The sequence below is a fragment of the Planctomycetota bacterium genome (assembly GCA_016872555.1).
Lineage (GTDB): Bacteria > Planctomycetota > Planctomycetia > Pirellulales > UBA1268 > F1-20-MAGs016.
On the sequence record VGZO01000033.1, the window covers coordinates 1 to 47,251 of the forward strand.

At 71.6% G+C, this 47,251-nt stretch carries 40 protein-coding genes and 1 tRNA gene; 26 read left to right on the forward strand and 15 right to left on the reverse strand.

Annotation, left to right across the window (positions count from 1 at the left end):
- Positions 1-667 precede the first annotated feature (667 nt).
- Positions 668-754 (reverse strand) — tRNA-Ser (locus tag FJ309_11635).
- Between the two features lie 220 nt (positions 755-974).
- On the opposite strand from FJ309_11635, the gene FJ309_11640 reads away from it, so the two are divergent.
- The gene (locus FJ309_11640; GenBank protein MBM3955247.1) at positions 975-1,169 is read left to right on the forward strand and encodes a hypothetical protein; all 195 of its coding nucleotides are present in this window, start codon (positions 975-977) and stop codon (positions 1,167-1,169) included.
- 25 nt (positions 1,170-1,194) lie between these two features.
- Here the strand turns inward: FJ309_11640 and FJ309_11645 are convergent, their stop codons facing one another.
- The 3 genes from FJ309_11645 to dnaK all read right to left on the reverse strand — a co-directional run bounded on the left by FJ309_11645 (position 1,195) and on the right by dnaK (position 6,884).
- Positions 1,195-2,160 (reverse strand): hypothetical protein, encoded by a 966-nt coding sequence (locus FJ309_11645; GenBank protein ID MBM3955248.1) that lies wholly within the window; start codon positions 2,158-2,160, stop codon positions 1,195-1,197.
- A gap of 22 nt (positions 2,161-2,182) precedes the next feature.
- A complete protein-coding gene (gene clpB, locus FJ309_11650; protein ID MBM3955249.1) occupies positions 2,183-4,828 on the reverse strand; it encodes an ATP-dependent chaperone ClpB in 2,646 nt (881 codons plus the stop codon).
- A gap of 160 nt (positions 4,829-4,988) precedes the next feature.
- The gene (dnaK, locus tag FJ309_11655; protein MBM3955250.1) at positions 4,989-6,884 is read right to left on the reverse strand and encodes a molecular chaperone DnaK; all 1,896 of its coding nucleotides are present in this window, start codon (positions 6,882-6,884) and stop codon (positions 4,989-4,991) included.
- A 346-nt stretch (positions 6,885-7,230) separates the two neighbouring features.
- Between dnaK and pheA the strand changes: the two genes are divergently transcribed.
- From pheA to FJ309_11735, 16 genes are all read left to right on the forward strand, one after another.
- On the forward strand, positions 7,231-8,382 hold the full coding sequence (gene pheA, locus FJ309_11660; protein MBM3955251.1) for a prephenate dehydratase: 1,152 nt from the start codon (positions 7,231-7,233) through the stop codon (positions 8,380-8,382).
- Positions 8,383-8,426: 44 nt separating this feature from the next.
- Complete coding sequence (locus tag FJ309_11665; protein MBM3955252.1) at positions 8,427-9,197, forward strand: triose-phosphate isomerase; 771 nt, start codon at positions 8,427-8,429, stop codon at positions 9,195-9,197.
- Positions 9,198-9,335: 138 nt separating this feature from the next.
- Complete coding sequence (secG, locus tag FJ309_11670; protein MBM3955253.1) at positions 9,336-9,776, forward strand: preprotein translocase subunit SecG; 441 nt, start codon at positions 9,336-9,338, stop codon at positions 9,774-9,776.
- 78 nt (positions 9,777-9,854) lie between these two features.
- Positions 9,855-10,736, forward strand: a complete 882-nt coding sequence (locus tag FJ309_11675) for a YicC family protein (GenBank protein ID MBM3955254.1) — start codon at positions 9,855-9,857, stop codon at positions 10,734-10,736.
- Positions 10,737-10,784: 48 nt separating this feature from the next.
- The gene (locus tag FJ309_11680) at positions 10,785-11,486 is read left to right on the forward strand and encodes a guanylate kinase (protein MBM3955255.1); all 702 of its coding nucleotides are present in this window, start codon (positions 10,785-10,787) and stop codon (positions 11,484-11,486) included.
- Positions 11,487-11,548: 62 nt separating this feature from the next.
- Entirely contained in the window at positions 11,549-11,809 is a 261-nt protein-coding gene (locus FJ309_11685; GenBank protein MBM3955256.1) for a DNA-directed RNA polymerase subunit omega, read from the forward strand.
- 42 nt (positions 11,810-11,851) lie between these two features.
- Positions 11,852-12,463, forward strand: coding sequence for a phosphopantothenoylcysteine decarboxylase (locus tag FJ309_11690; GenBank protein MBM3955257.1), 612 nt, complete (start codon positions 11,852-11,854; stop codon positions 12,461-12,463).
- Positions 12,464-12,477: 14 nt separating this feature from the next.
- The gene (locus tag FJ309_11695; GenBank protein MBM3955258.1) at positions 12,478-13,119 is read left to right on the forward strand and encodes a phosphopantothenoylcysteine decarboxylase; all 642 of its coding nucleotides are present in this window, start codon (positions 12,478-12,480) and stop codon (positions 13,117-13,119) included.
- Between the two features lie 60 nt (positions 13,120-13,179).
- Positions 13,180-14,199: an N-acetyl-gamma-glutamyl-phosphate reductase gene (locus tag FJ309_11700; GenBank protein MBM3955259.1), complete on the forward strand. Its 1,020-nt coding sequence runs from the start codon at positions 13,180-13,182 to the stop codon at positions 14,197-14,199.
- Between the two features lie 43 nt (positions 14,200-14,242).
- Positions 14,243-15,466 carry a bifunctional glutamate N-acetyltransferase/amino-acid acetyltransferase ArgJ gene (gene argJ, locus FJ309_11705; GenBank protein ID MBM3955260.1) on the forward strand — a complete coding sequence of 408 codons (1,224 nt, stop codon included), beginning with the start codon at positions 14,243-14,245 and terminating at the stop codon, positions 15,464-15,466.
- A 267-nt stretch (positions 15,467-15,733) separates the two neighbouring features.
- On the forward strand, positions 15,734-16,069 hold the full coding sequence (locus tag FJ309_11710; protein MBM3955261.1) for a hypothetical protein: 336 nt from the start codon (positions 15,734-15,736) through the stop codon (positions 16,067-16,069).
- A gap of 6 nt (positions 16,070-16,075) precedes the next feature.
- Positions 16,076-16,519: a hypothetical protein gene (locus tag FJ309_11715; GenBank protein MBM3955262.1), complete on the forward strand. Its 444-nt coding sequence runs from the start codon at positions 16,076-16,078 to the stop codon at positions 16,517-16,519.
- 28 nt (positions 16,520-16,547) lie between these two features.
- On the forward strand, positions 16,548-17,384 hold the full coding sequence (locus FJ309_11720; protein ID MBM3955263.1) for a purine-nucleoside phosphorylase: 837 nt from the start codon (positions 16,548-16,550) through the stop codon (positions 17,382-17,384).
- A 13-nt stretch (positions 17,385-17,397) separates the two neighbouring features.
- Positions 17,398-20,838 carry an isoleucine--tRNA ligase gene (locus FJ309_11725; GenBank protein ID MBM3955264.1) on the forward strand — a complete coding sequence of 1,147 codons (3,441 nt, stop codon included), beginning with the start codon at positions 17,398-17,400 and terminating at the stop codon, positions 20,836-20,838.
- Positions 20,835-21,434: a phosphoribosylglycinamide formyltransferase gene (locus FJ309_11730; GenBank protein MBM3955265.1), complete on the forward strand. Its 600-nt coding sequence runs from the start codon at positions 20,835-20,837 to the stop codon at positions 21,432-21,434. The genes FJ309_11725 and FJ309_11730 overlap by 4 nt, the downstream gene beginning before the upstream one ends.
- Positions 21,435-21,487: 53 nt before the next feature.
- A complete protein-coding gene (locus FJ309_11735) occupies positions 21,488-22,009 on the forward strand; it encodes a DinB family protein (GenBank protein MBM3955266.1) in 522 nt (173 codons plus the stop codon).
- Positions 22,010-22,030: 21 nt separating this feature from the next.
- On the opposite strand, the gene FJ309_11740 is transcribed toward FJ309_11735, so the two are convergent.
- The 6 genes from FJ309_11740 to FJ309_11765 all read right to left on the reverse strand — a co-directional run bounded on the left by FJ309_11740 (position 22,031) and on the right by FJ309_11765 (position 34,489).
- Entirely contained in the window at positions 22,031-23,476 is a 1,446-nt protein-coding gene (locus FJ309_11740) for a DUF1501 domain-containing protein (protein MBM3955267.1), read from the reverse strand.
- A gap of 275 nt (positions 23,477-23,751) precedes the next feature.
- The gene (locus FJ309_11745; GenBank protein MBM3955268.1) at positions 23,752-27,804 is read right to left on the reverse strand and encodes a DUF1553 domain-containing protein; all 4,053 of its coding nucleotides are present in this window, start codon (positions 27,802-27,804) and stop codon (positions 23,752-23,754) included.
- A 96-nt stretch (positions 27,805-27,900) separates the two neighbouring features.
- Positions 27,901-29,127, reverse strand: coding sequence for an exo-alpha-sialidase (locus FJ309_11750; protein MBM3955269.1), 1,227 nt, complete (start codon positions 29,125-29,127; stop codon positions 27,901-27,903).
- A complete protein-coding gene (locus tag FJ309_11755) occupies positions 29,114-30,730 on the reverse strand; it encodes a VOC family protein (protein MBM3955270.1) in 1,617 nt (538 codons plus the stop codon). The genes FJ309_11750 and FJ309_11755 overlap by 14 nt, the downstream gene beginning before the upstream one ends.
- Before the next feature lie 15 nt (positions 30,731-30,745).
- Entirely contained in the window at positions 30,746-32,119 is a 1,374-nt protein-coding gene (locus FJ309_11760; GenBank protein ID MBM3955271.1) for a DUF1501 domain-containing protein, read from the reverse strand.
- A 102-nt stretch (positions 32,120-32,221) separates the two neighbouring features.
- Positions 32,222-34,489 carry a DUF1553 domain-containing protein gene (locus FJ309_11765; GenBank protein MBM3955272.1) on the reverse strand — a complete coding sequence of 756 codons (2,268 nt, stop codon included), beginning with the start codon at positions 34,487-34,489 and terminating at the stop codon, positions 32,222-32,224.
- A 250-nt stretch (positions 34,490-34,739) separates the two neighbouring features.
- Between FJ309_11765 and FJ309_11770 the strand changes: the two genes are divergently transcribed.
- Positions 34,740-37,751, forward strand: coding sequence for a serine/threonine protein kinase (locus FJ309_11770; GenBank protein MBM3955273.1), 3,012 nt, complete (start codon positions 34,740-34,742; stop codon positions 37,749-37,751).
- Between the two features lie 18 nt (positions 37,752-37,769).
- Here the strand turns inward: FJ309_11770 and FJ309_11775 are convergent, their stop codons facing one another.
- The 5 genes from FJ309_11775 to FJ309_11795 form a co-directional block, all read right to left on the reverse strand.
- The gene (locus FJ309_11775) at positions 37,770-38,927 is read right to left on the reverse strand and encodes a hypothetical protein (protein MBM3955274.1); all 1,158 of its coding nucleotides are present in this window, start codon (positions 38,925-38,927) and stop codon (positions 37,770-37,772) included.
- Between the two features lie 82 nt (positions 38,928-39,009).
- Positions 39,010-39,531 carry a GNAT family N-acetyltransferase gene (locus FJ309_11780; GenBank protein ID MBM3955275.1) on the reverse strand — a complete coding sequence of 174 codons (522 nt, stop codon included), beginning with the start codon at positions 39,529-39,531 and terminating at the stop codon, positions 39,010-39,012.
- 48 nt (positions 39,532-39,579) lie between these two features.
- Positions 39,580-40,140, reverse strand: coding sequence for a hypothetical protein (locus FJ309_11785; protein MBM3955276.1), 561 nt, complete (start codon positions 40,138-40,140; stop codon positions 39,580-39,582).
- A 26-nt stretch (positions 40,141-40,166) separates the two neighbouring features.
- Positions 40,167-40,514 carry a DUF4345 domain-containing protein gene (locus FJ309_11790; GenBank protein MBM3955277.1) on the reverse strand — a complete coding sequence of 116 codons (348 nt, stop codon included), beginning with the start codon at positions 40,512-40,514 and terminating at the stop codon, positions 40,167-40,169.
- Positions 40,511-40,942 carry a GNAT family N-acetyltransferase gene (locus FJ309_11795; protein ID MBM3955278.1) on the reverse strand — a complete coding sequence of 144 codons (432 nt, stop codon included), beginning with the start codon at positions 40,940-40,942 and terminating at the stop codon, positions 40,511-40,513. The genes FJ309_11790 and FJ309_11795 overlap by 4 nt, the downstream gene beginning before the upstream one ends.
- Before the next feature lie 310 nt (positions 40,943-41,252).
- Between FJ309_11795 and FJ309_11800 the strand changes: the two genes are divergently transcribed.
- The 8 genes from FJ309_11800 to FJ309_11835 all read left to right on the forward strand — a co-directional run bounded on the left by FJ309_11800 (position 41,253) and on the right by FJ309_11835 (position 47,084).
- Positions 41,253-42,131 carry a DeoR/GlpR transcriptional regulator gene (locus FJ309_11800; protein MBM3955279.1) on the forward strand — a complete coding sequence of 293 codons (879 nt, stop codon included), beginning with the start codon at positions 41,253-41,255 and terminating at the stop codon, positions 42,129-42,131.
- Entirely contained in the window at positions 42,128-42,841 is a 714-nt protein-coding gene (locus FJ309_11805; protein ID MBM3955280.1) for a phosphate propanoyltransferase, read from the forward strand. The genes FJ309_11800 and FJ309_11805 overlap by 4 nt, the downstream gene beginning before the upstream one ends.
- A 146-nt stretch (positions 42,842-42,987) precedes the next feature.
- Complete coding sequence (locus FJ309_11810; protein ID MBM3955281.1) at positions 42,988-43,272, forward strand: BMC domain-containing protein; 285 nt, start codon at positions 42,988-42,990, stop codon at positions 43,270-43,272.
- Between the two features lie 86 nt (positions 43,273-43,358).
- On the forward strand, positions 43,359-43,628 hold the full coding sequence (locus tag FJ309_11815) for a BMC domain-containing protein (protein MBM3955282.1): 270 nt from the start codon (positions 43,359-43,361) through the stop codon (positions 43,626-43,628).
- A gap of 109 nt (positions 43,629-43,737) precedes the next feature.
- A complete protein-coding gene (locus FJ309_11820) occupies positions 43,738-44,973 on the forward strand; it encodes an acetate/propionate family kinase (protein ID MBM3955283.1) in 1,236 nt (411 codons plus the stop codon).
- Entirely contained in the window at positions 44,973-45,278 is a 306-nt protein-coding gene (locus tag FJ309_11825) for an ethanolamine utilization protein EutN (protein ID MBM3955284.1), read from the forward strand. The genes FJ309_11820 and FJ309_11825 overlap by 1 nt, the downstream gene beginning before the upstream one ends.
- 40 nt (positions 45,279-45,318) lie before the next feature.
- Positions 45,319-46,803, forward strand: a complete 1,485-nt coding sequence (locus FJ309_11830) for an aldehyde dehydrogenase EutE (protein MBM3955285.1) — start codon at positions 45,319-45,321, stop codon at positions 46,801-46,803.
- Positions 46,804-46,817: 14 nt separating this feature from the next.
- Entirely contained in the window at positions 46,818-47,084 is a 267-nt protein-coding gene (locus FJ309_11835) for an ethanolamine utilization protein EutN (GenBank protein MBM3955286.1), read from the forward strand.
- The last annotated feature ends 167 nt before the right edge of the window (positions 47,085-47,251 follow it).

Sequence of the window (47,251 nt, forward strand, 5' to 3'; positions counted from 1 at the left end):
CTGGTCGTGGGTTGGTTGGCGTTGGCCGTTGGGTTGAGTGCGGTGCTCGCTGCCGCGTTCAGCGCGTAGGGAGCTCGTACACAGCAGAGCCTCGTTCCCGTCGAGCGGGTCGGCTCGTTGAGACTCCCCGATACTCCCTCGAAAAACCCCGGGACAGCCGGGACAGCGACGCAAAGCCAAGTCCCTCAAGGAGAAGCGTTGAGGGGCGTCTTGGACAGCACGTGGACAGGGGCGGGACAGACCCCGGACGGTTCCCCCGGGAGGGTCTTGGTCAGCGAGGTTTGGGAACGCTCGAGGACCTTCCGCGGCTCACCCCGAGGCTGTCCAGGCGCTGTCCAGCAGGCGATTCGCCCGATCACCTTGAAGGGCTTCAGCTTGGAGCCCTGTCCCGCCTGTCCCGCACGATTTCGGGAGGGAATCTTGGGGAGGGGCAGGACTTCAGGGAGCGCGGGTTCTCGCCTCACTCGTTCCCGGTCTTCGGCGACTTGTTTCCGAGCAAGTCGTGACCTATTCCGGCCGGCCTCCCGAGCACCGGCGTACTTCTGGCCTTGCTGCCCTCTCTCGACAAGTCGTTGACAAGTCGCCATTCCCGAAGGGCTAGTTGGAGTGGAATGGCCCGAAGGGCGGAATGGGGCTCCGAGGCCGTAAAAGACGCTATTCCCGAAAGCGGATGGGGTGGGATTCGAACCCACGAGCGACTTTCGCCGCTGCCGGTTTTCAAGACCGGTGCATTCAACCGCTCTGCCACCCATCCATTCGACCGTCTCCCCGCCATCTCGACCACCGCCGACTCAGTACCGAGTCCATCGCGCGGCGACCGCCCGCGGAGCGGTGGAAAACGTCCAGAGCAGAAGTCTACGCGCCCCCCGGGAAGGCCGCACCAACGCAGTGGCTTTGACGGGCAGAGCCGGGTTTTTTAGAGTTTGGAGCCTGGCGGTCGCCCCGCCGCTTCCCCGTACACGCCGGAGACCACCATGGGCGGCATCAGCAATCGGATGAAGGAAGTCAAGCGGCGCCGGCACCGGAAGCAGAAGGTCGCGAAGTTCCGCACCAAGCTCAAGAAGGCCACGACGTCGGAAAAGCTGATGATGGCCGAAAAGCTTCGGAAGATGACCACCGGCTGCGAGGGAATCATCGCCGCGATGGGCCTCGAAGAGCGGAAGCGTTGAGCCGGGGCGCGACGCGCCGCCGCCGTCACGCCGACTCGTTCGCCGACTCGTTCGCCGACTCGTTCGCCGACTCGTTCGCCGACTCGTTCGCCGCGTGGACCGCGTTGCGTAGCGCCACCATCTCCCTGCCGATCGCCGACAGCGGTCCAGACGGCACGGCCGGTACCAGCCGCCACCATGGGATCAGCCGATCCAGGTCGGCCGCGATCGCCGCGAGCTCGGCGGCCGTCCAGCGGCGCGACAAGTCGAGCCGCGCGGTATCGACTCCCGGCGGCGGCGCCTCGCCGGCCGGCGACGTGCCGAGCTGGTGCGTCGGATCGTAGGGCACGTACTCGCGCCCCAGCCACGCCTGGAGCTCTCGGGCGACGCCCGCCGGATCGGCCGCGGCGGCGGCGAACGGGAGCAGCCATACCGTGTCGGCCGACTCTTGCGTCGCGTCGACGAGGCCGATCGTCGACAGCCGGATCGCCGCCGCTGCATCGGTGACCGTGTTGCCCAGCCGGAGCCACGAGCAGGTCACCTGGAGCGGATCGCGGAGGACCACGACCACCGGCGATCCCGGGGCGCGCCTGCGCACGTCGGCAAGGCACGCCATGTAACGCGGCGTCTTGTCGATCAGCGGCAGCTCCTTGCGCCGGATGTAGCACTCGTCGCGAAGCAGCCGATAGCCCTCCTCGAACGAGCCACACCGCCGGTAGCGGTCGAGAAAATCCGCCCGCAGTTGCCACGACTCGACAAGGTTCGCGCCGTACGGCTCGGGGATACCGTCGGCCGGATGCTCGGCGAGCAGCAGGCCCCCCTCGAAGGCGCTCCGCAGCCGGCCGGTGTTGCGGAGGAGATCCTTGACGAGTGTCGTGCCCCCCTTCTCGTAGCCGGCGACGATGCAGCCGAGCACGTCGCGCGGGATCGGACGATGCGCGGCCCGCGGCATGGCCGGGCCGTCGAGGGGGCTGTTCGGCTCCGCACCGTCGGTGGTCGTGCCGTCGCTCATCGGCGTCTCGCCACCACCGGGATCAGGAGACCGGCGTGAAGGTGAACTCGTCTTGGACGAAGTCGACCCGGACGTGGCTCCCCTCGGGAAACCGACCCGAGAGCAATTCGCGCGCGAGGGGGTTTTGCAACTGCTGCTGGATCACCCGCTTCAGCGGCCGCGCCCCGTAGACGGGATCGTAGCCGAGCCGGGCGATTTCGGCGATCGCCACCGGAGTGCACTCGAGCGCGATTCCCGCCCGGGCCGCCTGGGCCACGAGCCGCTTGACTTGAATCTCGACGATCCGCTCGATGTGACGCTCGTCGAGCGGATGGAAGACGATCGTCTCGTCGATCCGGTTGAGGAATTCGGGGAGGAACCGGGTCTGGAGGGCCTCCTTGACCGCCTGCCGGACCTCCTCCTGCGAGCCCCCCTCCTTCGTGATCTCCTGGATCACCTGACTGCCGATGTTGCTGGTCATGACCACGATCGTGTTGGTGAAGTCGACGGTGTGGCCGAGGCTGTCGGAAAGCCGGCCGTCGTCGAGCACCTGGAGCAGCACGTTGAACACGTCGCGGTGTGCCTTCTCGATCTCGTCGAGGAGGACGACCGAATACGGCCGGCGCCGGACCGCCTCGGTGAGGCGGCCCCCCTCCTCGTAGCCGACGTAGCCCGGCGGGGCGCCGATCAGCCGCGAGACGGTGTGCTTCTCCATGAACTCGCTCATGTCGAGGCGGACCATCGCGTTCTCGTCGTCGAACAGCACCTCTGCCAGCGCCTTGCACAGCTCCGTCTTCCCGACGCCCGTCGGCCCGAGGAAGATGAACGACCCGATCGGCCGGTTGGGATCCTGGAGGCCGGACCGGCTGCGCCGGACGGCGTCGCTGACCGCCTCGACCGCCTCGTCCTGGCCGACGACCCGCTGGTGGAGGCGATCCTCGAGGACGAGCAGCTTGGCACGCTCGCTCTCCACGAGGCGCGTCACCGGGATCCCGGTCCAGGCGCTGACTACCTCGGCGATCTCCTCGGGGCCGACCTCGCGGCGCAGAAGACGCTTGCCGGGCTGAGCCCCCTTCGGTCCCTTCGGTCCCTGCTCTTCCTCCTGCTCGGCCCGCGCCGCCAGGGCGCGGCGCTTCTGGTCGAGCTCGTAGAGAGTCTGGTAGAGCTCCTCGCCGACCGGCTGCCCTGAGGCCTGCCGCTCCTTGATCTGGACGCTCGCCTGCTCGAAGGCGAGCTCGGCGGCGTCGAGCTGCTGGCGCAGTTCCCCGGCGCTCCCCGCGCCGCTCTTCTCCGCCTCCCACTGCTCGCGAAGGCCGGCGAGCTTCGTCCGCAGCGTCGCCGACTCCTCCTCGATGTCGCGGAGGCGCTCCTTGGCGTGCTCCTCGGTCTCCTCGGCGAGCTGGCGGGCGGCGAGCTCGAGCTGCACGAGCCGGCGCTGGACCTCGTCGATCTCGCTCGGCACGCTCTGCAGCTCCATCGCGATCCGGCTGGTCGCCTCGTCCATGAGGTCGATCGCCTTGTCGGGGAGGAAGCGGTCGGCGATGTAGCGGTTGGAAAGCTCGGCTGCGGCGACGAGGGCCGAATCCTTGATCTTCACTCCCTTGTGATGGGCCTCGTAGCGCGGTTTGAGGCCGCGGAGGATCGCGATCGTGTCGTCGACGCTCGGCTCGCCGACCATCACCGGCTGGAAGCGGCGCTCGAGGGCCGCGTCTTTCTCGATGTGCTTGCGGTACTCGTCGAGCGTGGTGGCACCGATGCAGCGCAGCTCGCCGCGCGACAGCGCCGGCTTGAGGAGGTTGGCGGCGTCGGCGGCCCCCTCGGCGGCGCCGGCGCCGATCATCGTGTGGAGCTCGTCGATGAACAGGATCACGCCTCCGGCGGCGGCCTCGACCTCGCGGAGGATCGCCTTGAGCCGGTCCTCGAACTCGCCGCGGTATTTCGTGCCGGCGATCAGGGCGCCGAGATCGAGCGCGATGACGCGCTTGTTGCGCAGGCTCTCGGGCACGTCGGACTGCACGATCCGCAGCGCCAGCCCCTCGGCGATCGCCGTCTTGCCGACCCCCGGCTCGCCGATCAGCACGGGGTTGTTCTTCGTGCGCCGCGAGAGCACCTGGATCACGCGGCGGATCTCGGCGTCGCGGCCGATCACCGGATCGAGCTTGCCCTGGCTGGCGCGCTGGACGAGGTCGACGCCATATTTCTCCAGTGCCTGGAACTTCTCCTCCGGGCTCTGGTCGGTGACCCGGCTGCTGCCGCGCACGGCGCGGAGGCCGGCGAGGAGGTCTTTCTCGGCGACGCCGCCGAGCTGGAGGAGGTTCTTGGCTTTCGAGGGCGTCTTCGCGAGGGCGAGGAGGAGGTGATCGGTGGAGACGAACTCGTCCTTCATCGTCGCCGACTCGGCGACCGCCCCCTCGAAGACCTTCATCAGCTCCTGGTCGGGCTGCGGCTGGGCGCCGCCCGACACCTTGGGAAGGTGCGACAGCTCCGCCTCGACGATCCGCTCGAGGTGGCCACGGTCGACCCCGACCTTCTCGAGCAGCGGACGGACGATCCCCTCGCGCTCGCCGACGAGCGCCGCCAGGAGATGAACCGGCGTCGCCTGGGGATTGCCCCGGTCGGCCGCCACGTCGATGGCGCGCTGGACCGCTTCCTGGGCCTTGATCGTGAACTTGTCGAAGCGAACGGCCACTGGTCACCTCGTCTGGTTGAAAGTCATGGTGTGACGTCGTCGGCGCGTCCGGGCGCGAACGCGGGCAGGCCACCCGCCGCCCGCGGCACGTGCCGGCCGTGGCGACGGGCACCTGCCCGTGTCGGATGGATCGGCCCCGCCGGGGGCGCGGTGTCTGCCGTCAGGCGTCCTTTTTCACCTCGAACTCGGCATCGATCGTGTCGTCCTTCGGGCCCGGTGCCGGCTCGCCCTGGCCCCGGGCGGCGGTCGCCTCGTAGAGCACCTTCGAGAGGGCGTGGGCCGCCTGCTCGAGGGCGTCGTGGGCCGACGTGATCGCATCGACGTCGTCCCCCTTGGCCGCCTCGCGAGCCTTGGTCACCGCCGCCTCGAGCGGCGCCTTGTCGGCCGCCGAGAGCTTCGCGTCGTGTTCCTTGATCAGCTTCTCGGTCTGGAAGCAGAGCGCCTCGGCACGGTTGCGGGCCTCGGCGAGGCGCTGCTTCCGCTTGTCCTCCTCGGCGTGGACCTCGGCGTCCTTCCGCATCCGCTCGATCTCGGTCTCGTTGAGGCCGCTCGACTGCTCGATCTTGACCGACTGCTCCTTGTTGGTGCCGAGGTCCTTGGCGCTGACGGCGAGGATGCCGTTGGCGTCGATGTCGAACTTGACCTCGATCTGCGGCGTGCCGCGCGGCGCCGGGGGGATGCCCTCGAGGTTGAACTGGCCGAGGAGGCGGTTGTCGCGGGCCATCGGCCGCTCTCCCTGGAACACGCTCACCGTGACCGCCGTCTGGTTGTCGGCGGCGGTGCTGAACACCTGCTTTCGCTCGGTGGGGACGGTGGTGTTGCGCTCGACGAGCTTGGTGAACAGGCCCCCCTCGGTCTCGATGCCCAGGCTCAGCGGCGTGACGTCGAGGAGGAGCACGTCCTGGACATCGCCGCCGAGCACGCCCCCCTGGATCGCCGCGCCGAGGGCGACGACCTCGTCGGGATTGACGCCCTTGTGGGGCTCCTTGGAAAACAGCTTCTTGACCAGCTCCTGGACCTTCGGAATCCGCGTCGAACCGCCGACGAGGACGACCTCGTCGATGTCCTTGGGATCGAGCTTGGCGTCCTTGAGGGCCTGGATCACCGGCCCGCGGCACTTCTCCACGAGGTGGTCGCACATCTGCTCGAACTGGGCCCGCGAGATCGTGATCTGGAGGTGCTTCGGGCCGGTCGCGTCGGCGGTGATGAAGGGAAGGTTGATGTCGGTGCTCTGGGCGCTCGACAGCTCCTTCTTCGCCTTCTCGCAGGCTTCCTGGAGGCGCTGCAGGGCCATCGTGTCCTTGCGGAGGTCGATCCCCTGCTCACGCTTGAACTGGTCGGCGACGTGGTTGATCAGCGTCTGGTCGAAGTCGTCGCCGCCGAGGTGGGTGTCGCCGTTGGTGGCGATCACGCGGAACACGCCGTCGGCGACCTCGAGCACCGAGACGTCGAACGTCCCGCCGCCGAGATCGAACACCACGATCTTCTCCTGGGCCTTCTTGTCGAGGCCGTAGGCGAGCGCCGCGGCTGTCGGCTCGTTGATGATCCGCATCACCTCGAGGCCGGCGATCTGCCCGGCATCCTTGGTGGCCTGCCGCTGGGCGTCGTTGAAATAGGCCGGGACGGTGATCACCGCCTTGTTGACCTTGTGGCCGAGGTAGCTCTCGGCCGCCTCCTTGAGGCTGCGGAGAACCTTGGCGGAGATCTCCGGCGGGGTCATTTCCTTGTCGCCGGCGCGGACCTTGACGTAATCCTGCGGCCCGCCGACGACCTCGTACGGGACCATCTTCTCCTCGCCGGCCACCTCGTTGTGACGGCGGCCCATGAAGCGCTTGATCGAGTAGATCGTCCGCTTCGGGTTGGTCACCGCCTGGCGGCGGGCGACGTCGCCGACGAGTGTCTCACCCTTGTCGTTGAAGGCGACCACGCTCGGCGTGAGGCGATTGCCCGCCTTGTTGGCGATCACCTTCGGCTCCTTCCCCTCCATCACGGCGACCACCGAGTTGGTCGTGCCGAGGTCGATGCCGATGATCTTCTCGCCCTGCTTGGTCGCCATGAATGTGTCCCCGCTGGTGATCGGAACGGTCGAAGTGGGGCATGGCAGCCGCGGCGCGCCCGCCGACGGCAGCCACCCCATTGCCCGTCGGCCGGCCGCGATCGCCCCGGTCGGGCGAACGGCAGCCGGCTGACCCCTCATTTGGTGAGCAAAGCCCGTGCCGGCGGCTTTTGGCGGGCGTCGCTGCGGGGGAGCCGATGCCGCAGGGGTGAAACTTCGCGTTTTTCCGCACCCCGCTTTCCGACTACAGTTGGGGCTTGTCTGACGACGTACCCCCTGTCGTTCCCACGGCTGCCATTTTGGCCGGCGGGCGTCCCCTGGTTCCTTCCGTACCACCCTGACGCCGATGGCGAAGACGCCCCGCCCCGCCCCGCCACCGTCGCCGATCGCGCCGCCGACGGCGACCGCCGCAGCTGCCCCGCTGTCGGCCGATCTCGGCGAACTGCGCGGTGAGATCGACCGGATCGACCGGGCGCTCGTCGGACTGATGAACGAGCGCGCCCAGGTCGCGCGGCGGATCGGCCAACTCAAGAAGGCCTCCGGACAGCAGACCTACGACCCGTCGCGCGAGGAGACGGTCCTCGAACGCGTCGCCGGGCTCAACCCCGGGCCGTTGTCGGGGGCGAGCGTCAAGGCGGTGTTCCGCGAGCTGATCAGCGGGTCGCGCGCGATCGAGCAGCACCTCCGCGTCGCCCACCTCGGCCCGGCCTGGACCTACAGCCATCTCGCCGCCCTCCACCGCTTCGGCAACGCCGTCGAGTTCGTCCCCGTGGCGAGCATCTCGGCGGCCTTCGAGGAGGTGTTCGCCGGCCACTGCCACTACGGCGTCGTGCCGCTGGAAAACTCCACCGACGGCCGGATCGCCGACACGCTCGACAACTTCTTCCGCCACCCGGTGAAGATCTGCGCCGAGGTCCCGCTGCGGATCCACCACAACCTCCTCGCCGCCTGCGACCGGACGCAGATCCGCGAGGTCTACAGCCGGCCGCAGGCCCTGTCGCAGTGCCGCAACTGGCTGGCGCGGCATCTTCCCGAGGCGCGGCTCACCGAGGTCACCAGCACCGCCGTCGCCGCCGAGACCGCGGCGCGCACGCCCCATGCCGCCGCGATCGCCAGCCGGCAGAGCGCCGTCCACTACGGCCTCAACGTCCTCGCCGAGAACATCGAGGACGTCGCCGGCAACACGACACGGTTCGCGGTCATCGGCCACGCCGACGCGGCCCGCACCGGCCGCGACCGGACGGCGCTGATGTTCGAGATCGAGCACCGCCCCGGCGGCCTCGCCGACGCCCTGGCGATCCCCAAGCGCCAGAAGCTGAACCTCACCTGGATCGAGTCGTTTCCCTTACCGGGCGCCGAACGCGGCTACGTGTTTTTCGTCGAGCTCGAGGGGCACCGCGACGACCAGCCGGTGAAGCGTGCGATCCGGGCGCTCGAATCCCGCTGCAAGCGTGTCGTGATCCTCGGCTCCTACGCCGCCGCCGCCGCCGTCGGCTGATACGGCGCCCTCCCGCGCACCGTCCCCTGCTCCAGGAGATCCCCATGGCTGAACGCCGCCCGATCGTCGCCGGCAACTGGAAGATGAATCTCGACCGCGCCGCAGCCCGGGCGCTGGCCACCGCGGTGGCACGCGGCGCCGGTGACGTGCGGGGGGCCGAGATCGTCGTCTGCCCGCCGGCGGTGTATCTCGACTCGGTCGGCGCGAGCCTGGGGCAGGAAGGGGGCGGTGTCGGCCTCGGCGGCCAGAATGCGTGGGACAAGGCGAGCGGGGCGTTTACCGGCGAGGTCGCGCCGGCGATGCTCGTCGACCTCGGCTGCCGCTACGTGATCCTCGGCCACTCCGAGCGCCGCACGCTGTGCGGCGAGACCGACGCGGTCGTCAACGCCAAGCTCAAGGCGGCGCTCGCCGCGGGCCTGACGCCGATCGTGTGTGTCGGAGAGACACTGGCGGAGCGCGAGGCGGAGCGGACCGACGACGTCGTCGCCACCCAGATCCACGGGTCGCTCGCCGGCCTTGACGCGGCGGCGATCGCCCGCCTCGTGATCGCCTACGAGCCGGTGTGGGCGATCGGCACCGGGAAGGTCGCCACGCCGGAGCAGGCCCAGGCGGTCCATGCCCTGATCCGGAAGTTGCTCGCCACGCTGGCCGGGCCGGAGGTCGCCGCGGGGGTCCCGATCCAGTACGGCGGCAGCGTCAAGGCCGACAATGCTGCGGTCCTCGCCGCCCAGCCCGACATCGATGGAGCCCTCGTCGGCGGCGCGAGCCTCGACGCCCCCGGGTTCCTGGCGATCGCCCGGGCGTTTGCCGGGTAGCCGCGCCGCCGACTGCGGCCAACTGCCCCCACCGTGCACTGCGGTCGGCGCGGCGCGGTCGGCACCGTATGATCGTGAGCCCGCGGCCCACGGAAGCCGGTGGGAGCCCTGTCCTGGAGTGTTCCGATGTCGTCGCTGATCAACTTCTTCCTCGGCCTGATGCTGGTCCTGACGTCGCTGTTCCTGATCCTGCTGGTCCTCATCCAGCGCGGGCGCGGCGGCGGGCTGGCCGGGGCGTTCGGCGGCGCCGGTGGGCAGAGCGCCTTCGGAACCAAGGCCGGCGACGTGTTCACGAAGATCACCGTCGGCGTGGCGACGTTCTGGATCGTGCTCTGCATCCTCGCGCTCAACATCCTCGGCCGCCGGCAGTCGCTCATCAGCTCCAACCTCGGCGGAGCCGCACCGGCTGCCACGCAGGCGGCTCCGGCCGATGGCACACCGGCGGCAGCGCCCGGTGCCTCCCTCCCCGCCGCGCCGGCGGCCGGTGAGCCAGGGTCCGCCGCGCCGGCCGCGACTGCAGCCCCGGGTGGCGAGGCGGCTCCCGCCGCGGAAGCCCAGCCCGCCGCGCCGGCCCCATGATGCCCTGTTCGATGCCGTCGCACGGTGCCGCGTTCTCGGTCGTCACCGGCCCCTTCCCCGCCCCCTGAGCCGGTCACGATGCCGACGAGCATGACCGGATGCGGCGACGCGGTGGCCAGCGACGGCGGCAACACCTGCCGCATCGAAGTCCGGGTCGTCAACAACCGGTTCTTCAAGCTCGCCCTGCGGACGCGCGAAGGCTACGCCGCGCTCGAGGCGACGATCGAGGCGGAGGTCCGCAAGCGGATCCGCCGCGGCGCCGTGCAGGTGACGCTCGATCTCGATGGCCCGCAGGCGCTGGCCCGGCGGCGGCTCGACTGCGCCCAGTTGGCCGCCTACCTCGACGACCTCGAGCACTTCTGCAGCCAGCGCGACCTGCCCGTGCCGCGCGACGTCGGCGGGCTCCTGTCGCTGCCCGGGATCCTCGTCGAGGACTGGCCGGGGCAGGAGTCGCTCCAGACCCTGTGGCCACTCGTGTCGCGGGTGCTGGCTGCGGCTCTCGACAAGGTCGACGCCATGCGTCGCCGCGAGGGGGAAACGCTGGCCCGCGACCTCGAGGCCTGCTGCGCCGAGATCCGGGGGCTGGGAAACGGGATCGCCGGCCGGTCGGCGGCGCTCCTTGACGAGCACCGGCTGCGGCTCCGCGACCGGATCAGTCGGGCGGTCGCCGGCCTCGGCGTCACGATCGCCGACGGCGACCTGGCCCGCGAGATCGCCCTGCTGGCCGATCGCAGCGACATCGCCGAGGAGCTGGTCCGGCTCGACAGCCATCTCTCCCAGTTCGTCCGGCTGCTCGCCGACGAATCCCCCGGGCGGCAGCTCGATTTCCTCTCGCAGGAATTGGCCCGGGAGGCCAACACGATCGGGTCGAAATCGGCCGACGTCGCCGTCGCCCACGCCGTCGTCGAGATCAAGACCCGGGTCGAACGGCTCCGCGAACAGGTCCAGAATCTGGAGTGAACGGGGCCGGCGGTGGTCGGCCGCGACGCCGTGCTGTACAACGCAGCGATGGATCAGCCGAGCGCTGCACCGCATGGCCGTCTGGTGGTCATCTCCGGTCCGTCCGGGGTGGGCAAATCGACCCTCCTGCGGATGCTTCTCGAGCGCGCCTCGGCGCTCGTGCCGAGTGTCTCGGCCACGACCCGCCCCCCCCGAAAGGGCGAGAGCGACGGCGTCGATTACCACTTCCTCTCCGCGGAGGAGTTCGAGCGCCGGCGTCAGGCGGGGGAGTTCCTCGAGTGCTGCCGCGTCTACGGCCGGCAACACTGGTACGGGACGCTCGTCGACGAGGTCGTCCCCCGGCTGGCGGCCGGGGCGTGGGTCGTCCTCGAGATCGACGTCGAAGGTACACTGTCAATCGTCGATCGGTTTCCCGACGCGGTGACGATCTTCGTCGCCCCGCCGGAGCGGGCCGACCTCGAACGACGGCTCCAGCGCCGCGGGACGGAAACCCCCGAGGCCATGGCCCGCCGGCTCGAGGTGGCCCACCGGGAACTGGACCAGGCCGACCGCTACCGCCACCGCGTCGTCAACGACGAGTCGTCCCGGGCCGTCGACGAGATCATCGCCATCCTCGAAGACGCCGGCCTCCGCTCCCCGCATGCCGCTGCCAGCCTGACCTCCGCCGACCTGCCTGCCGCGACCGACGTCCGGCGTGCCCCGCCATCGTCGCGCCCCGCGTTCGACACCGCCCCCCGATCGTCTCCCTGACCCGTCACCAGCCGTTCGACGTGCTCGACGCCGACTGGATCCCGTTTGGATGGAGTGCACCCATGATCGATGACCTGCGCGAGGAAGAGATCGTCAACAAGGTCGGCGGGCGGTTCAAACTGTCGACGCTGATCCAGAAGCGCCTCGTGGCGCTCAACGCCGGGGGCCGGCCGCTGGTCGACATCGACAGCGACGACAAGATGCAGATCGTCATCGAGGAGATCAAACAGGACAAGATCTACCTCGACACGTCGTCCAACCTCCGGATCACCGGAGAGTCGCCCGAGGCCGGCGGACCGCTCGACTTCACCGCCGAGCTGTGACCGAAGGGACTTCCCCGGCCCCGCCCTGACGCACCGACGCCCATGGCTCAATCACCGGACTCCGACCCGGCGTGCGGCACGGCGGCCGGCGCCCACCTGGCGGGGCGGGAGATCATCGTCGGCGTGGCGGGGGGCATCGCGGCCTACAAGGCGGCGGTCCTCACCAGCCAGCTCGTCCAGGCCGGAGCCGGTGTCACGGCGGTGCTCACGCCGGCGGCGCGGCGATTCGTCGGCACGGCGACCTTCGCGGCGCTCACCGGCCGCCCGGTGGCGACGCGCGTCTTCGACCCGCAGCGCTTTCCGCTCGGCGCCCACATCGAACTGGCCGAGCGGGCCGATGCGGTCGTGGTCGCCCCCGCCTCGGCCGACCTTTTGGCGCGGATGGCCGCCGGGATCGCCGACGACCTGCTCGCGACGCTGCTGCTGTGCGCCGAGTGCCCGGTGCTCGTCGCCCCGGCGATGAACGCCGCGATGTGGGCCAAGCCGGCGGTGCAGCGGAACGTCGGGCGCGTCGCGGCCGACGGGGCCGTCGTCGTGCCGCCGGGTGTCGGCTGGCTGTCGTGCCGCAAGCAGGGGGCGGGGCGGATGGCGGAGCCCACCGAGATCGCCGCCGCCCTGGCGGCGGCCCTCGCGGGCCGACCGCGCCGTCCCTGACCGGCGAGGCGACGATGGCCCGCGTGCTGATCACCTCCGGCCCGACCCGCGCCTACCTCGACGACGTCCGCTTCCTCACCAACGCCTCGAGCGGACGGATGGGGGCCGCCGTCGCCGCCGCGGCGCTCGCCGCCGGCCATCGCGTCACCGTCGTCTCCGGCCCGGTATCCGTCCGCTATCCGGCCGCGGCACGGGTCGTGCGGGTCACGACCACCGCCGAGATGCTCGCTGCGGGGCTCGAGGCCCTCCCCGACGTCGACGGCGTGATCGCGGTCGCGGCACCCTGCGACTTCCAGCCGGTCGAGCGGCAGCCGGGGAAGATCCCGCGCTCGGGCGCCGGCCTCTCCGTCGCACTCGAGCCGACCGTCGACGTCGTCGCCACGCTGGCCACGCGCGCCGCGGCCGGGCAGTGGTTCGTGGCCTTCGCGCTCGAGGTCGGCGCCGACCCGCGGCGCGCGGTGGCGAAGGTCGTCGCCAAACGCTGCGACCTGATCGTCTGCAACGACCTGCCGGCGCTCGAGGCGGCGCGGACCGCCGTCGCCGTCTACGACAGGACCGGCGCGTGCCTCGGGCGGCGCCAGGGGGCCAAGGCGACGGTCGCCCGCTGGCTGGTGGCGCTCGTCGGCGAACGGCTCGGCGCCGGCCGGCGGCGCTGACGACCGGGAGCGAAAGGGGGTATAGTCTCACTCCCTTTTCCCCAGCCCGCGGTGCGCACGATGGCCAGCCCCGTTCCCGTCGCGATCCTCGGAGCCACCGGCTACACGGCCCTCGAGCTGATCAAACTCCTCCTCCGCCACCCCCACGCGCGGATCGTGGCCGTCACCAGCCGCCAGGAGGGGAAGCCGCCGATCGCCAGCGTCCACCCCTCCCTCGTCGGCAGGCTCGACCTGGCGCTCGAGGACCTCGACCCCGAAGCGGTCGCCGCCCGTGCCGCCTGCGTGTTCAGCTGCCTGCCCCACGCGGCCAGCGCCGAGGTCGTGGCGCGGGTCGTCGCCGCCGGGGCGCGGGTCGTCGATTTCAGCGCCGACTACCGTCTCGACGACGAACCCACCTACCGCGAGTGGTACGGCCACACCCATCCCGACCCCACGCGCCTCGGCACGACCGTCTACGGCCTGCCCGAACTGTTTCGTGCGGCGATCCCGGCGGCGCCGCTCGTGGCCAACCCGGGGTGCTACGCGACGGCGGCGATCGTCCCCCTCGCGGCGCTCCTCGCCAGCGGCAGGTTCCACGACGACGACATCATCGTCGACGCCAAGAGCGGCGTCAGCGGTGCCGGGCGGTCGCCGAAGCTGACGACGCACTTCCCCGAGTGCAACGAGAGCCTGTCGGCCTACAACGTCGGCCGGCACCGCCACACGCCGGAGATGGAGCAGGTCGTCGCCCGCCACACCGGCCGGCGGCCGGAGCTGATCTTCACGCCGCAACTGGCGCCGATGGACCGGGGGATCCTGGCCACGATCTACCTCAAGCCACGGGGGCCGATCACCGAGGCGGAAGCGTTCGCGATCCTCCGCGACGCCTACCGGGGCGAGCCGTTCATCCGCGTCGTCGACCACCTCCCCGCCACGAAAGACTGCGTCGGCACCAATTGCTGCGACGTCACGGTTCGCGTCGTCCGCGGCCGGGTGCTGGTGATCAGCTGCCTCGACAACCTCGTCAAGGGGGCCAGCGGCGCCGCCGTGCAGAACTTCAACTGCATGTTCGGCTTCCCCGAGACGACGGCGCTGGAGTGAGCCGGCGGCGATTTCCCTCCCCTTTCCGCGACGGGCCCCTGCCATGGCGATCACCGAAACGGCGGTCAAGCTCCCGATTCCGCGCGTGCCCCGCGGCTACCGGATGGCCGGCGTCCACGCCGGGCTGAAGCGCAATCCGACGCGCGAGGACGTGGCGCTGGTCGTGTCCGACCGGCCGGCGACCGCGGCCGGCGTCTACACCACCAACCTCGTCCACGCGGCGCCGGTCGCGTTCGACCGGGCGCGGACACCCGGCACCGGGTTTCGCGCGATCGCCGTCAATTCCGGCAACGCCAACGCCTGCACCGGCACCCGCGGCCTCGACGACGCGCGGCGGATGGCGGCCGCGGCGGCGGCGCGGATCGGCGTCGACGAGGCGGGAGTCCTCGTGCTCTCGACCGGGATCATCGGCGAGTTCCTCCCCCTGGCGAAGATCACCGCCGGGATCGACGCCGTCGCCGAGCGCCTCGGCAGCGATGCCGAGGCGGCGGTGACGGCCGCCCGCGGGATGCTGACGACCGACACACGGCCGAAGTTCGCCGGCGCGACGTTCACCGCCGACGGCGTCGAGCAGACGCTGTTCGGCATGGCCAAGGGGGCGGCGATGATCGGACCGCGGCTGGCGACGATGCTCGGCGTCGTCCTCACCGACGCGGCCCTCGCCCCGGCCGACGCCCAGCGGCTCCTCGCGGCCGCCGCCGAGGTGACGTTCAACTGCGTCAGCGTCGACGGCCACACCAGCACCAACGACACCGTCCTCCTCCTCGCCAACGGCGCCGCCGGTGCGCCGCCGCTGGCCGGCGCCGCGCTCGAGGCGTTCGGCGGGGCGCTCGAGGGGGCCTGTGCGACGCTCGCCCGGGAGATCGCCGACGACGGCGAGGGGGCGACGCACGTCCTCCGGGTCGAGGTCCGTGGCTGCACCAGCCGCGACGACGCGCGGCGGATCGCACGGACCGTGGCCGACAGCCCGCTGGTGAAGACGGCGATCCACGGCGCCGACCCCAACTGGGGGCGGATCGTCTCGGCGGCGGGCTATTCCGGCGTCGTGTTCGATCCCGGACGGCTCACGCTCCACCTCAACGGCACGCTGCTGTTCCGCGACGGGGCACCGGTGCCGTTCGACGGAGCAGCGGTGTCGGCGGCGATCCGTGCAGCGCGCGAGACGCTCATCGAGCTCGACCTCGACGACGGTCCCGGTGCCATCCGCTTCTACTCCAGCGACCTGACGGCGGAGTACGTCCACCTCAATGCCGACTACCACACCTGACGGGTGCGCCGGCTGTTTCCGAGGGGGGAAAGGGCGTCGCCGGCGGACTGGCGGCTCCGGCGACTGCCGCCCGCCTTGACGGCCCCCGCCCGACACGGTTTCCTAACTGGTCTTGGAAACGGTTCTCGGTGCCCTGTTCCGAGAGGCCGACGGCGGGAGCACGACCGGCGTCGGCCCGGCCGACCTCCAACCGCGTCCTGCGGCGTGTCACGTCATCCACGGCCTGCTCACGGTTCGGCGCCCGGTTCCTGTCAGCGGACTCCCCCAATGCTCTCGTCGATGATTCCATTTCCCGTCCGTCCGTCATCCACACCGGCGTGGACCGGTCCGTGCCCGACAGCGCTGCCCGCTCCCCGGCCGGCCGTGCAGCCGCTCCGGGCGGGAGACAACCCCGACGAAGAGGACGAGGACGACCTCGTCGACGACGAACCGCTCGCGCCGGACCAGCCGCTGGCCGACGAGGATTCCGCGTTCGAGGACTTCGACGACGAGTTCGACGACGACTTCGAGGAGGACGAGCACGACCCCGACTGGGACCACCCCGACGAGGGCGACGCGCCCCCGCCGCCCCCGCCGGCGAAGGGGCCGGGCAGGAAGAAGTGAGCCGGCATGGCAACCCCCGAGGAACAGCGCGGTGAATCGCGTCGCGGTCCACTTCCGCGGCCGGACCAGCGTTCACGCGGCGCCGAGGGGGCGTGGTTCGGTCGCCTCGGTCAGCTCGACTTCGACATCGACTTCCTCGAGCGTGTGATCGCCCGCAACGAGCGGGCGGTCGACGCCCTGCGGGCACTCGGCGAACTGGCCGCGCGCAAGGGGCTCACCGACAGGGCGGTCGAGATCGATCGTCAACTGGTGTGCTGCCTGCCACACGATCCGCTGGCCCGCTACAATCTCGGCTGCTCGCTGGCCGTCGCCGGCCGTGGCGACGAGGCGCTGGAGAGCCTCCGGACCGCGGTCGGGCTCGGCTACGCCGATCTCGACTTCATGCGCAACGATCCCGATCTGGCCTCGCTCCGCGACCGGCCGGAATTCCTCGGCCTTCTCCGGCCATAGCCCACCGCGCCGCGGGGGCCCGACACCGATGCTCGACCTGTACGACAAGATCACCGACGCCTGCGGGGCGATCGGCTCGCGCTGGCCAGGCCGACCGGCCGTCGGCATCATTCTCGGCAGCGGCCTGGGGGCGGTCGCCGAGGCGATGACCGACGCGGTGCGGATCCCGTACGAGGAGATCCCGCACTTCGCCCGCTCGACCGCGCACGGCCACGCCGGCCAACTGGTCTGCGGCCTGCTCGACGGCGTGCCGGTGGTGGTCATGGAGGGGCGGATGCACGCCTACGAGGGCTATCCCCTCGCCCAGATCACCTTCCCCGTCCGCGTCCTCCACCGGCTCGGGGCGGGGCTGTTGATCGTGACCAACGCCTGCGGCGGTCTCAATCCGCAGTTCCGCACCGGCGACATCATGGTGATCGAGGACCACATCAACCTGATGAACGACAATCCGCTCGTCGGGATCAACGACGAGCGTCTCGGTCCGCGCTTCCCCGACATGTCGGCCCCCTACACGCCGCGGCTGATCGATGCGGCGCTGGGCGTGGCGCGGCGCGGCGATTTCGTCGCCCACCGCGGTGTGTACGTCGCCGTCACCGGCCCGAACCTCGAGACCCGGGCGGAGTACCGGTTTCTCCGCGGGATCGGCGCCGACGTCGTCGGCATGTCGACCGTGCCCGAGGTGATCGTCGCGGTTCACGCCGGCCTCGAGGTCCTCGGCCTGTCGGTGGTCACCGACATGTGCCTCCCCGACGCGCTGGAGGTGGCGACGGTGGAGCGGATCCTCGCCGTCGCCCGCGGGGCGGAGCCCAAGCTCCGGGCGATCATCGGCGCTGCGGTCCAGTCCGCCGGCGCGGCCCGCCCCTAGGAGGCCGCCGCGCATGGCTCCGTTCGCCGCGGTCGGCGGCCGCCCCGATTTTCCCGCCCTCGAGCGCTCGATCCTCGAATTCTGGAAGGGTGCCGACGTCTACCGGCGCTCCCTCGAGCAGCGCCGCGGCGCGCCTCGCTTCGTGTTCTACGAAGGGCCGCCGACCGCCAATGGCATGCCCCATCCGGGCCACTGCCTGACCCGCACCATCAAGGACCTCTACCCGCGCTACCGGACGATGCGCGGCCAACTCTGCGAGCGCAAGGCGGGCTGGGACACCCACGGCCTGCCGGTCGAGGTCGAGGTCTGCAAGGCGCTCGGGATCCACTCGAAGGCCGAGATCGAGGCGTTCGGTGTCGAGCCGTTCATCCACCGCTGCCAGGAGAGCGTGTGGCGCTACATGCGCGAGTGGGAATCGACCACGGAGCGGATCGGCTTCTGGCTCGACCTCTCGAGTGCCTACGTCACCTACCACAAGGCGTACGTCGAGAGCGTCTGGTGGGCGCTGGCCGACCTCTTCGAGCGCGGCCTCCTGTACCGCGGCCACAAGATCGTCTGGTGGTGGGCGCAGGGGGGCACGGCGTTGTCGGCGGGCGAGGTCGGCCAGGGCTACAAGGAGGTCGCCGACCCGAGCGTGTACGTCGCCCTGCCGCTGCTCGACGCCGCCGGCCGGCCGACGGCGCGGAGCATCGTTGCCTGGACGACGACGCCGTGGACGCTGCCGGCCAACCAGTTCGCCGCCGTGAAGCCCGACCTCGACTACGCCGTGCTCCGCGCCGCCGGAGCCGCTGACGGCCCCGAATACGTCGTCGCCGCGACGCTGGCCGGGGCACTCGTCGAGAAGCTCAAGCAGCCGTTCGACACCGTCGCCACCCTCCGCGGCAGCGACCTGGTGGGGCGCTCGTACCGTCCGCCGTTCGACACCTTTCGTCCCACCGACGGGCCCGCCCCGGCCGCGCTCGCCACCGGCGGCACGCAGGCACCGGCCTGGCGGGTGGTGGCGGCCGATTTCGTGACGGTCGACTCGGGCACGGGAATCGTCCACGTCGCGCCGGCGTTCGGCGAGGTCGACTACGGCGTGCTCGTCGCGGAGCGGGGGCGGTTCCGCGACGGTGCCGCCGTCGAACTGCTCTGCCCGGTGGCCCCCGACGGCACGTTCACCGACGCCTTCCCGCTCGGAGCGGGCCGGTTCGTCAAGGTGGTCGACCGCGACATCGTCCGCGACCTCAAGGGGCGCGGCCTGCTCGTCCACCAGGAGCAGTACGTCCACGACTATCCGTTCTGCTGGCGCGCCGACGACGACCCGCTCCTCCAGTACCCGCGCGAGAGCTGGTTCATCCGCACGTCGCGGTTCCGCGAGGCGATGCTCGCCAACAACGCCCGGATCGACTGGCTCCCCGAGCACATCCGCGACGGCCGGTTCGGCAACTTCCTCGAGTCGAACGTCGATTGGGCGCTGTCGCGCGAGCGCTACTGGGGCACGCCGCTGCCGATCTGGGTCTGCGAGGCCACCGGGCGCGCCGAGGCGCTGCCCTCCTACGCGGCGCTCCTCGCCAAGCCGGGTGTCGCCGGGACCGAGCTCTTCGACCGCGCCAAGGCGGCCGACCCGTCGCTGTGCGAGGATCTCCGCGTCCACAAGCCGTACATCGACGCGGTCACCTACGACTCGCCGTTCGCCCCCGGCAGCCGGATGCGGCGCGTGTCCGAGGTCATCGACTGCTGGTTCGATTCCGGCGCCATGCCGTTCGCGCAGTGGGGCTGGCCGCACACCGGCGCTGCCGAGTTCGCCGGCCAGTTTCCCGCCGATTTCATCTCCGAGGCGATCGACCAGACGCGCGGCTGGTTCTACAGCCAGCTGGCGATCAGCACACTCCTGTTCGGCGGCTCCGGGCCGGCCACGCTGCCCGCGGGTGTCGCCGCCCCGCCGGCAGACTGGCCGCACCCGTTCCGGACCTGCATCGTCCTCGGGCTGATGCTCGGCGAGGACGGGCAGAAGATGAGCAAGAGCAAGCGGAACTACAAGGAACCGGCGGTGATCTTCGACGCCTACGGCGCCGATGCCCTGCGCTGGTACTTCCTCGCCGCCCAGCCCCCCTGGTCGACGATCCGCTACAGCGAGAAGGCGATCCGCGAGAGCGTGCCCGAGTTCCTCCTCCGCCTCTGGAACGTCTGGTCGTTCTTCACGATCTACGCCCGGATCGACGGCTTCGACCCTGCGGCCCTCCTCGACGATCCCGGGCGGCTCGAACACGACGACCTCGCCCGCGCCCGCGGCTGGCGCCCGGCCGGGGAGCGCTGCGAGCTCGACCGCTGGATGCTCGCCGAGCTCGCCGACACCGTCGCCGAGGTCATCGAGCGGATGGACGCCTTCGACCACTTCGCGGCCGCCGGGAGGATCTCGGCCCTGGTCGACGGCCTGAGCAACTGGTTCGTGCGGCGCAGCCGCGACCGCTTCTGGTCGGCCGGCCGGGCCGACCTCTCCGCCGACGGGAATCCCGACAAGCTCGACGCCTACTGGACGCTCTACGAGGCGCTCCTCACGGTGGCCCGGCTGGCGGCGCCGTTCGTGCCCTTCCTCACCGAGGCGATCTGGCGGAACCTCGCCGTCGGCCCGTTCGGCGGCCGGGTCCCCGACAGCGTCCACCTCACCGACTACCCCGCCGCCGACAGCCGGCTCGTCGACCGCGATCTCGTCCGCCGAATGGCGCTGGTCCGCGACGTCTCGTCGCTCGGCCGGGCCGCCCGTGCAGGCGCCCGGCTCAAGGTCCGCCAGCCGCTGTCGAAGGTCGAGGTGATCCTCGCCGACGACCGCGCCACCGACGCCGCCTGGCTCTCCTCGCACGCCGACCTCGTCCGCGACGAGCTCAACGTCAAGCAGTTCGAGGTCTGCCGCGATCCCGATCGCTACATCACCCGCTCCGTCCTCCCCGACCTCAAGCGCCTCGGACCGCGCCTCGGAAAGGACCTGCCGCGCGTGAAGGCGGCGTTGGCCGCCGCCGACGTCCCGGCGCTGCTCGCCGAGGTCCAGCGCGCGGGGCGCGCGACGCTGCCGCTGGCCGGGGGCGGCAGCGCCGAGCTGGAGCGCGACGACCTGGTGATCCGGACCACGGCGCGCGAGGGCTGGGCGGCGGCCGAGAGCGCCAGCGCCGTCGTCGTCGTGGCGACGGAGCTGGCACCCGAGCTGGTCGCCGAAGGGCTCGTGCGCGAGGTCGTGCACCTCGTCCAGGCGGCGCGGAAGACGCTCGATCTGGAGTTCACGCAGCGGATCGTCCTCGGTCTGGAGACGGCGTCGCCGGAGCTCGCCGCGGCCCTCGCCGCGCACCGCAGCACCATCGACGCCGAGACGCTCGCGGTCGCCGGCCCCCTCGCCGGTGCCCACCGCGAGGAGCACGACGTCGACGGCCACGCGCTGGTGATCACGCTGCGCCCGTTGCCGGCCGGAGCGGAGCCATGAGCACCGCCGGGGAGCGGCCGCGCCTCGCCGTGCTCGTGTCCGGGTCCGGCCGGTCGCTGGCCAACCTCCTCGAGTGCTCCGCGGCCGGTTCACTACCGGCGCGGGTCGTGCTCGTCGTCGCCAGCCGGCCGGGGCTCGGCGCCGAGGCGGTCGCCCGCCGGCACGGCGTCGAGGTCGCGGTCATCCCGCGCGACGGTGCTCTGGCCCGGGACTGGAGCGCGCGGGTATTTGGCGCCTGCCGTGATGCCGGGGCGACGCTGGTCGTCATGGCCGGCTGGCTCCACCTCCTGCCGATTCCCGCCGACTTCGCCAGCCGCACGATCAACATCCATCCGGCGCTCCTCCCCGCCTTCGGTGGCAAGGGCTTCCACGGCCTCCATGTCCACCGCGCCGTCCTCGCCCGCGGCTGCACCGTGTCGGGGTGCACGGTCCACCTCGTCGACGACGAATACGACCATGGGCGGATCCTCGTGCAGCGCACGGTCCCCGTTCTCGCCGACGACACGCCTGAGTCGCTCGCCGCCCGGGTGTTCGCCGCGGAATGCCGTGCCCTCCCCGAGGCGATCGGCCGGTTCGCCGCCGGGAGCCTGCCCTGATCGATCGCGTCCCCGTCCCTCGTGTCCGTCTTCCACTTTTCCTGGAGAGAGCCATGTCGCGCAGCCACGGAAACTGCATCGCCGATTCGCTTCAACTGTCGCTCGGCTACGCCGACCGCCTCCTCGCCGGCATCGGCGCCGACCGCTTCGCCCGGTTCGCGGCGGCAGGGCCGACGACGGTGGAGTCGAACCACCCGGCATTCGTCCTCGGGCACCTTGCCATCTACACGCCGCGGATCGTCGCCCTGCTCGGCGGCACGCCGACCCCGATGCCGGAGCGGTTCACGGCTGTGTTCTCCAAGGACGAGAAGTGCGTCGACGACACCGCGGGCACCGAATATCCGCCAATGGCCGAGGTGGTGGAGGTGTTTCGCCGCGGCTGCACCGAGGCGATCGCCGCGCTCCGCGCCGCCCCCGACGAGGTCCTGCAGCAGGCCAATCCGATGAAGGGGCAGATGGCGGAACTGTTTCCGTCGATCGGGTCGCTGACCGGGTTCCTTGCCGGCGGCCACATGATGATGCACCTCGGCCAGATCAGCGCCTGGCGGCGCATCGAAGGGCTCGGCGCGGCCTGACCGGCAACGCCGGCACCGTGATCAGGCGACGATCCCGCGGATCACCGAGCCGTGGACATCGGTGAGCCGGTAGTCACGGCCGCCCCAACGATACGTCAATTCCTCGTGGTCGACGCCGAGGAGATGGAGGACCGTCGCCCACAGGTCGTAGATCGAGCACGGCGACTCGACGACGCGGTAGCCGAAATCGTCGGTCACCCCGTGAATCGTGCCCCCCTTCACGCCACCGCCGGCCAGCCACACGGAGAACGCCATCGGATTGTGGTCGCGGCCGTTCGACCCTTGCGAAAACGGCGTCCGGCCGAACTCACCGGCCCAGACCACGAGCGTCTCGTCAAGGAGGCCGCGGTCGCGGAGGTCGCCGAGCAGCGCGGCGATCGGCTGATCGACCTGCAGCGCCATCGCCGCGTGCCCCTTCTCGAGGTCGCCGTGCTGGTCCCAGGGATTGCCGGCGCCGCCGGCGCCGATGTTTTGCGTCAGGCAGGAGAGTTCGATGAACCGGACGCCGCGTTCGACGAGCCGCCGTGCCAGCACGCACTGCCGCGCGTAGGCCGCCGTCGGGGCGTTCGGCGAATCGACGCCGTAGCGCGACAGCGTCGCGGCCGACTCCCCCGACAACTCGCACAGTGCCGGCACCGCCGCCTGCATCCGGAACGCCGTCTCGGCATTGGCGATCGCCGCCTCCACCGCCGCAGGTGCGCCGGTCGCGGTGAGGTAGCCCCGGTCGAGCGCGGCCACCGCGTCGAGCCGCCGCCGCTGGAGGTCGGCCGCACCTGCGGGGGTGATGTTGCGGATCGCCTCGGCCGCGTCGGCCTTGAGGATCGAGGCCTGGTGCTGCCCCGGCAGGAAGGCGTTGCTGAACAGGCCGACGCCGCCGTGCGGCACCGCCGCGCCGCCGCTCTGGAGGACGACATACGCCGGCAGGTCGGCGTTTTCACTGCCCAGCCCGTACGACACCCACGCCCCGGCCCCCGGGAATCCGAGGAATGGAAACCCCGTGTGCATGAGGAAGTTGGCCTGGGCGTGCTCGCTGACCGGCGTCGTCATCGAGCGGACCACGGCGAGCTCGTCGGCCATTTTCCCGATCCAGGGAAACATGCTGCTGACCGGGATCCCGGACGCGCCGTGGCGGGTGAACGAAAACGGGCTGCGCATCACGCGGCCGTTGTCGTTGAACATCGTCCGCTCGACCTTCATCGGCGGCGGCTTGCCGTGGTCGACGTCGAGGCGCGGCTTGGGGTCGAACGAGTCGAGGTGCGACACGCCCCCCGACATGTAGCAGAAGATCACGTGCCGGGCCCGGGCCGGATGGTGCGTCTGCGGCAGCGCCGCGCCGGCAGGCAGCGGCGCTGCGGTACCCGAGCGGCCGAGCAGGCCGGCGAGCGCGACACTGCCGAAGCCGATCGACGCCTCGGCCAGGAGGCGCCGCCGCGGGGGAAGCATCACTGAGTCGATCGATCCGGTCATGGATGTGCTCTCCCTTGTGTCTCTCACAGAACCTCTCGACAGCCCGGACTCCTCGGTTTGTCGAATTCTCTCAGGCAGCGGTAGAGGGTAAACGTCGGGGCTGCCCACGCCCCGTCGCCGGACGCTCACTTCAGCCCTCCGGGCTTCCGCTCGCTCGCAGACGACTGCGCTTCGCCATCCATGGCTCCGCTGGTCGCCTGAACGCCGGCTCTCGGGGCATGGGCAGCCCCTCCGCGTTTGTCGAAGGGGAATCGAACATCGCCGAAGAGAAATGATTACCGCAGGTAGATGAACTCCTTGCAGAGGAATAGCGCGCCAGCCACCTCGGCCCATACGACCCGCTCCTCGTCGGCCACCGGAGCGATTGCCCGCCGCTGCCCCTCGGCCTCGTCGATCTCCGCCACGAGCGCCCGGGCCCGGGCGCCATCGTCGGCCGGGAGTGCCGCGATCAGCGCCTCGCGCGACCGGCTCCCGGCGGCGGCGGCGAGCGTCGCCACCTCGTCGGCCGAAAGGGCTCGGTCGTGGAGCGTGGCCCGGAGGATCCGGCCCGACAGCAGCCGATTGCCACCGGCGGGCAGGTGGCGGAGGCCGAACGAGACGACGGTCGAGCCGGCGGGAAACTCGACCGGCGCCGACGTCCGGTAGGGTGCGCCGTAGGGGACGCCGTCCCGGTAGCCGCGGACGGTGCCGTCGTCATCCCAGCAGATCGCCACATGGACCGGGCGCGCCGCGGCCTCGGTTTCGCGCGGCCCGCCGAACGGCCGGGTCCGCGCGAAGACGTTGCTTCCGGCGAGCCACTCCCCTGGCTGCTGCTCGCCGAACACGATCGCGTCGAACACGGCGCCGTCCGCCGACTGGATCGACATTACCCCGCCGCCACGCTGGTCGAGCGAATCGAGGCAGACGAGTGCCGCGAGCGTCCGGGCCCGGATCGACCGGGGAAGCGGGGCGGTCGTGGCATACCCGGAACCGGCGAGCGACAGCGCCCCGTCGCCAACGGCAGCGCCGCCGTGGAGCGTCACGGTCGGCCCGCCAGCGAGGGCGTCGCTACCGGCGGTGAAGTCCCAGGCAAAGAGCGCCGGTGGCGGCACTGCCTCTGGCGCGGTCGCCCGAGCCGGCGCGTCGGCGAGGAGTCGGTCGAGTGCCTGCCGCGCGGCCATAACGCGGCCGTCGAGCTCGGCCAGGCGGCGCTGCCGCGCCGCGACCTCGTCGCGCGCCGCGGCGACGAGCTGGCGAAGCTCGTCGCGCTCCGCCGGGAGGCTCGCGCGGCCGAGGGCCTCGCGGACCATGGCGTCGAGACGGTCGTCGGCCGTTCCACCCGGGGTGGCGGCGATCACCCGGGCGGCAAACGCCTCCGCCAGCCCGCCGACCTGAGGATCGTTGAGCAGCGCCAGCGCCTGGGCGGGCACGTTGGTCACGTCGCGGGCGCCGGTGGCACTGGCCGGCTCGGGGAAGTCGAACACCCGGAGCAGAGGGTCGATCGCGTTGCGGGCCACGCGCACATACAGGCTTCGGCGCGCGGCGGAACCGTCGGTGGGCGGGCCATGGACCGTGCGGTCGAGCGTGCCGGCGCAGGCCAGCAGGGCGTCGCGGATCGGCTCCGCCTCGAGCCGCCGGACGGCGGCCCGCGCCCAGAGGCGGTTGTCGGGGTCGAGCGCCAGGCTCGCCGATGGCGCCGCCGAGTCGAGGCGCCACGCCCGCGCGGTCACGACATGCCGCACCAGCGCCTTCAGCGACCAGCCCCCCTGCTCGAGGCGCACCGCGAGGTGATCGAGGAGCTGCGGATGGGTCGGCGGCTGCCCGAGATGGCCGAGGTTGTCGGGGGTGGCGGCGATTCCCCGGCCCCAGAGGTGGTGCCAGATGCGGTTGGCCAGCACGCGTCGCGGCAGCGGATTGCCTGGCGCGAGCAGGTCGGCTGCCACCTCCAGCCGTCCGCTACCGGCGGTCACCGGCGTGGCCGTGCCGAACAGCGCCGGGAAGCCGCGCGGCACGGCATCTTCGGGAGTACGGTGGTCACCGCGCCGGTAGAGCGGATGGTCGAGCCCCGCGGTCTCCTCGGGCGCCGGCACGCGCGGCTGGCTCGGCACGAGCGCCTCGAGGCGGCGCTGCTCGGCGACGAGGCCCGCCGCCGCGCCGAGGTGGGCGAGCCGGTTTTCGAGCAGCCCCTGCGCCAGTGCCGCGTCGATCAGCAGGGCATCGCGGTCGGTCGCCCGCCCGCCGCCCCAGGCGGTGATCGCGTCGCCGAGTGCGGCCACCAGCGCCGTCCGGTAGCCGGTCGGGTCGGTGGCACCCGCGCGCGTTGCCACCGTGGCACGCGGCTCGTCGGGCAGCAGCGGCGCGGGGGATCCACGCGGCACGATCCGCACCTCGCGGAGCGCGAACCACGACCGCTCCGCGGCGTTGGGCGCCGGCAACACCGCGTCGCGCGCCGTCGCCAGCTCGACATGGATCCGATCGCCGTCCCAGTAGGTGAGGTCGAAGCGGTGCCATTTCCACTCCGGGGTCAGCCCGGCGATCGGGTACACCGGCCCGCTGCGGGGATAGTCCTCGACGACGTAGCGCACCGTCGCGCCACCGCCGCCAGCCGCGAGGACCCACAGTTCCCGCTCGCCGGTGACCCCGATCACCGGCGAGCAGGCGCGGCCGCCATGCTTCGAGGAGATCGCCTGGGTGACGACGGCCCGCGGCAGGACGCGGTCGATCGCCCGCTCCCCCTCGACGGCCACGTCGAACCGGCCGGCGACGGGCGCCGCCGCCATGTCGACAAGGCCGCTGCCGACCCCCGTCCAGGCCCGCCGGTCGGCCTCGATCGCCATGTCCCAGCGGACGATCGGCTCGGGCGCGGCGCCGGCCGGCTGTGCCACGGGAAGCGCCGCGCGGAACGCCGCGGTGTCCGTCCCGTCGGCGCCGGCGCGGTGGAGCGGGTGGAGGAGGAGCCGCGGCTCGGTGGCCGCGGCGACGAGTGGATCGAACGACGCGAGCCGATTCGTGAGGTCGCCGAGCGAGGCCTGCCACCGGTCGGCAAGCGCCTTGCGGAGCGGTGGCGCCACGTCGAGGATCGCCGCACGGCTCACCTGGGCGCTGTCCGGCGGCCCGGCCTCGCGCCGGCCGGGGCGGCTCGAGGCGATCACGCCGGCCAGGGCGTAGTAGTCGCGCTGGCTGATCGGGTCGAACTTGTGGTCATGGCAGCGGGCGCAGGAGACGGTCAGGCCGAGAAAGGCCTTGGTAAAGGCGGCGATCTGGTCGTCGACGAACCGCATCTTCTCCTCGAGCGGATCGGTCGGCGAGTAGCCGTGGAACACCATCCGCCAGTGGGCGGTGAGCAGCGCCGAATCGTCGATCGTGCCCGACGGATCGAGGCGCGGATCGGGCACGAGGTCGCCGGCGACGTGCTCGCGGATCAGGCGGTCGAGCGGCACGTCGGCATTGAGGGCGCGCACCAGTGCGTCGCGGTAGAGGTGGGTGTTGACGATCTCCGGATCCCCCTCGGAGCCGTGCGTGTCGGCGTAGCGGATCCAGTCCATCCAGTGCCGGGCCCAGCGCTCGCCGAAGTGGGGGCTGGCGAGGAGCCGGTCGACGAGCGCCTCGAAGCCTCCCGGCGATGCGAGGCGCGCGGTCCACTCCGCCGCTTCGTCGGCAGTCGGCGGCAGGCCGACGAGCGTGAAAAACAGCCGCCTGACGAGCACCTCGGGCGGGGCCTCGGCGGCCGGCTCGACGCCCGCCTCCCGCCACCGCGCGGCGAGAAACCGGTCGACGGCGTGGGTGCCGAATCGCCCGGCGCCGGCCGGGACTTCGGGCTCGACGAGCGGTTGGAAGCTCCACCACGCCATCCGCCGCCCGCGGACGGCTTCCCAGGACGTTTCCGCCTCGAGCTCGACACGGCTCGGCGGGGTGTCGCGGGGATCGACCGCCCCCGCCGCGATCCAGCGCTCGACGTCGGCGATCGCCTCGGCAGACAGCCGCCCCGAATCCTTGGGCATCTTCAGCCCGTCGACCTCGTGGCGGAGCACGCGCACAAGCAGGCTCGCCGCCGGGTCACCGGGCACGATCGCGGGACCCGAGTCCCCCCCGGCAAGGAGACCGGCACGCGAATCGAGTGCCAGGCCCCCCTCGGCGGCGTTCGCCGCGTTGTGGCAGGCGTAGCAGCGATCGACGAGCAGCGGCCGGATCCGCGACTCGAACAGCTCCTGCCCGTCGGGCTGGGCTGCGGCCGGGACCGCCGCCAGCAGGAACGGGGCGATCAGCACCGCCAGCCCCGGCCGGCGTGACCACCGCCCGGCGACGGGCCCCGGGACCAGCCGGTGGTGCTCGCGGCTGCGCCTGTCCATCGAGCGTGTCCCCTGGGGATCCGGTCGTCGGCTGAGCCGAAAGTATCCCCCGACCGGGCCACCACGGCAAACCCGATCCGGGTGGCCGCGTGCCCGTCACGGGGTGCCGCCATCGAGCAACCAGCCGAGCCCGACACGGGCGGCGACGATCCGGTCGTCGGCCTCGTACAGGCAGATGACCGTGCCGTCGGACAGCACCGCCAGGTCGGAGTAGGCGCTCGGGCCCGGCTCGAGGACGCGCACGATGGGCCAGCTGCGGCCGTCGTCGCGGCTGACGCGGAGCGACAGCTTTCTCCGCTTGCCGCGCCCCGCCGGCACTTCGGCCCCCGCGGCGTCGCGCGCCACCGAATCGGGGCAGGAGAGGATCATCATCCCCGGCCGGGCCGGATCGGCGACGAGCCCCGCCATGCAGATCGGCTCGGGAAGGTCGTCCTGGAACGCCGGAGTGCTCCAACCGGCGGCGCCGTCGGGGCCGACCGTCACCAGCTTGCGGTTGGGGGCGGAGACGTTGCGCGACACGAGCAACACGCTGCCGTCGGAGCGCTCGGCGGCGATCGACTCGTTGGGATCGCCGCGGCCGTCTCCGGCCGGCACCGCCACCTCTCCGGCTTGCCACGAGCGGCCACCGTCGTCGCTCTTGATCGTCGCCGCAACCGACGGATGATGGGATCCCGCAGCGCCGAACGCGAGCCACACGGGGGCGACGATCCGGCCGGTCCGCAGCTGCAGCGCGTGCCCCGGGCCGGTGGCGATCACCTTCCAGGGCACGTGGTCACGGAACGGCGCGAACGCGGCGGTGATCTCGACGGGTGGGGAAAACGAGACGCCGTCGTCGGCGCTGCGGATCACGAAACACCGTGCGTAGTTCACGCAGTACAGCATGACGACGTCGCCGCTGGTGCGGTCGACGACGGCGACGGGGTTGTTGACCGTCTGCTCGTGCTCGCCCCCTTCGAGCTTCGTCGGATTCCCCTCGATCCGCGCGCCGTGATGGGCGACGTGGCGTGCGGCCTCCCAGGTCTTCCCGCCATCGGTGCTGCGCCGCAGGTGGACCTCGATCTCCCCCCAGTCCTTCCGCGAGTCGCGCCGCGCCTCGCAGTAGGCCAGGAGCGTGCCACGCGGCGTGACGACGATCCCCGGGATCCGGTACAGCGTCACCCCCGAGTCCCCCGCCTGGAACACCGTCACCGCCTGCGGTTCGGCGCCGTGAACGGCGGCAGCGAGAGCCGCCAGAAAGACGACCGCCAGCGCCGTCACGGCCCGGCGCCGTCGCAAAGGCGCCCGGCGCACACGCCGACCGGCCCCGTCGTCAGGCAGGTGCATGGAGATCTCTCCCGGGGTGATCGTGCCGATCCGCGCTCGCGATGCCGAGCCGTTCGAGCGTCTCACGGATCGACGCCGCCTCGGTCTCGGTGTCGGCGGCGACCGGGTCGATGATCGTCCGCCCGAGGATCGTCTCCAGCTCGCCGCGCGTCCGGGCCGCCGCGGGAGCCGTGGCGGCGCTGCCGGCCACCTGGCGGAGGTTCGACGCGAAGATTCCGGCGGCACTCACCGGAAGGAAGTCTTCGTAGCGCAGCGGCTCGCGCGACACGAGGCCGGCGGCGAGGAGGACCTCGAGGTCGCCGGTGAGCCGTGCGCCCGCGGCCCGCGCGGCGAGGCCGGCCGCGGTCGGCCGGTAGCGGCCGACGATCTGCCCCCGTGCGAACAGCTCGTCGGCCGCGTGACCGAGGGGCGCGAACGCCCCGGTGTCGGATCCTCGGGACAGGCAGTCGTCGTAGAGGGCGCGGCCGTGGCGGCTGCAGGCGTAGCCACGCTGTTCCACCTCGCCAAACCGGGCCGTGTGCGACCCCGCGACCGTGCCGCCGGCGAGCGTGTGAAACGACACCGGCTCGGTGAGGGCCCGGTAGGAATCCTGCCGCAGCAAGACCGGCACGTCGGCCGGCGGTCCCTCGGTCGATTCCTTGAACCCGGCGTGCCGCAGCCGATGAAGCGCGAACGGTTCGGTGCCGAGCCTGTCGGCGAGGTCGGCGGCGATTCCCTCGACGACCGCGGCGGGCACAGCCTCCCCGGTCGGGAGCGCGGCGGGCACCCCGGGAAGGAGGAGGCGGACGAGCGCTGCGTCGGTGCGGTCGGCGAGCCCGGCGAGGACCGCGCCGGCGCGGGCGCGGAACCAGGCGTCGTCGCGCTCGGCGAGGCAGCGGCGCATCGCCGCCGTGAACAGGTCGATCGCCAGAGAATTGAACGCCAGGTGGTTGAGGTGGTGCGACGGGAAGCAGGCGATGTCGGCGGCGATCCGCATGTCGGCGGCGACGAGATCGCGGTACAGCTCGTGGGGCCCCCCGCGGCCGGTCCACGCGAAGATCCGGCCGACGCACTCCCCGACGAGGGCCGCCCCCTCGTCGGCGTCGAGGCCACCGTTTCGATCGTGGAGGTCGAGGAGCCGGCGCGCTTCGTCGCCGAGGACGTCGCGCGGGGCCAGCGCCTCCTCGATCCGCTGCCGGACGTCGGCGGGAAACCCGTCGGTCACCAGCAGCGAACAGAACATCCGGTGCTCGGGACGCCGCCGCGAGCGGAACGCGGTCGCGATGATCGGCTGCCGCTTCGCGCCGACGCTGGTCATGTCGTAGAAGCCGTGCGGCTCCATCGCGAAGCAGGCGAACAGCCGCCCGACCTGACGATACTCGTCGGGGCGGCCGATGCGGATCGCGCCGTGGCGCTCGGCGCCGAGTGCGGCGGGCGCGACACCGGCCCGCAGGCCGGGGAAGCGCGCCGCCAGCAGCCGGCAGGCGGCGGCGTTACAGGCCTCGTTGACCGCCAGCGCCCCGCCGTACAGCGGCACCTCGCCGGCGAACATCGTCGACAGCGCCGCGAACAGCCGGTCTTGGAGGAGACGGGGATCGACGAACCCGCCGAACGCCATCGCCATGCTCCCTCCTGCCGGTCAGGCGAGGATCCCCCGGATGACGTGGCCGTGGACGTCGGTGAGCCGTCGCTCGACGCCGTTGTGCCGGAACGTGAGGCGCTCGTGGTCGATCCCGAGGAGGTGGAGGATCGTGGCGTTGAAGTCGTAGAGCGGGTGGATCTCCTCGACGGCCTTCGCGCCGAAGTCGTCGGTCTGCCCGACGCTCACCCCCGGCTTCACGCCGGCGCCGGTCATCCAGCAGGTGAAGCCGTCGGGGTTGTGGTCGCGCCCCTGGGCGCCCTTCTGGAAATACGGCATCCGGCCGAATTCCGTGCACCACACCACCAGCGTGTCGTCGAGGAGGCCGCGGGCACGGAGGTCGCGGATCAGCGCGGCGGCGGGGCGGTCGAGGATCGCGGCGTGGCGGTCGTATTGCTCGCGGAGCTTGGAGTGGCCGTCCCAGTTGAGCTCGCCGCCACTCGCGTACGCCCCGTTGAACAGCTGCACGAACCGCACCCCCTGCTCGACCAGCCGGCGGGCGAGGATGCAGTTCCGCGCGAAGCCGCCGCGCACCGGATCGGGGTCGTCGGCGCCGTAGGCGCGGAGCGTGGCCGCGCTCTCGGTCGAGAGGTCGGCGATCCCCGGGACCGCCAACTGCATCCGCGCGGCCAGTTCATAGGCGGCGATCCGCGCCGACAGGGCCGTGTCGGCGGGGTGGGCAGCGGCGTGGCGGCGCTCGAGACGGGCGAGGAGGTCGCGGCCGGCACGGTCGGCCCCGGCGCTGATCCCCGCCGGCAGGGAGAGGTGGCGGATCGGCGCGGTGCTGCTCCACGTCGTGCCCTGGAACTCGGCAGGGAGGAAGCCGGGGCCCCAGTTGTTGCCGCTGGCCTGCGGGATCCCGCGCGGATCGGGAATCGCGACGAACGCCGGAAGGTTGTCGTTCTCACTCCCCAGGGCGTAGCCGATCCAGGCGCCGAGGCTCGGAAACCCGTCGGCGGCGAACCCGGTGGAAAGGAAATTCTCCGCCGGCCCGTGGGTATTGGACCGGCTGGTGAGGGAGTGGACGAAGGCGATGTCGTCGGTCAGCTCGGCGAGGTGTGGAATCAGGTCGGAGACCATCTTCCCCGTCTGGCCGCGCGGCCGGAACGCGTAGCGCGGCCGGGCGAGATTGCCGGCCGGCCCCTGGAAGGTGACCGCCGGCCCACCGGGGAGCGGCCGGTCGTCCCAGTCGACGAGGCGCGGCTTCCAGTCCCAGGTCTCGAGCTGGCTCACCGCCCCGGCGCAGAAGATCACGAGCACGCGCCTGGCCCGGGGCGCGAAGTGCCCGGCACGCGCGGCAAACGGCCGTGCCTGATCGATCGCCGGCACCGCGCCCAGAGCCCCGTCGCCGTCGAGAAGGCTCGCCAGCGCCATGCCCGCAACCGCCGTCGCGGCATCGCCGACGAACGCGCGGCGGTCGAGCAGCGCTCGGCGGGGCGACGGCGCGGGGGAGAAGGGGTTCACGACCGGGGACACTCAGGGGATGAAGAGGAACTCGCCGGCATTGAACAGGACCCGGGCGAGCGCCGGAAGGCCATGGTCGGCGACCAGGCGCCTCGCCTCGTCGGCCTCGTCGGGCTCGGGGGCCCGGCCGAGGACGAGGGCGAACGCGCGGGCGACCGCGGCGCCCGTCGGATCGGCGGCGCCTGCCGTCTCGGCGCCCACCCGTGTGGCGAGGGCCGCCGACTGGTCGACCGTGAACGGGCTGTTGAGCAGCGCCAGGGCCTGCAGCGGGGTGGTCGACTGGCGGCGGCGGCCGATCGTCTGGCCGGCGTCGGGGCAGTCGAACGCGCCGAACACGCTCTCCTTCTCCATCCGGATCCGGTGGGAATAGATCATCCGCCGCAGCCCCGCGCCGGTGAACGACTCGATCGGCGGAAAGCCCGACAGCCCGCCGCGCGTGGTGAACAGGTCGAACCCCCGGCCCCCCGCGGTGAGATCGAGCGTGCCGGCGACGGCGAGGATCGAATCGCGGATCGCCTCCCCCTCGAGCCGCCGGGGGGGAAAGCGCCACAGCAGCCGGCAGCCGGCGTCGATTGCACCGGCGCGCTGGTCGGTCTCGCTCGACTGGCCATAGGTGGCGGACAGCACGATCAGCCGGTGGAGCGCCTTGAGCGACCAGCCCTCGGCCACGAGCCGGGCGGCGAGCCAGTCGAGGAGCTGCGGATGGCTCGGCGGCGTGCCGCTGCGGCCGAAGTCGTTGGCCGTCTCCACCAGGCCGGTCCCGAAGTGGGTCTGCCAGATCCGGTTGGCGATGACCCGCGCCGTCAGCGGGTGATCGGGACGCACGAGCCATGCCGCCAGCGCCCGGCGCCGCTCCTGCTCCGGGGCGTCGGCCGCGAGACTCACGCTCCCCGCCGTCGGCGCGAACAGGCCCGGGGTCGCCGGTGCGAGGCGCTCGCCGCGCTGCTCGGCATCGCCGCGGCGCAGCAGCCAGGTCGGCTCGGGCTCGGTGAATCGCCCGCCGTAGACGAAGCGCCGAACCGCGACCAGCTCCGCCTCGAGCCGGGTGACGTCGGCGGCGGCCCCGTCGCGCTCGGCATCGTCGGCATCGAGCGCCGTCGCGAGGCGCTGCCGGGCGAAGCGGAGCAATGCCTCGATTCGCCCCGTCGCCGGATCGGGCAGCTCCCTGTCGCCGTAGTGGACCCCGGCGAAGAACGCCTGGAGCGCGTAGTAGTCGCGCGCCGGGAGCGGATCGAACTTGTGGTCGTGGCAGCGGGCGCAGCCCACCGACAGGCCGAGCAGCGCGTCGCCGAGATTGACGAGGATGTCGGCCAGGGCGTCTTGGCGGGCGGCGCGCTTGGAGACGTCGTCGGCGCCGATCTGCCCGGGCAGGAGGACCGCGGCGGTCACGAGGAAGCCGGTCGCGGCGTCGGCACCGGTGGCGTCGCCGACGACCTGGTCGGTGACGAACCGGTCGAACGGCAGATCGCGGTTGAAGGCGTCGACCACCCAGTCGCGGTAGCGCCAGGCGTGTGGCCGCTCGGTGTTGACCTCGTAGCCGTCGGTCTCGGCGAAGCGGACGACGTCGAGCCAGTGCTGCGCCTGGCGCTCGCCGAACCGGGGCGAAGCCAGCAGCTTCTCGACGACGCGCTGCCGCGCCGCCGCCGACGGCTCGGCGACAAACACCTCGACCTCCTCGGGCGTGGGAGGCAGCCCGGTGAGGTCGAGCGTGACCCGCCGCAGCCAGGTCCGCGCGTCGGCGGGCGCGGCGGGGGCGAGCCCCGCGTCCTCGAGGCGCGCGAGGATGAAGCGGTCGATGTCCCCCGCCGGCCAGTCGGCCCGCTGCACCTCCGGGGGGGAGGTGACGGTCACGGGGCGGAATGCCCAGTGGTCGGCGGGGTCGGCGAGCCTGACCCGATCGACGCCGTCGGGCCAGGTCGCCCCTCCGTCGATCCAGCGCGCGAGGAGATCGACGGCGGCGGCCGGCACCGGCGCCACGCCCGAATCGGCCGGCGGCATCCGCGGCACGCCAGCGCCGCCGCGCGCGAATCGCACCAGATTGCTCTCGGCGGACTTCCCGGGAACGATCGCCAGGCCGTGGCCGTCGCCGCCGGCGAGCGCCTTGGCCCGCACGTCGAGCCGGAAACCGCTCTCCGCTCGCTCCCCCTCGTGGCAGCGGATGCAGTGGGCGTCGAGGATCGGACGGACGTCGCGGACGAAATCGACCGGCTCGGCGGCAAGCCCCCGGCACACCAGCGCGATGGCCAGCGCCGTCTTCACCCGCGGCACCGCTCCGCTCATCGGCATGTCCCCCCTTCGTCGACAGCCGGAAGTGTACCGCAGGCCCGCCGCGGCCTGGCGCGCCGGCACGAGCCGGCCGGGGGGAGCGACGACGGTGCGGGTCATCGTGGTCGCAGCGATCGCCGGAGGAATTCGCGGCAAAGGCTGTGGCCGCGTCGCCTCTCCATCGCTACGAGGGGGGAGAGGCGGCCGGTAGGATGTCGGTGGACCGTGGCAGTCGTCCACCCGTAAATCCCCATCTCTCCGAGCCATGACCACACCGTCGTCACGCCCGGCCGGCACGTCGCCCGTCCGCCTTGCCAGCACCACGCTCACCACCGCGGTTCGCGAAGCCTGTGAGCGCTTCCGGTCGAGTTGGCGCGATGGCACCGGGCCGACGATCGAGCAGGAACTGGCTGACCTACCTGCCGACGTGCGCCCGATGATGCTCCAGCGGCTGCTGGTGATCGAGATCGCCGAAGCTCGCGCCGCCGGTCATGGCCCCGACCTCGCCGCGCTGCGGCACCGGTTTCCCCAGGACCGGTCGATCGTCGATGGCGCCTGGGAGGAGAGCTGGCGGACCGAACCAGTCTCCCCGTCCCGCGATCCTCTCGAGACGCGCGGCACGAGCGGCTCCGGCGACACCGCCAACGCCGCGACCGATCCGGGGGCGACCCGGCCTTCCGCCGTCGCCTCCGACACGATGACGACGGCGACCCGCTACACGCGCTTTCGCCATCATCGCAGGGGAGGCATGTCGATCCTCCGGATCGCCCACGACGAAGACCTCGACCGCGAGACGGTCGTGAAAACGCTCCGTGAGGAGTACCAGGACGGCGACGCCTTCCGTCGCCAGCTCCTCGCCGAGGCGTCGATCACCGGCAAGCTCGCTCATCCCGGGATCGTGCCGGTCTACGGTGTCGGTCACGACTGGGACGGCCGCCCCTTCTACACGATGCGGCGGATCGACGGCAAAGATCTTCACTCGCACGTCGAGCGCCATCATGCGACCTCGAACACGGGCATGCCGGCCGAGCAGGTCCTCGATCTGCGCGACCTGGTCGAGCATCTCGTCGATGCCTGCAACACGATCGCCTACGCGCACGACGCCGGCGTCCTGCACCTCGACATCAAGCCGCAAAACATCATGGTCGGCCGGTACGGCGAGACGTTCGTCGTCGATTGGGGGCTGGCCCGCCCGTTCGAACGCTCGACGGAGTTCCGTAACGAGCCGACCGTCGCGCTGCGGGAAGACCTGCGCGGCGGCCTCGAGGCCTTTACCAGGCCGTTCGTGAGCCCCGAGCAATACGCCGGCGGGGCGCTCGGACCGGCGGCCGACATCTATAGCCTCGGCGCGACGCTGTATTTCATCATCGCCGGCGTCACCGGCCTGCGGGGCGACGAGCCCGACTTCCGCGATCGGCTCGCGGCGGGGCGCGTTCCCCCGGCCCGCAGCCGGCGTCCGGGAGTGCCCAAGGCCCTCGACGCGATCTGCCAGCGGGCGATGCAGGCGCAGCCATCGGGCCGATATCCGACGGCGAAGGCGCTCGCCGCCGACCTCCAGGCCTGGCTCCGCGACGAGCCGGTGAATGCCCTCCCCGAGCGGTTGACCGACCGCTGCCTGCGCCAGGTCCGCCGGCACGCCGGAATCGTCGCCACGGCAGGCGTGGCACTGCCCGTCGTCGTCGCGGCGGTGGTCGCCGCGGGAGTGCTGTGGAGGCAGGCTGACCGCGAGCACCGCAACGCCACGCAATCGGCAACACTCGCTCTCAACGCGACGCGCGCCAAGGAAGACGCGACGCTCCAGCGGAAGCGCGCCGACGCCCGCTTCGATGCCGCGGTCAACACGTTCGAGAAAATCGCCAATCCACTCGTGACGTCGAACTGGAGCAACGTCGAACTGTTCGGGCAGCTCGCCCGCGACATCGACGCATTCTCCGACGAGTTTCTCGCCGACTCGCCCGACGAGACCGCCTCGGCCCCGCCGCTGCAGCTTGCCAGGATCCGCGAGCTGAAGGCGATCGCGGCGAGCGTTTCGAACGTGGCGGGAAAGATGAACCTCGAGGATCTGATCTCCGCCGAGGGGGCGTTGATCAAGGCCCGCGAGAAGGATCGCACCGATGCGAATCTCGTCCGGCGGCTCGCCCGCAACAAGCTGCTGCAGGGGCAGCAACGCTTCCGCCGCGACCGGGAACATGACCCGCGAACCGACATGATCTCGACGACGCCCCGGGACCTCGAAGCGGCACTGACACACTTCGAGGACCTGAGAAGCGGCTTCGGCACGTCCCTGAGCGACTCCGACGAGTTCCTGCTCGCCGAGGTTCACCACGAGCTCGGCCGCTGGTATCTGTGGCTCGGCGAAAACTCGTCCAAGTCGGCGGAATTCACGGACAACGAGTGCTACACCAAGTCGCACAAGCACTTCACCGAGGGGTTGCAGATCCGCCAGGCGCTGTACGACAAGTCGCCGAGCGAGGAGGCGACGCGCGACCTTGCCCGGAGCTTCGGTTTCCGCGGCGACCTGTACGCCAGGTTCGGGAAACTCGCCGACGCTCGCGCAGACTACGAACGGTCCGAGACTCTTCGCGAGAGGTGCCTGGACAACAGGCGGGCGAACATCGACTACCAGGTGCAATACGCCCGCGGCCTCGCGAATTTCGTCGCTTTGGAACTGATCGACGTGACGGACCTGGACAATGTCAACAAGACCATCGAGCGGTTGAAGCAGGCCGCCAAGATCCAGGAAAAGCTCCTCGCGGAGTACCGCCACAACGGCTCGTTCGTGCGGGAAATCCGCCGTGACCTCGCCTGGTCCTACGCAGCGACGGCCGAGTTGTATCTGCTGTTCGGAGCGCACGACGCCGCCGACGGGCTGTCTCTCGAAGACGCAGCCACCTACGCCAAGAAGGCATTCGACCTCCTCGACGAAGTCCAAAACCCGGACGACGAGACGCGCCGGTCCAAGTACCGCTATCGCGTCCTTCTCGCAGAGGCAAGGCGTGATGCCGACGTCGCTCGGGACGCGAAGAAATTCTTCGAAGACAGGAATGTCGAGAATATGGATCCAGATTCGATCTGGGCGCTGACGGTCGCCCGGGCCCTCACCGAGGACGACAAGGGCGCCAGCGACGCGTTCGATCGCCTCGTGAATCGGGGCGGGAAAAACCGCGCCCAGTACGAGGCGCGATTCCAGGCAGGAGGATCACTCGCCCGGATCGCCGACATGCCGGACGTGGTCGAGAAACGGAAAACTCTCGAGGCGCAGCCGTCAACGCGCTGAGCGACGCCGCCCCGCTGTTCACGGCGCTGCTACCGGCGGCGCCGGTGGCAGCGACAGCGACTGGAAGAAGCCCTGGACGACCGGCGTGTCGTAGGCCATGTCGGCCGGGCCCTCCACGACCAGCGCCGCGGCCACGTCGGCCCCCTGCGCGAGGCGCACGATTCGCCGCCGGCCGGCGCCGTCGAGCACGGCATCGCGCCAGTCGGCAGTCGCCGCGGGCTGGTAGATCGCCGCGCACGCGAACCCCGGATGAAGCAGTTCGAGGTTGGCCAGCGCCCGCTCGAGATGGAACTCGGCCGTGGCGTCGCCGATGTCGCGCGGCGTGATCGTCGCGGTGAAGGTGCGGTCGTCGGCCGTGGCGCGAAACGCCTTCGCTCCCGCCGACGCCGCGGCAGCGAACTCGCGCTCGGGGCCGGTGAGGTGGCCGACCGGATCGATTGGCACCGGAGCGACGGGAAACCGCACCGCCACGCCAGGGAAATCGACCGGGAGCGGCAGCCACGAGCCGGTATCGGCCGGCGGCGCGGCCAGCGCCGGGGCAGGAACCGCCGCCGGCGGGCCTCCGCGACCGCGCGAGGGCACGGCCGGCTCCGCTTTCTCTCCCGCGCGGGCCGCGCTTCGTGCGCCCGTGAGGCGTGCGGGGCGTGGCCTGCCGCGCGTCGCCAGCCAGACTCCGCCGAACAGCGCGATCCCTGCCGCCCCGAGCCCCGCAGGCACGAGCCAGCGCGGTCGAGCCAGCGGCCGCTGCGGAGGAGTCACGCGGGCCGGAGCCGGGGTCACCCGCGGCGGAGCACCGGCACCGGTCGTCGTGATCACGATCGCGTCGTGGGCGGGGGGAATCGGGCCCGGCGCCGAAGTCGGGCTCGATGGCTCGGGGTCAGCGAGCGAGATCGGAACAGGCGGTGCGGCGCTCGCGGGCTCGATTCGCGACGCCGGGGCAAGGCGTGGGGCGGGAGCGGTCTTGCCGGTCGTGACGATCACCGGCAGCGCGCCGTCGGCGACCGGGGCCGGGTCCTCGACCACGACGGGCGGCACTACAGCCGCCGGAATCGCCGCCGTGGCCGACGGGATCGCCACAGGTTGGCCGCACTTCGGGCAGCGGAGCGTGCGCCCGCGATGGCTGTCCTGCGGCTTGAGCCGCACCTTGCACGACGGGCACACGACGGAGTCGGGCATGACGCTCCCCGGTTCGCTCGAGCCGGTCATGATAGCCGCCCCCCTCGGCCCGCTGCACCGCGTGCCCGTGGCGAGCGGGGCGTCAGCCGAGCGGCTTGGTGAAAAACAGACCGAACCCGGCACCGGGGCCGCCGTCGGCGTGTGCGAATCCCATCTTTTCGTACAGCGCGCGGGCGGGATGATTGGTGTCGCCGACCTCGAGCGTGAGCTTCACACACCCGAGGGTCCGGGCCTCGGCTTCGACACCGGCCAACAACGCCGCGCCGATCCCGACTCCACGGTGTCCCGCCAGGACGGCGACGTCGTGGATGTTGAGCAGCGGCCGCGCGGCGAACGAGGAGAAGCCGACGAAGCAGGTGGCGATTCCGACCGGCACGGCGCCGTGGAACGCGAGCAGGATCACCGTGGTCGGGTGCGCCGCCAGCGCCGGCACGAGCCGTTCACGCACGTCGGGAGCGAGCGCCGCCCCCTGCCCCATCGGGTCGCGGGCGTAGGCATCGGTCAGGGCGAGGACGGCAGCGCGGTGGTCGTCGCGCTCGAAATCGGCGCGGACGACGACGACAGCCCCACGCGGGTCGCCGGAATCACGAGGGCCGTCGATCATGGAGGGCATCGCGTCATCCTGACGTGGCGGCCGGAATCCCGCCCGGATTCAACGGCCTGGCTGACCGGCCGTCGCGGTCCGACCGCTCCCCTCCTGACGCGACACGAGCCGCCAGGCCCACGGGACAAGCAGGGTGAACAGGGCGATCAAACCCCATTTCATCGTCGCCGCACAGCCGGCAAGCAGGTAATCCAGCGCCGGCCGGCTTCCGGGAGCCGCAGCCGCGAGCCCTTGCTGGATCACGTCCTCGACGGCATCGCCACCGGCGGCCAGTGGCATGAGCCATGGCAGAACGCCCTTCAGCCACCGTGGCTGCTCGAGCCGGTCGGCAAGCCACGTCCCGAGCGCCCACCCGAACACCCCGAAACAGACGAGGAACGGGTAGTCGTAGGCGAAGTGGGCGGCAAACCGCCGTTGCCCGTCCGGTCCCCAGGCCTCGAGAATCCGTCGGAACGCCGGCTCGGTGAACGTGAACTGGATCTCGCCGACAGTCGGGTCGAGCGTGCCGACGAGGCGCAGCATCGCCACGAAGATGAGCGCACCCACGGCAGCGCTAACCAGCGCCAGCCATCCCAACCATCGCCCTCGTAGCTGCTCCGCATCGGCCATCGACCGCTCCTCGCACCAGCTCTCACTCACGCTCGGGCGGTCAGGAGAGCCACGCCGATCGCCGCCTCGAACGCGACTCCTCCCAGATCCCGCCGGGTCGCCGTCCCGGTGACGGCGAGTGACAGGGCCCGGCCGAAGGCGGCTGCATACCACGCGACCCCCACGACGGTGAAGATCATCGGCGAACGCGTGAACAGGCATGCGACGCCAAGGGCGAGGAAAAACCCCCCATAGGTCGCGCGGATCTCGGCCAGCCCAAGAGCTCCCCGCGGCTCGATCCCGACGACGTTCGCCACGGCTGCCGGCCACACGAGCCCGGCACAGCCAAGGAGCGCCGTGACCAGCGCGGCAGCCAGGGGGATTCCGCCGATCATTCGCGATTGCCCCCGCGCGGCGGCCCCCGATCGTCGCGCCCGGCATCGGTCGGCCCTCCGACTGCCATAGCCTGCCAGAAGGCCGTCGCCTCGTGCCAGTCGACCCGCGTGTCGGCCGTGAGCGGCCCATGACCACGCGCGGCGGCGGCGTTGGCCGCCGTCGCCACCAGCGCCCGCCCGATGCCACGTCGCCGCCACGCCGGGCTGACGAGGAGCCAGCCGACCGAAACGGCACCCTCGGTCGTGACGAGCGTGACGAGCCCCACGCACCCGCCCCCTGCCTCGGCCGTGGCCACCCACGTTTCGACCGCTCGCCCGGGCCTCGACGCCAGCTCGCCGAGAAGACCGTCGGAGCGCACGGCCGGCCCGGCGGTCGCGAGCGCGGCGTCGCGGCAGGCAGCGACCAGTGCCGTGATCGGGCCGCGCATCGAGGCCGGATCGGCGCAAGCGCCGATCGCCACCCCGTCGACGGCTGCCGCCGCCCCATCCTCCGCGATCACGTGACGGACGACTGCCATTCCCTACCCCCCCGTTCCCTACTCCAGGCGCTCGCGGGCCCCTCGTCGAGCCGCCGCGCATCTGCATCGGCATCGAGGCCGCCACCCACCATAGCGGTTTTTTCGTCATGACCGATATCAACATCACGACTGATAGGAAACTAGCACATTCATTCATTGAAATCATTGACAACAATTGAAACACATGCATACTATCTATCGCTTACGGAGCTTTTCCGGCGTGTCGACGCAGCTGAGGCGGACGAGATTGATCGACTTCATCCGCATCCGCGGGTTCGCGGCGCTTGACGAACTGGTCGGCGAGCTGGGCGTCTCGGAATCGACGGTCCGCCGCGACCTCGACGCTCTCGAGGAGGAAGGGCTCGCCCGACGTACGCACGGCGGGGTCCTCGCCGCCGGCGGACCGCCGCGGCTCGCCGAGTTCGACGAGCGGCAGCCGGCCAACTGGGCAGCGAAGCGGGTGATCGCCGCCGCCGCCGCGGGGATGATCGCCGACGGCGAGACGGTGCTTCTCGACGGGGGCACGACCACCTACGAGGTCGCCCGGCTGCTCGTCGGCCGGTCGCTCCAGGTCGTCACCAACAGTCTTCCGGTCGCCAACCTGTTCGCCGCCCAGGCGCGGACCGACCTCGTGCTCCTCGGGGGCTACGTGTCGCCGCGGACAGGCGTCTGCCTCGGGCCCTACGCCAACGAGCTCCTCGGCCGGCTCCACGTGACGACGACGGTCCTGTCCGCCGCCGGGATCACGGCCGAGGGGTTGTTCAATGCCCATCTGCTCCTCGCCGAGACCGAGCAGGCGATGCTCCGCGCCGCCGGCCGCGTGATCGTCGTCGCCGACAGTTCGAAATTCGGGCGGAAGAGCCTGACGTTCGTGTCGGGCCTCGATGCCGTCGATGTCGTCGTCAGCGACAGCGGCCTCGACGGGGCGTGGCGCGGGATCGTCGCCGCAGCCGGTTCGGAACTGCAACTGGCCTCCCTGCCCGCGGCGGAATCAGCCGCTGCCGTCGAGATGCCCGCCATGCCGCTCGAGCCGGCCGGCCCGCGCGCTGCGGTGCGGAAGCGGGCTGCCGTCGGCAAGCGCCGTGGAGGCCGGTCATGATCGCCGCCGCTCCCCTGGCCGGGCTTCCCGCCGGCCTCGACCGGACCGCCGTCGAGCGCGTGGTGCGCGAGATCGTCCTTCGCTCGAGCGGCGTTGTGCCCTCGCAGGCGGCCGCGACGCGGGCCGGTGCCGCACCGAAGCTCGTCGTCAGTATTTCGGCCCGCCACTGCCATCTCACCGACGACCACGTCGAGAAGCTGTTCGGGCCGGGGCGGACGCTGACGCCGATGAAGCCGCTCTACCAAGACGGCTTTTATGCCGCCGAGGAGACGGTGATGCTCGTCGGGCCGAAGCGAAAGATGCTCCCCACGGTGCGCGTCCTCGGGCCGACCCGCAAGGCATCGCAGGTCGAGTTGGCGTTCACCGACGGCATCTCGCTCGGGATCGATCTCCCGGTGCGGGCCAGCGGCAAGATCACCGGCACTCCCGGGTGCATCCTCGTCGGGCCGGCCGGCGCCGTCGAGCTCACCGAGGGCGTGATCCGCGCCGAGCGCCATGTCCACATGAGCTTCCCCGACGCCGAGCATTTCGGTGTCCGCGACGGCGACCGGATGAGCCTCGTGATCCGGTCGGGATGTGGGATCGTGTTTCGCGACCTGCTCGTCCGGGCCGACGCGACGAGCAAACTCGAGGTCCACATCGACACCGACGAGGGCAACGCCGCCGATCTCGACCACGCCGACAGCGTGGAACTGGTGAGGCAGGCATGAGCCGGAAGCGCGCCGCGGGTAGGCAGCGGACCACGGCGGGAAGGCCGAAGACGAACACGACCGTCCAGCCGGTGCGAGCCGGCGCGGTCGGCGGGGAGGTCCCCGCGGCGAGTGACATGGTCTCCACGACAGGAGCACGGCGGCAGATGGCCAAGAACGTCGAAGCCCTCGGCATGATCGAGGTGAAGGGGTTCGTCACCCTGGTCGAGGCGGTGGACGCGATGATGAAGGCGGCGAACGTCACCTTCATCGGGTGGGACAAGATCGGCAGCGGGCTGGTGACGGCGTTCGTCTCCGGCGACGTGGCCGCGGTGAAGGCGGCGACCGACGCGGGTGCGGCGGCCGGGGGCCGGATCGGCGACGTGGTGGGGGTGCAGGTCATCGCCCGCCCGCACGAAGACCTCGAGATCGTCCTCCCGTCGAAGAGCTGAGCGGCTTCCCGCCCAGACTCGATCGTTTTCAGTCACTTCTGATCGGTTTCATTCATCCTCTTTGATCCATTTCCCAGGGGTTTTCCATGAACACGGCGATCGGACTGCTCGAAACCAAGGGACTCGTCGGCCTCGTCGAGGCCACCGACGCGATGGCCAAGGCGGCCAACGTGAAGATCCTCAAGCGGATCAGCATCGGCAACGCTTTCGTGGCCACGATCGTCCAGGGGGACGTGGGCAGCGTCCGCGCGGCGGTCGAGGCGGGAGCCAATGCGGCCCAGCAGGTCGGGGAGCTCGTGGCCAGCCACGTCATCCCGCGTCCGGCCGAGAGCCTGACGGCGGCGTTCTTCAGCTGACGGCGATGTGTCGGAGCCGGTCGCCCGCGGAGTCGCGGCGGCCGGCACGGCGAATGGTCGTGATCCCGCCCGGCATCTGCCGGCGCGGTCGTCCTCGGCGTTTTCCTCCATGAAGATCCTCGTCGCCAACCTCGGCTCCACGAGCTTCAAGTACCGGCTCTTCGAGCTGCCCGACAGCGCCGCGCATGGAGCGCACGGCGCCGAGGTCGAGCTTGCGCGCGGTGGGGTGGAGCGGATCGGCGCCGAGGAAAGCCGGGTCTACGCCACGGCGACCGTGCCCGGCCGCGAGCCGGTGAAACTCGAGGCGGTCCAACGGGTGCCCGACCACGGCGTGGCCCTCGAGGCGGCGCTGGCCCAACTCACCACACCGGGCGGGGCGCTCGAGAGCGTCGGCGATGTGGCCGCGGTGGGGTTCAAGGCGGTCCATGGCGGCCGCTACTCGGGCGTCGTGCGCGTCGACGACGACGTGCTGGCGGCGATGGAGGAGATGGCGGAGGTCGCCCCGGCCCACAATCCGCCCTACGTGAAGGCGATGCGCACCGTCCGCCAGCGGCTCGGCGGCGTGCCGCTCGTGGCGGCGTTCGAGACGGCGTTTCACACCACGATCCCGCCGCGCAACGGGCTGTACGCCGTGCCCACCTCGTGGGTCGAGGAGCACCACGTCAGGCGCTACGGGTTCCACGGGGCGAGCCACCGCTACGTCGCCACTCGACTGCTCGACCTGGTGCCCACGCGCCCGTTGCGTGCGATCTCCTGCCATCTCGGCGGGTCGAGCAGCGTGTGCTGGCTCCACGACGGGCGGAGCGTCGGCACGTCGATGGGGATGAGCCCGCAGTCGGGGCTCCCGCAAAACAACCGCGCCGGCGACCTCGATCCGTTCGCGATTCTGCACGTCGCCCGGCGCACGGGCCGCGACTTCGGCGACTTGCTCGCCGAACTGTCGGGCCGTGCCGGCCTGGCCGGGATGTCGGGCACCAGCGGCGACATGCGCGACCTCGAGGAGGCGGCCGCGGCGGGGAATGACCGGGCGCGGACTGCGATCGAGGTCTATGTCGCCAGCATCCGCCACTGGCTCGGTGCGGGACTGGTCGAGCTCGGCGGGCTCGACTGCATCGCCTTCGCCGGCGGGATCGGCGAGAACGCGCCGGCGATCCGCGCCGCGGTGCTCGCCGGCCTGGCCGACCTCGGGATCGCGATCGACCCAGAGGCCAATACCGCGCCCGCCAGCGGCGAGCGCCCGATCCACCAGCCGCGATCGCGCGTCGCGGTGTGGGTGATTCCGACCAACGAAGAGCTGGTGGTCGCCCGCCAGACCCGCGAGTGCCTCGCCGAGGGAGGTGGCTGATGTTCGTCGCGATGGTGACCGGCTCGGTCGTGGCCACGCAGAAGACCGAGTCGATGACCGGCCACAAATTGCTGGTCGTCGAACCCTACCGGCTCGACGAGAAGACGCGCGATCGGCTCGTCACCACGGGCCGCACGTTCATCGCCGTCGACACGCTCGGGGCCGGCGAAGGGCAGTTCGTCCTCGTCACGCAAGGATCGAGCGCCCGGCTGACGCCCGAAACCAAATCGCTGCCGATCGACGCCGTCGTCATCGGCCTGATCGACTCCGTCCGGATCGGCGGCAAGCCGGTGTTCGACCGCTGAGCCTTCGCCACCCTCCACCGCCCGTCGAGAACCATATCCCATGGCGACCGCCACTCCCTCCTGCCCCGACATCGCCGCGATCGTCCGCCAGGTGATCGCCGAGTTGCGCACCGGCGCGCCGCCGGCCCCCGCGGCAATCCCCGCCGGGCCGGTCGCCGCGCCGTCGTTCGCCGGTCGCCACGGCATCTTCGCCAGCGTCGACGAGGCCGTTCGCGCCGCCGGCGAGGCCTTCCGGCAGCTGGAGCGCGCCGGCATCGCCGGGCGGAAGCGGGCCATCGAGCACATCCGCCGGATCTCGATCGACGACTCGGTGGAACTGGGCACGATGGAGTTTCACGAGACGCGGATCGGCCGGCTCGACCACAAGATCGAAAAGCTCCGCGTGCTCGGCGAGCGCTCGCCCGGGGTCGAATTCGTCACCAGCGACGTGTTCAGCGGCGACCACGGCCTGGCGGTGGTCGAGCATGCCCCGTTCGGCGTGATCGGCGCGATCACGCCGGTCACCCATTCGCTGCCGACGATCACCGGCAATGCCGTGAGCATGATCGCCGGCGGCAACACCGTCGTCGTCAACCCGCATCCCTCGGGCAAGCGGGTCGCCGCCGAGGGGGTGCGCCGGTTCAATGCCACGATCCACCGCGATCTCGGGATCGACAACCTCGTGTGCCTCGTCGCCGAGCCCACGCTCGAGACCGCCGCGGAACTGTTCGACCACCGCGGCGTCAAGCTGATCTGCGTGACCGGTGGCCCGGCGGTTGCCAAGGCGGCGCTGCAGTCGAGCAAGCGGGCGATCGTCGCCGGCCCCGGCAACCCGCCGGTCGTCGTCGATGCCACCGCCGACCTCGACCACGCCGCGCGGTCGATCATCACCGGCGCCGCCTACGACAACAACCTCCTGTGCATCGCCGAGAAGCAGGTGTTCGTCGTCGCCGCGGTGTTCGACGCGATGCTCGCGGCCATGGAGCGGGCCGGGGCGCTGCGCTTGAGCGCCGCACAGGTCGACGCCCTCACCGCCAAGGCGATCGTGATGGCCGGCGAAGGGGCCCACCGCCACCCGGTGCCCTGCAAGGACCTCCTCGGCCAGGATGCCGCCGTCCTCGCCCGTGCGGCCGGGGCGACGCCTCGCGACGGCCTCGAGCTGGTGTTCGGCGAGACCGCCCCCGACAACCCGTTCGTGCCGACCGAGCAGATGATGCCCTTCCTCCCCTTCGTCCGTTGCAAGGACGTCGACGAGGCGATCGAACGGGCGCACGACAGCGAGCACGGCTTCCGCCACACCGCGATCATCCACTCCCGCGACGTCCGCGCGATGACGCGGATGGGGCGCCTCCTCGACACGACGCTGTTCATCAAGAACGGCCCGAGCATGGCCGGCCTCGGCCTCGGCGGCGAGGGATATCTGTCGTTCTCGATCGCCACGCCGACTGGCGAAGGGGTGACGACACCGCTCACGTTCACCCGCCAGCGCCGCTGCACGCTCGTCGACGACCTGCGGATCCTCGGCAGCGCCGACACCCTCGACTGACCCGGTGGTTCCCGATGCAACTCGCCCGGATCATCGGCACGGCGACGGCGACGGTGAAGCACCGCTCGCTGGCGGGCACGCGCCTCCTCGTGGTGCAGCCGTTGTTGGCCGATCGACGGGGATTCGACGGCGATCCGCAGCTGGCGATCGACCTGGTCCATGCCGCCGTCGGCGACCTGGTGGTGATCACCAGCGACGGCCGCCTGCTCCGTGAACGCCTCGGCTCCGACACCACCCCCGCCCGCTGGAGCACGATCGGCCTGGTCGACGCCACTGCCTGACCACGGCACCGCCATGACACCACATCCCGCTCCCCCGACCGCCGACGAGATCCGTGCCCTCGTCGCCGAGGTGATCCGCCGGCTCCGCACCGCCGGTCCTGCGGCCGGCACCGCGGCGTTTCCGACCGGCGCGGCTTCCGGCGCCGCGCCGGGAGTCGCCTCGGGCT

What these genes read in the sequence shown, in the direction of transcription:
- FJ309_11835 (MBM3955286.1), top strand. Translation starts at nt 46,818, where the DNA reads ATGCAACTCGCCCGGATCATCGGCACGGCGACGGCGACGGTGAAGCAC.
- FJ309_11710 (MBM3955261.1), top strand. Translation starts at nt 15,734, where the DNA reads ATGCTCTCGTCGATGATTCCATTTCCCGTCCGTCCGTCATCCACACCG.
- FJ309_11825 (MBM3955284.1), top strand. Translation starts at nt 44,973, where the DNA reads ATGTTCGTCGCGATGGTGACCGGCTCGGTCGTGGCCACGCAGAAGACC.
- FJ309_11665 (MBM3955252.1), top strand. Translation starts at nt 8,427, where the DNA reads ATGGCTGAACGCCGCCCGATCGTCGCCGGCAACTGGAAGATGAATCTC.
- FJ309_11740 (MBM3955267.1), bottom strand. Translation starts at nt 23,476, where the DNA reads ATGACCGGATCGATCGACTCAGTGATGCTTCCCCCGCGGCGGCGCCTC.
- FJ309_11675 (MBM3955254.1), top strand. Translation starts at nt 9,855, where the DNA reads ATGCCGACGAGCATGACCGGATGCGGCGACGCGGTGGCCAGCGACGGC.
- FJ309_11640 (MBM3955247.1), top strand. Translation starts at nt 975, where the DNA reads ATGGGCGGCATCAGCAATCGGATGAAGGAAGTCAAGCGGCGCCGGCAC.
- FJ309_11795 (MBM3955278.1), bottom strand. Translation starts at nt 40,942, where the DNA reads ATGCGCGGCCCGATCACGGCACTGGTCGCTGCCTGCCGCGACGCCGCG.
- FJ309_11810 (MBM3955281.1), top strand. Translation starts at nt 42,988, where the DNA reads ATGGCCAAGAACGTCGAAGCCCTCGGCATGATCGAGGTGAAGGGGTTC.
- FJ309_11695 (MBM3955258.1), top strand. Translation starts at nt 12,478, where the DNA reads ATGGCCCGCGTGCTGATCACCTCCGGCCCGACCCGCGCCTACCTCGAC.
- FJ309_11645 (MBM3955248.1), bottom strand. Translation starts at nt 2,160, where the DNA reads ATGAGCGACGGCACGACCACCGACGGTGCGGAGCCGAACAGCCCCCTC.
- FJ309_11720 (MBM3955263.1), top strand. Translation starts at nt 16,548, where the DNA reads ATGCTCGACCTGTACGACAAGATCACCGACGCCTGCGGGGCGATCGGC.
- dnaK (MBM3955250.1), bottom strand. Translation starts at nt 6,884, where the DNA reads ATGGCGACCAAGCAGGGCGAGAAGATCATCGGCATCGACCTCGGCACG.
- FJ309_11725 (MBM3955264.1), top strand. Translation starts at nt 17,398, where the DNA reads ATGGCTCCGTTCGCCGCGGTCGGCGGCCGCCCCGATTTTCCCGCCCTC.
- FJ309_11690 (MBM3955257.1), top strand. Translation starts at nt 11,852, where the DNA reads ATGGCTCAATCACCGGACTCCGACCCGGCGTGCGGCACGGCGGCCGGC.
- FJ309_11680 (MBM3955255.1), top strand. Translation starts at nt 10,785, where the DNA reads ATGGATCAGCCGAGCGCTGCACCGCATGGCCGTCTGGTGGTCATCTCC.
- FJ309_11775 (MBM3955274.1), bottom strand. Translation starts at nt 38,927, where the DNA reads ATGCCCGACTCCGTCGTGTGCCCGTCGTGCAAGGTGCGGCTCAAGCCG.
- FJ309_11780 (MBM3955275.1), bottom strand. Translation starts at nt 39,531, where the DNA reads ATGATCGACGGCCCTCGTGATTCCGGCGACCCGCGTGGGGCTGTCGTC.
- FJ309_11715 (MBM3955262.1), top strand. Translation starts at nt 16,076, where the DNA reads ATGGCAACCCCCGAGGAACAGCGCGGTGAATCGCGTCGCGGTCCACTT.
- FJ309_11685 (MBM3955256.1), top strand. Translation starts at nt 11,549, where the DNA reads ATGATCGATGACCTGCGCGAGGAAGAGATCGTCAACAAGGTCGGCGGG.
- FJ309_11765 (MBM3955272.1), bottom strand. Translation starts at nt 34,489, where the DNA reads ATGAGCGGAGCGGTGCCGCGGGTGAAGACGGCGCTGGCCATCGCGCTG.
- argJ (MBM3955260.1), top strand. Translation starts at nt 14,243, where the DNA reads ATGGCGATCACCGAAACGGCGGTCAAGCTCCCGATTCCGCGCGTGCCC.
- FJ309_11820 (MBM3955283.1), top strand. Translation starts at nt 43,738, where the DNA reads ATGAAGATCCTCGTCGCCAACCTCGGCTCCACGAGCTTCAAGTACCGG.
- FJ309_11755 (MBM3955270.1), bottom strand. Translation starts at nt 30,730, where the DNA reads ATGGCGATGGCGTTCGGCGGGTTCGTCGATCCCCGTCTCCTCCAAGAC.
- FJ309_11830 (MBM3955285.1), top strand. Translation starts at nt 45,319, where the DNA reads ATGGCGACCGCCACTCCCTCCTGCCCCGACATCGCCGCGATCGTCCGC.
- FJ309_11790 (MBM3955277.1), bottom strand. Translation starts at nt 40,514, where the DNA reads ATGATCGGCGGAATCCCCCTGGCTGCCGCGCTGGTCACGGCGCTCCTT.
- pheA (MBM3955251.1), top strand. Translation starts at nt 7,231, where the DNA reads ATGGCGAAGACGCCCCGCCCCGCCCCGCCACCGTCGCCGATCGCGCCG.
- FJ309_11805 (MBM3955280.1), top strand. Translation starts at nt 42,128, where the DNA reads ATGATCGCCGCCGCTCCCCTGGCCGGGCTTCCCGCCGGCCTCGACCGG.
- FJ309_11770 (MBM3955273.1), top strand. Translation starts at nt 34,740, where the DNA reads ATGACCACACCGTCGTCACGCCCGGCCGGCACGTCGCCCGTCCGCCTT.
- FJ309_11700 (MBM3955259.1), top strand. Translation starts at nt 13,180, where the DNA reads ATGGCCAGCCCCGTTCCCGTCGCGATCCTCGGAGCCACCGGCTACACG.
- FJ309_11750 (MBM3955269.1), bottom strand. Translation starts at nt 29,127, where the DNA reads ATGCACCTGCCTGACGACGGGGCCGGTCGGCGTGTGCGCCGGGCGCCT.
- FJ309_11760 (MBM3955271.1), bottom strand. Translation starts at nt 32,119, where the DNA reads ATGGCGCTGGCGAGCCTTCTCGACGGCGACGGGGCTCTGGGCGCGGTG.
- FJ309_11730 (MBM3955265.1), top strand. Translation starts at nt 20,835, where the DNA reads ATGAGCACCGCCGGGGAGCGGCCGCGCCTCGCCGTGCTCGTGTCCGGG.
- FJ309_11745 (MBM3955268.1), bottom strand. Translation starts at nt 27,804, where the DNA reads ATGGACAGGCGCAGCCGCGAGCACCACCGGCTGGTCCCGGGGCCCGTC.
- FJ309_11815 (MBM3955282.1), top strand. Translation starts at nt 43,359, where the DNA reads ATGAACACGGCGATCGGACTGCTCGAAACCAAGGGACTCGTCGGCCTC.
- FJ309_11785 (MBM3955276.1), bottom strand. Translation starts at nt 40,140, where the DNA reads ATGGCCGATGCGGAGCAGCTACGAGGGCGATGGTTGGGATGGCTGGCG.
- FJ309_11735 (MBM3955266.1), top strand. Translation starts at nt 21,488, where the DNA reads ATGTCGCGCAGCCACGGAAACTGCATCGCCGATTCGCTTCAACTGTCG.